50 protein-coding genes, 1 tRNA gene and 1 pseudogene (1 of these 52 running past the window's edge) are annotated in these 57,671 nt (G+C 38.9%); 34 read left to right on the top strand and 18 right to left on the bottom strand.

The window, feature by feature from the left end:
• On the top strand, positions 1-4 hold the final stretch of the coding sequence (locus tag DK865_RS12595; RefSeq protein WP_023583151.1) for a sodium-dependent transporter. The gene continues 1,313 nt to the left of window position 1, outside the view; the window shows 4 of its 1,317 coding nt (coding positions 1,314-1,317); its start codon lies off the left edge, out of view; its stop codon occupies positions 2-4.
• A 71-nt stretch (positions 5-75) separates the two neighbouring features.
• Here DK865_RS12595 and DK865_RS12590 read toward each other — a convergent pair whose 3' ends face one another.
• From DK865_RS12590 to DK865_RS12575, 4 genes are all read right to left on the bottom strand, one after another.
• Entirely contained in the window at positions 76-1,446 is a 1,371-nt protein-coding gene (locus DK865_RS12590; RefSeq protein WP_109392069.1) for a class-II fumarase/aspartase family protein, read from the bottom strand.
• Positions 1,447-1,457: 11 nt separating this feature from the next.
• Positions 1,458-3,014 carry a PTS transporter subunit EIIC gene (locus DK865_RS12585; protein WP_023583149.1) on the bottom strand — a complete coding sequence of 519 codons (1,557 nt, stop codon included), beginning with the start codon at positions 3,012-3,014 and terminating at the stop codon, positions 1,458-1,460.
• Positions 3,015-3,349: 335 nt separating this feature from the next.
• Positions 3,350-4,090, bottom strand: coding sequence for a MurR/RpiR family transcriptional regulator (locus DK865_RS12580; RefSeq protein ID WP_109392068.1), 741 nt, complete (start codon positions 4,088-4,090; stop codon positions 3,350-3,352).
• A 197-nt stretch (positions 4,091-4,287) separates the two neighbouring features.
• Complete coding sequence (locus tag DK865_RS12575; RefSeq protein ID WP_036914285.1) at positions 4,288-4,533, bottom strand: DUF2543 family protein; 246 nt, start codon at positions 4,531-4,533, stop codon at positions 4,288-4,290.
• Positions 4,534-4,657: 124 nt separating this feature from the next.
• Here DK865_RS12575 and DK865_RS12570 point away from each other — a divergent pair, with 124 nt between their 5' ends.
• A complete protein-coding gene (locus DK865_RS12570; RefSeq protein ID WP_109392067.1) occupies positions 4,658-5,374 on the top strand; it encodes an RluA family pseudouridine synthase in 717 nt (238 codons plus the stop codon).
• Between the two features lie 10 nt (positions 5,375-5,384).
• Here the strand turns inward: DK865_RS12570 and DK865_RS12565 are convergent, their stop codons facing one another.
• Positions 5,385-5,867 (bottom strand): cold-shock protein, encoded by a 483-nt coding sequence (locus DK865_RS12565; RefSeq protein ID WP_023583146.1) that lies wholly within the window; start codon positions 5,865-5,867, stop codon positions 5,385-5,387.
• A 101-nt stretch (positions 5,868-5,968) separates the two neighbouring features.
• Positions 5,969-6,502, bottom strand: a complete 534-nt coding sequence (locus tag DK865_RS12560) for a DUF2058 domain-containing protein (protein ID WP_023583145.1) — start codon at positions 6,500-6,502, stop codon at positions 5,969-5,971.
• 185 nt (positions 6,503-6,687) lie between these two features.
• Between DK865_RS12560 and yajD the strand changes: the two genes are divergently transcribed.
• The 11 genes from yajD to DK865_RS12500 all read left to right on the top strand — a co-directional run bounded on the left by yajD (position 6,688) and on the right by DK865_RS12500 (position 18,765).
• The gene (yajD, locus tag DK865_RS12555; RefSeq protein ID WP_006534437.1) at positions 6,688-7,035 is read left to right on the top strand and encodes an HNH nuclease YajD; all 348 of its coding nucleotides are present in this window, start codon (positions 6,688-6,690) and stop codon (positions 7,033-7,035) included.
• A gap of 931 nt (positions 7,036-7,966) precedes the next feature.
• A complete protein-coding gene (locus tag DK865_RS12550; protein WP_228407779.1) occupies positions 7,967-12,919 on the top strand; it encodes a hemagglutinin repeat-containing protein in 4,953 nt (1,650 codons plus the stop codon).
• Positions 12,920-12,924: 5 nt separating this feature from the next.
• Positions 12,925-13,263, top strand: coding sequence for a DUF3969 family protein (locus DK865_RS12545; RefSeq protein WP_023583140.1), 339 nt, complete (start codon positions 12,925-12,927; stop codon positions 13,261-13,263).
• Between the two features lie 367 nt (positions 13,264-13,630).
• Complete coding sequence (locus DK865_RS18890) at positions 13,631-14,389, top strand: hypothetical protein (protein ID WP_228407788.1); 759 nt, start codon at positions 13,631-13,633, stop codon at positions 14,387-14,389.
• A gap of 4 nt (positions 14,390-14,393) precedes the next feature.
• Entirely contained in the window at positions 14,394-14,642 is a 249-nt protein-coding gene (locus DK865_RS12535) for a hypothetical protein (protein ID WP_036914421.1), read from the top strand.
• A 192-nt stretch (positions 14,643-14,834) separates the two neighbouring features.
• A complete protein-coding gene (locus DK865_RS12530) occupies positions 14,835-15,176 on the top strand; it encodes a hypothetical protein (protein WP_162556631.1) in 342 nt (113 codons plus the stop codon).
• Positions 15,177-15,398: 222 nt separating this feature from the next.
• Entirely contained in the window at positions 15,399-16,061 is a 663-nt protein-coding gene (locus tag DK865_RS12525) for a VENN motif pre-toxin domain-containing protein (RefSeq protein ID WP_109392064.1), read from the top strand.
• A gap of 380 nt (positions 16,062-16,441) precedes the next feature.
• Positions 16,442-16,690 carry a hypothetical protein gene (locus DK865_RS18885; RefSeq protein WP_109392063.1) on the top strand — a complete coding sequence of 83 codons (249 nt, stop codon included), beginning with the start codon at positions 16,442-16,444 and terminating at the stop codon, positions 16,688-16,690.
• A gap of 41 nt (positions 16,691-16,731) precedes the next feature.
• Positions 16,732-17,541, top strand: coding sequence for an EndoU domain-containing protein (locus DK865_RS19015; protein WP_323368369.1), 810 nt, complete (start codon positions 16,732-16,734; stop codon positions 17,539-17,541).
• Between the two features lie 12 nt (positions 17,542-17,553).
• Complete coding sequence (locus DK865_RS12505) at positions 17,554-17,820, top strand: MafI family immunity protein (protein WP_109392062.1); 267 nt, start codon at positions 17,554-17,556, stop codon at positions 17,818-17,820.
• 582 nt (positions 17,821-18,402) lie between these two features.
• On the top strand, positions 18,403-18,765 hold the full coding sequence (locus tag DK865_RS12500; protein WP_162556630.1) for a YibL family ribosome-associated protein: 363 nt from the start codon (positions 18,403-18,405) through the stop codon (positions 18,763-18,765).
• A gap of 194 nt (positions 18,766-18,959) precedes the next feature.
• On the opposite strand, the pseudogene DK865_RS12495 reads toward DK865_RS12500, so the two are convergent.
• Both DK865_RS12495 and DK865_RS12490 read right to left on the bottom strand, forming a co-directional pair.
• Positions 18,960-19,850: pseudogene (locus tag DK865_RS12495) on the bottom strand (virulence RhuM family protein); the annotation flags it as partial.
• Between the two features lie 180 nt (positions 19,851-20,030).
• Positions 20,031-20,125: transfer RNA gene (locus DK865_RS12490), tRNA-Sec, on the bottom strand.
• 240 nt (positions 20,126-20,365) lie between these two features.
• Here DK865_RS12490 and prlC point away from each other — a divergent pair.
• Both prlC and rsmJ read left to right on the top strand, forming a co-directional pair.
• Entirely contained in the window at positions 20,366-22,408 is a 2,043-nt protein-coding gene (gene prlC / locus DK865_RS12485) for an oligopeptidase A (protein ID WP_109392060.1), read from the top strand.
• 3 nt (positions 22,409-22,411) lie between these two features.
• Positions 22,412-23,158, top strand: a complete 747-nt coding sequence (gene rsmJ / locus DK865_RS12480; protein WP_036914276.1) for a 16S rRNA (guanine(1516)-N(2))-methyltransferase RsmJ — start codon at positions 22,412-22,414, stop codon at positions 23,156-23,158.
• 75 nt (positions 23,159-23,233) lie between these two features.
• Here the strand turns inward: rsmJ and gdhA are convergent, their stop codons facing one another.
• Both gdhA and uspA read right to left on the bottom strand, forming a co-directional pair.
• Positions 23,234-24,574: an NADP-specific glutamate dehydrogenase gene (gdhA, locus tag DK865_RS12475; RefSeq protein ID WP_023583132.1), complete on the bottom strand. Its 1,341-nt coding sequence runs from the start codon at positions 24,572-24,574 to the stop codon at positions 23,234-23,236.
• Between the two features lie 367 nt (positions 24,575-24,941).
• Entirely contained in the window at positions 24,942-25,373 is a 432-nt protein-coding gene (gene uspA, locus DK865_RS12470; protein ID WP_023583131.1) for a universal stress protein UspA, read from the bottom strand.
• A gap of 405 nt (positions 25,374-25,778) precedes the next feature.
• Here uspA and uspB point away from each other — a divergent pair, with 405 nt between their 5' ends.
• The gene (gene uspB, locus DK865_RS12465) at positions 25,779-26,111 is read left to right on the top strand and encodes a universal stress protein UspB (protein WP_036914271.1); all 333 of its coding nucleotides are present in this window, start codon (positions 25,779-25,781) and stop codon (positions 26,109-26,111) included.
• 67 nt (positions 26,112-26,178) lie between these two features.
• Here the strand turns inward: uspB and pitA are convergent, their stop codons facing one another.
• Entirely contained in the window at positions 26,179-27,678 is a 1,500-nt protein-coding gene (gene pitA / locus DK865_RS12460) for an inorganic phosphate transporter PitA (RefSeq protein ID WP_023583129.1), read from the bottom strand.
• Positions 27,679-27,987: 309 nt separating this feature from the next.
• Here pitA and DK865_RS12455 point away from each other — a divergent pair, with 309 nt between their 5' ends.
• Positions 27,988-29,202: a BaiN/RdsA family NAD(P)/FAD-dependent oxidoreductase gene (locus tag DK865_RS12455; protein WP_036914265.1), complete on the top strand. Its 1,215-nt coding sequence runs from the start codon at positions 27,988-27,990 to the stop codon at positions 29,200-29,202.
• Positions 29,203-29,804: 602 nt separating this feature from the next.
• Positions 29,805-30,506, top strand: coding sequence for a pirin family protein (locus DK865_RS12445; protein WP_099076118.1), 702 nt, complete (start codon positions 29,805-29,807; stop codon positions 30,504-30,506).
• A gap of 170 nt (positions 30,507-30,676) precedes the next feature.
• Here the strand turns inward: DK865_RS12445 and pckA are convergent, their stop codons facing one another.
• From pckA to umoB, 4 genes are all read right to left on the bottom strand, one after another.
• Positions 30,677-32,296 carry a phosphoenolpyruvate carboxykinase (ATP) gene (gene pckA, locus DK865_RS12440; protein ID WP_023583127.1) on the bottom strand — a complete coding sequence of 540 codons (1,620 nt, stop codon included), beginning with the start codon at positions 32,294-32,296 and terminating at the stop codon, positions 30,677-30,679.
• Positions 32,297-32,500: 204 nt separating this feature from the next.
• On the bottom strand, positions 32,501-33,385 hold the full coding sequence (gene hslO / locus DK865_RS12435; RefSeq protein WP_109392059.1) for an Hsp33 family molecular chaperone HslO: 885 nt from the start codon (positions 33,383-33,385) through the stop codon (positions 32,501-32,503).
• Positions 33,386-33,411: 26 nt separating this feature from the next.
• On the bottom strand, positions 33,412-33,825 hold the full coding sequence (gene hslR / locus DK865_RS12430; RefSeq protein WP_109392058.1) for a ribosome-associated heat shock protein Hsp15: 414 nt from the start codon (positions 33,823-33,825) through the stop codon (positions 33,412-33,414).
• A 71-nt stretch (positions 33,826-33,896) separates the two neighbouring features.
• Positions 33,897-36,005 (bottom strand): flagellar biogenesis regulator UmoB, encoded by a 2,109-nt coding sequence (gene umoB, locus DK865_RS12425; RefSeq protein ID WP_036914258.1) that lies wholly within the window; start codon positions 36,003-36,005, stop codon positions 33,897-33,899.
• Between the two features lie 353 nt (positions 36,006-36,358).
• Here umoB and nudE point away from each other — a divergent pair, with 353 nt between their 5' ends.
• Positions 36,359-36,910: an ADP compounds hydrolase NudE gene (gene nudE / locus DK865_RS12420; protein ID WP_023583124.1), complete on the top strand. Its 552-nt coding sequence runs from the start codon at positions 36,359-36,361 to the stop codon at positions 36,908-36,910.
• Positions 36,911-36,956: 46 nt separating this feature from the next.
• On the opposite strand, the gene mrcA is transcribed toward nudE, so the two are convergent.
• Entirely contained in the window at positions 36,957-39,491 is a 2,535-nt protein-coding gene (mrcA, locus tag DK865_RS12415) for a peptidoglycan glycosyltransferase/peptidoglycan DD-transpeptidase MrcA (protein ID WP_109392057.1), read from the bottom strand.
• A 115-nt stretch (positions 39,492-39,606) separates the two neighbouring features.
• On the opposite strand from mrcA, the gene DK865_RS12410 reads away from it, so the two are divergent.
• The 11 genes from DK865_RS12410 (at position 39,607) to trpS (ending at position 49,322) form a co-directional block, all read left to right on the top strand.
• Positions 39,607-40,431, top strand: coding sequence for a hypothetical protein (locus tag DK865_RS12410; RefSeq protein WP_109392056.1), 825 nt, complete (start codon positions 39,607-39,609; stop codon positions 40,429-40,431).
• Entirely contained in the window at positions 40,419-40,985 is a 567-nt protein-coding gene (locus tag DK865_RS12405; RefSeq protein WP_109392055.1) for a fimbrial assembly protein, read from the top strand. The genes DK865_RS12410 and DK865_RS12405 overlap by 13 nt, the downstream gene beginning before the upstream one ends.
• Positions 40,982-41,512, top strand: coding sequence for a hypothetical protein (locus DK865_RS12400; RefSeq protein WP_109392054.1), 531 nt, complete (start codon positions 40,982-40,984; stop codon positions 41,510-41,512). The genes DK865_RS12405 and DK865_RS12400 overlap by 4 nt, the downstream gene beginning before the upstream one ends.
• Complete coding sequence (gene pilQ / locus DK865_RS12395; protein ID WP_109392053.1) at positions 41,509-42,609, top strand: type IV pilus secretin PilQ; 1,101 nt, start codon at positions 41,509-41,511, stop codon at positions 42,607-42,609. Before DK865_RS12400 ends, pilQ begins: the two co-directional genes overlap by 4 nt.
• Positions 42,610-43,188: 579 nt before the next feature.
• Positions 43,189-43,710 (top strand): shikimate kinase AroK, encoded by a 522-nt coding sequence (gene aroK, locus DK865_RS12390; protein ID WP_036914409.1) that lies wholly within the window; start codon positions 43,189-43,191, stop codon positions 43,708-43,710.
• A gap of 54 nt (positions 43,711-43,764) precedes the next feature.
• Positions 43,765-44,859, top strand: a complete 1,095-nt coding sequence (gene aroB, locus DK865_RS12385; protein ID WP_109392052.1) for a 3-dehydroquinate synthase — start codon at positions 43,765-43,767, stop codon at positions 44,857-44,859.
• 170 nt (positions 44,860-45,029) lie between these two features.
• Positions 45,030-45,968 carry an SPOR domain-containing protein gene (locus tag DK865_RS12380; RefSeq protein WP_023583117.1) on the top strand — a complete coding sequence of 313 codons (939 nt, stop codon included), beginning with the start codon at positions 45,030-45,032 and terminating at the stop codon, positions 45,966-45,968.
• 82 nt (positions 45,969-46,050) lie between these two features.
• On the top strand, positions 46,051-46,866 hold the full coding sequence (gene dam / locus DK865_RS12375; protein ID WP_023583116.1) for an adenine-specific DNA-methyltransferase: 816 nt from the start codon (positions 46,051-46,053) through the stop codon (positions 46,864-46,866).
• A 44-nt stretch (positions 46,867-46,910) separates the two neighbouring features.
• Entirely contained in the window at positions 46,911-47,582 is a 672-nt protein-coding gene (rpe, locus tag DK865_RS12370) for a ribulose-phosphate 3-epimerase (RefSeq protein ID WP_023583115.1), read from the top strand.
• Positions 47,582-48,292 carry a phosphoglycolate phosphatase gene (locus tag DK865_RS12365; protein WP_023583114.1) on the top strand — a complete coding sequence of 237 codons (711 nt, stop codon included), beginning with the start codon at positions 47,582-47,584 and terminating at the stop codon, positions 48,290-48,292. Before rpe ends, DK865_RS12365 begins: the two co-directional genes overlap by 1 nt.
• Position 48,293: 1 nt before the next feature.
• Positions 48,294-49,322, top strand: coding sequence for a tryptophan--tRNA ligase (trpS, locus tag DK865_RS12360; protein WP_023583113.1), 1,029 nt, complete (start codon positions 48,294-48,296; stop codon positions 49,320-49,322).
• 77 nt (positions 49,323-49,399) lie between these two features.
• Here trpS and yiiM read toward each other — a convergent pair whose 3' ends face one another.
• Positions 49,400-50,074, bottom strand: coding sequence for a 6-hydroxyaminopurine reductase (yiiM, locus tag DK865_RS12355; protein ID WP_109392051.1), 675 nt, complete (start codon positions 50,072-50,074; stop codon positions 49,400-49,402).
• 115 nt (positions 50,075-50,189) lie between these two features.
• The gene (gene sodA, locus DK865_RS12350; RefSeq protein WP_036914251.1) at positions 50,190-50,813 is read right to left on the bottom strand and encodes a superoxide dismutase [Mn]; all 624 of its coding nucleotides are present in this window, start codon (positions 50,811-50,813) and stop codon (positions 50,190-50,192) included.
• 372 nt (positions 50,814-51,185) lie between these two features.
• Between sodA and acs the strand changes: the two genes are divergently transcribed.
• The 4 genes from acs (at position 51,186) to DK865_RS12330 (ending at position 57,275) form a co-directional block, all read left to right on the top strand.
• A complete protein-coding gene (acs, locus tag DK865_RS12345) occupies positions 51,186-53,144 on the top strand; it encodes an acetate--CoA ligase (protein WP_023583111.1) in 1,959 nt (652 codons plus the stop codon).
• 159 nt (positions 53,145-53,303) lie between these two features.
• Positions 53,304-53,615: a DUF485 domain-containing protein gene (locus DK865_RS12340; RefSeq protein ID WP_006534371.1), complete on the top strand. Its 312-nt coding sequence runs from the start codon at positions 53,304-53,306 to the stop codon at positions 53,613-53,615.
• Positions 53,612-55,267, top strand: a complete 1,656-nt coding sequence (locus tag DK865_RS12335) for a cation acetate symporter (RefSeq protein ID WP_109392050.1) — start codon at positions 53,612-53,614, stop codon at positions 55,265-55,267. Before DK865_RS12340 ends, DK865_RS12335 begins: the two co-directional genes overlap by 4 nt.
• A 424-nt stretch (positions 55,268-55,691) precedes the next feature.
• Complete coding sequence (locus tag DK865_RS12330; RefSeq protein WP_109392049.1) at positions 55,692-57,275, top strand: phosphoethanolamine transferase; 1,584 nt, start codon at positions 55,692-55,694, stop codon at positions 57,273-57,275.
• The last annotated feature ends 396 nt before the right edge of the window (positions 57,276-57,671 follow it).

The following is a 57,671-nucleotide window of genomic DNA, read 5'->3' as shown; positions in this document are numbered from 1 at the left end:
TTAATTATCCACAAAAAAGAGTCACTCATTTGAGTGACTCTTTTATTAACGGATACTTATAGAAACTTGATGACTTTATTTATAGCTCTGTTTAATTTCTTGAGAAATCACTAACCCACGTTTTGCTTCTTTTTCAGCAAGTTCAACGGATAAACCGATATAAGAACGAGGATCAAGCATTGCCTTAATTTCATCTGCATTAAAGGCCGCAGTAATGGTTTTATTCTTCATCAGGTTAGTGTAAAAATCTTCACCGTCTGCCGCCGTTTTAATGGCTTCTTCATATAACAGTGAATGCGCTTTATCTTTCCCTAATTTTTCTGCCATTTTCATCATAACGTATTCGGTATTATCTAACCCCTTATTTCTCATCACGTTATGTAGCATTCTCTCTTCATGAGGAACGAGGGTTCTTGAAAGCTCTTCCGTTCTTAATAGAATTTCTGTGGTTAATTCTAATGCTTCTTCAATTAAGCCATCGAATAGCATATAAGAACTGCTGTCACCTTCATAAGGTCTTACCGCAGAGTACATCCCCACATTAGGTAATGAGTACAGTTTCTGTGAATTAGCGATAATTCCTTTCGCTAATTTTGGATTAATTTTATGAGGCATCGTGCTACTACCCACCGTGCCTTTGGTAAATCCTTCAGAAACCTCAGCAATTTCTTCTAACGTGGTACTATAAACTTCTTCACCAATTTTATGGCAGATATTAGCCATCAGTGCCAAGTTCATCATATACTCTAATTTATGCGTACTTAGGTTACGTGATGGCACTTCCATCGCTTGCATACCCACTAATTCAGCAACGCGTTTTTGTACTTTCATCCCCACTTCAGGCATTGAGTTAAAAGCACCTACTGCACCGCCCATCATGATAGTGAATACGCGCTTTTCACACTCTTTCATTCGTTGGTAGCAATCAATAAAATCACTGATCCAAACCGACACTTTATAGCCGTAAGTAATCGGAATAGCATGACGACCATGTGTTCTGCCAGCCATGACCATATGTTTGGTTCTTTCAGCGAGATTTGATAAGTTTTCGATGATCTCACTTAACAACAACATAAATTTGTTATGTACGGTTTTCATCATATACAGCTGTGAACTTTGCTGTATATTTTGCGTGGTAATGCCGTAGTGCACATATTTACCACTCTCTTCAGAGCATGCATTCACCAATACTTTTAAGAAAGGCACAAAGCCATGACCGATTTTTTGATAAATACGGTTCATCTCTTCGAAATCGATATTCTCAATAATCGCCTTTTCTTTAATTTCATCTGCGGCAGACTGTGGAATAAAACCGTATTCAGCTTGTGCTTGCGCTAACATGGCTTCAAACATCAACCAAGTTGAATATTTCGCTTCATTGGACAGCAGATTTTTTATACCGCGATCGTCGATTGTTTTACTTTTAGAATCGTATAACGCTCTCATCATGTATCCTTTTATTTCTTCATTGCTTCATCAACAGCATTGCGAACAAATTCGACTTTAGGGCCATAAACGACATGGACATGGTTCGCTGCCGGAAAGAAGAATGCTGTACATCCAGACTCCAACATTAATTCTTTGTCTATTTGATTAACTTCATTAATATCAATACGTAATCGTGTAATACAGTTATCAACATTACGAATATTTTGTTTGCCACCTAACGCTTGGATTAAAATTTCTGCAATTTCGCCATAACGTTTTTCTTTGATTAGCGTATTTTTCATATTGCTGGATTCTTCTCTACCTGGTGTTTTGATATCAAATTTGACGATAGCCCAGTAGAAAATGAAGTAGGTCACAACAGCCAGTCCACTACCAATCAGCACTAAGAAGATCCAGTTAGTGTGTTCGTACAGTAAACCAAAGATCGTGAAGTCAAAGACGGTGCCTCGGATATAACCGATCGCAACACCCGCAAAAGAGAGCAGAACGGCACCAATCCCGACGATAATCGCGTAAATTAAATAAAGTAACGGTGCGATAAAGACGAAGGTAAATTCAAGAGGTTCTGTGACGTTACCTAACATCGCGGTTAAGACCATCGTCACCAGCATCGATTTAACTTCAGCACGGTTCTCTTTTTTCGACGTTCTATAAATCGCTAATGCAATCGCAGGGAACAGGAACAGTGTAACCAGCATCTGCTGCTGAGCCATAAAACGTGTCAGGCTTGGCATCATTGCCCAATATTCACTGCTTGGTCCTTGGTTAAATAACACTTCTGTCATTGCTGGAACAACGCCCACATAGGTTTGTCCATCAATCACATAAGAACCTCCTGCTTCGGTAAATCTAAACAGTACGTTCCAGACGTGGTGTAAACCAAATGGGATAAATAGACGCTCACCACCTGCGGTAAAGAACGGTCCCACAGGACTTAAGAAGACAGCCGAGAGCTTAGTTAAGCCCATCACTAAGACTTCCCAAATAAATGGCAATAATGCACCTACGCCAATCATCAATCCGACCATAATAATGGCGACAGATTTTTTTCCTGAGAAGAAGGCAAATGCTGTTGGTAATTCAAGGTTATAGAATTTATCCGTTGCCCATGCGGCAATTAATCCTGTAATAATCCCCCCCGCGGCACTGATATTCATGGTTTGTATACCAAGTACCTTGATTTGCCCCACCTGTGTCATAATCGCAGGATCAGCAAGTTTTCCTGTCAATACCAGCCAGATATTGATAGTGCTTATCAAGGTTAAATAGCCGACAACAGAGGCAAAGACCGCTATCCCTTTATCTTTATGGCTCATACCATACGCCACACCCATTGCAAATAAGAGTGGAATATTGTCAAACACAACGCCAGCAATAGAACGGATACTCACTAATAAAGCATTGACTGTTTCATTCCCTAAAAAAGGAAAGCGTGCAATCATATAAGACTGAACTAAAGCACCACTGATCCCTAAGATCATACCAATAGGTGCCAATACGCCGATAGGTAGAAGTAGGGTTCTACCAAAGCGCTGAATAGATTCGCTGAACTTTTTCCTGGCCATATTTTTTTCCTTATGACTTCTCGAATATAAAAGAATTACCGAGGTACTCTATCTTAGGGATTATAGGAAATGAATGACGCGCTGGTTTTAAATATTATCTCAGGTCACAATTTATGACTTAAGTCTTTTTATTAATTATCGAATTAATCAATAACAATGAATAAATGATTTATTCTATTAAATAATATTTATTTTAGAACGTGGAAGTAAGATTGAAAAGAAAGGCTATTTTAGAATAAATGATGATTAATCTAACGGGATATATTAATACTATTCACGATTTAATAATTAAAAAAAGAGTATTTAATAAATCATATAGGCTCTGTTATCTCTTTTTAAAGTAGATTCTCTAGCTCATTAATCAGTAAATCCACCAGCATAAAAAAGCCAATACGGGATTTGGTATCATCTTTTTTTGTGTCATGATTATCAGCAAAACAAAATAGAGCATGAGTTGCATAACTGGTTAATTCATTGGTATTAAATGCTGTCATGCTAATGATATTGGCATCTTTTAACTGCACAATTTTTGCTGTTTCAATGATTTTCTTGGTCCCCCCAGAAAGGGAGATAAAGATCACCGTGTCGTCTTCATTAACAAGACGCGTAAACGAATCAGATAAGTTGTAATCATTAATAAAAAAGCAATGTAGACCTAATGCAAACAATAGGTGTTCAAGATAATACCCTACGGCTTTGCTTGTGCCTCTTGCAACAATAAAAATATTCCTAGAATGGCGTAAGGTTTTTGCACACTCCTGAATTTGTTCTTCATTAATTAAGGTAAATGTTTTATGAATATTTTTTTCTAACTGTTTTTTATAAGACGCAGCATTCGTCTTTTCGACTTTATTTCTCGTCAAAAGATAATTATTAATTTGGAATTTAAGCTCTTTAAATCCACTAAACCCTAATTTTTGCGATAAATTAATGATAACCGTTTTTGATACAAAGGTTTTAGCAACTAAATCATTAATATTTAAATACGGAATATCCGCAATATTATCGGTGAGATATTTTAATACTTTCTTTTCGCTGATCGTTAAATTGTCATAATTCTTTAAAAAATCCAGCATATCTCACCCAATAAATTAATCTAAAACATCTTATGAAAACAGCAAACATCAAAAAAGCAGTTCTGTTCTTTCTGCGAGTTTATGTGAAATAAAGTACATAACGAGTATACGTTAAATCATACAGTTATGTAGGATCAGAGTGACATTTTGTGAATTAGGATAATATTGAGCCCACTTTTTAATGAGCTCAATACATGTTATTCGTTACCCCAGCGATTAAGAAACATAGCGATATCATCAATACGTTTTTTATCAATACCGGCTTCTTTTGCCATCTCCTGCTGTGCGTTTTCGCTAATTTCTTCGTTATTCATTAATCGTGTAAGTAATAACTGAAAGTAGAGAGCAAGCGCATCTTCTTCTGCCTCAGCAACAGGCTCTATCGATTCCATCGCATACTCTTCGACCATGTCATAATATTTAAAATGAATGTCATTGTTCATAAGTTGTCCCCAAGGATTAACGTTTATACTCGTCACTTTCAAATGAGTAAGAGTATATCTCTACATTCGCCTGTTAGCCTAAAATTCGCTATCATCCACTTCCTTCTTTTTTGCGGATAAGCTGATGTCTACGATTATCGATACTTTTATTGCCCCTCCTTGCCATGATGAAATCGAGATCCTTTATCAAGACGAGCACTTAGTACTTATCAATAAGCCGGCAGGACTATTGAGCTTATCAGGAAAAAATCCACAAAATATCGACTCAGTACATTATCGATTAGTGAAGCAATTTCCAGGATGCACTCTTGTTCATCGCCTTGATTTTGGCACATCTGGATTGATGGTTGTGGCACGCAATAAAGCCATCAATGCTCTTTTGTGTCAGCAATTTAGCCAACGCACTGTCACCAAAATATACAACGCACTACTGTGTGGACATGTAGATGAGAATGAAGGAATAATCGATGCGCCAATAGCAAAAAATCCGGCTCTGTTTCCGCGCATGTCGATTTGTCCTATTAATGGCAAACCTGCGCGCTCTCGTTATCACGTTATTGAGCGTTTTTACCATACATTAGAAGATGGAACATTATTGCCTTTAACACGCGTACAATTTACGCCTGAAACAGGGAGAACTCATCAACTTCGCATTCACAGCCAGTTTATCGGGCATCCTATTTTAGGTTGTGATTTATATGGTGGATGCGACGGCGGTTTAATTAAAGAAAGGGAAAGAACTGAACGGGCTTCGCGACTGATGCTTCATGCAAGTGAACTTCATTTTGTTCATCCCATTAGCCAAGCGCCAATAAAAGCGCACTGCGAGAGCCCGTTTTAAATATCGATATTTACAATTTAAGTGCTTGTACTGTTTCGTCGATATCAAGCTCATCTTCAGTAAAAACGATTTCTGTTCCGTGCATTGTTGTGATCGCAAGCTTTCTCAACGTACGCATATTATTGGTGTTATCCGCTGATTTAGGTCTGATACTATTCATTAAAGTACCGACAGAAAGTACGGTGTTTTCTTTATTGATATGCGTATCTGCGGACACCTCTTCACTATAAATTCGAAATGATTTAATGGATGCCAGTTTAACTCGCTCACCGGCAATATAAACATATTTACTATCTGGGATCACCTTCACCGCGTAAGCAGATAGGCCTTTGGTATTTGAGGTGGGTTCAAACGTGACATTTGCATCTGTCTTTATCAAAGCAGGGTTGGCAACTTTAATCACATGAAAATAACGGTTATCACCGTTTTCATCTTTAATAAATCCAAAACCTTTATCTTCAAACCACTTTGTGATTATTCCGTTCATTGCCATTATCGCCTACTTAATCGTTTATCTACAAAAATTTCCAGATGCAGTATAAAGCACAATGCTTATACAGACTATGCCTTTGAGCGAATAAGCTACGTTGCTAATTACCACATCAAATCATCTGGGATTTTAAAATCAGCATAAGGATCGTCTTCATCTTGTTCTGTTTCGCTAAGTGCATTATTTAACAAGATACAGTCCACATCTCTTTGTGTAATTTTATCCGCAACACTGGCAGGAATAATCGCGTATTCCGTTTTACCGACACTATCTAGTCGCGCAATAGCGAGACGTCCGCTAATTAATTGCGATTGCGTCAGTTTATCCACCACGATATTTTTAATCACATTATTGTCAGTGAAGTTAAAATCAATATCGCCTTTTACTGGTGTAATTCTATTCATCTCAATCAGTTGCTTAACTTGCGCTTTATATTCTTTAGATAAAGTGGCTTGTTTTTGTTGCTCACTAAGCAGTTTATCGCGCTCAAGTTGGGCTTTTTTATTTTCTTCTACGGCTTCTCTGGCTTCTCGCGCTTGAACACGTGATTTTTTTGCCGTTCTTTGGACTTTTGCCATTTTTTTACTGGTCACAAGCCCTGCTTTTAACATTTGCTCTTGTAAGGTAAGTTTTGCCATTTTTATGCCTAAATTTGCTCAATCATTTTTGAAATTATACCTGTAATTTCCAAGAGTGCATCAGATTGTAAGATTGGTCGTTTATTAGAAAAAATAGGCATTGTGAGATTTGAACCTATCCGTGTATTTAGAGTATATTGGAAAAACTATCGCCAAATCTTCTTTTATAACAGGTAAGACTAACAATGGCTCTGATCCCAAAAAACTATGCACGTTTAGAAAGTGGTTACCGTGAAAAAGCACTGAAAATCTACCCATGGGTATGTGGACGTTGTGCGCGCGAGTTTGTCTACTCGAACTTACGTGAACTAACCGTTCATCATATTGATCACGACCATACCAATAATCCAGAAGACGGCAGTAACTGGGAGTTATTGTGTCTATTTTGCCATGATCATGAACACTCTAAATACACCGAAGCAGACCAATACGGCACAACCGTTGTCGCCGGCGAAGATGCACAAGATGATGTCGGTGCAGCCACTTATAATCCTTTTGCTGATTTAAAATCGATGCTAAATAAGAAAAAATAGTATTAGTAACATCTGCAAAGAATATAAAAACAACACTGTGATTTAGTGAATATAATAAAAATAGTAAGGCTCCTCTTTTTACTGATTTATTTCAGTAAGCCTTTCTATACTCTATCTCTCAACTTTTTATTCATATTTAAATTATCATAATAAAGTTTTTAATGTTCTTTTAATTACAAAAAATAATTAGCAAATTAAACTCATTTAAATAACCAGATAACCAATACTATTAAAGAGTTTTTTCATTAGAAAAAACAATCAATTTATTAAATAAAAAACCAATCACCCTACATCAAAAAGACCTTTATTTTCTTTATATTAATTGAAACACATCTCAATATTTCTATATAACTTCTTAAATAAATTAATAATAAATAATAAGTGCAATTAATTATGAACACCATAAAAGAAAACTATTTAAATAATTTATTAACTTATAAAAAAAACAATGAGATAAATTTAAACTCATTAGCAATATAATTAATCTCAAAATTTTAAATCAATACAAAATTACCTTGATTTCTTCATACTCACTTAGCTAAATTAAAACCAAGGCAAATCTCATTAAGTTATTATTTTAAATATTTATGACATTACTTCTTATATAGATTAGCGATAAATAACATCACCATTTCATTACTGCTTGATATATAAAACCATTGGCTAACAATTAGCATTATTAGGAAGTTATTCAAACAATGAATAAACAACGTTATTTAAAATTGGGACTGTTCTTTTTTTATTTTTTATCTATTCCGTTAATGAACATCGCCAAGAAAAAATTGTTGATCATTATGATATTAGTGGAAATCATTGGTACCCTTCATTTGATCATGATGAAACCACCGCATTAACCCCCATTGATAGCGTTATTTCAGGCAATGGTAATGTCACCATCAAAGGCACTTCCATTACCAACACCACGGTTAATGTGGCACAAATTAATGACATTGAAGCCGCATTAAAAGCAGTAGATGCGCAACGTGCTGAATTTGCACGTAATCCCCTCGCCTTTCAGATCGAGGGGGCACATAAACAGGAAGTGAATACTGATTTTATTGTCAGCGATAAAACAACGTTAACTCATTCTGATGCAACCTCACTACTCGAACGCCCTCTTTTACCTGCTGAAATTGCACTGACTGAAAAACAACATTTAGGCAATATCGCCACCGAGATCCCCAATAACGGACTCTTTCGACAACATTTATCGCCAGATAGCCCATTCTTAATTGTTACTGATGAGCGTTTTACTCGCCGCAGTAAATTTATTAGTAGTGATTATCTGCTCTCTCGTGTGGATTATTCACCTTCTCAAGTGCATAAACGATTAGGTGATGGAGCCTACGAACAACGCCTTGTTCGTGAACAGGTTTTAAAATTAACTGGGCGCCCTTCTCTTTATGAAGGGGATGCGATGACGCAGTATCAATTCTTAATGAACAATGGTGCTAACGTCGCCAGTGATTTTAATTTACGCCCCGGAGTGTCATTAACGCCTGAACAAATTGCGGCATTACAACAAGATATCGTTTGGTTAGTCAGTGAAACGGTGGATACCGCACAAGGCTCACAAACGGTGTTAGTGCCAAAAGTATACTTAGCAAATAAAACCTTAAACTTACTCAGCAGTGGTGCCATTGTCAGTGGTAATAATTTACATCTTTCTACCAATAGCGTGAATAATGCTGGGCAACTACTGGCAAATAAAGGCATCGACATTGATGCCAAACAATTTGCACATCAAGGTGGCGATATTCATGCAGAAAACATTAATATTCAATCTGATAGCATTACACTGAGTACCCATTTACAAGACGCCTTACGCCAAGCGTCATTAAGTGGCAGCAATATTTCGTTAAAAGGCAATGATATTCAGCTACAAGGCGCAAAACTGGATGCATTAAACGATATCAATCTCAATGCCCGTGATAATTTAGCCATCACCACCGCAAGAAGTACGCATTCAGGGGAAATCAGTGTGATTTCCGGCGCAATGGGTAATCGCACCAGTGACGGAATAGAACCAGCAGGAGAACACCGTCTCGCCCAAATAAGTGGTGAATGGCAACGCGCTCAAGGCAGCGAACTTAATGCTGGTGGTGATCTCAATTTAACCGCAGGAAAAGATATCACCTTGCAAGGTAGCCAAGCCAAAGCAAGTGAACAACTTACCGTCAATGCTGGCGATAGTCTCAATATTATTGCCGATAGCACCATCACCAAAACGCATCTTGACGCCAATAGTAGTACCTCTTCTGTTAGCAATACTCGCGAAGAAGAACGTCTGCTATTAAGCACCTTAAGTGGCGATAAGGGGGTGATACTAAATGCAGGTAATACACTCTCAGCACAAGGTGCTCAAGTTGATAGTCAAGAGGGCAAAATCAGTATTAACTCGCAGAATATTGATATTCATGCAGCAAATCAGCATCTTAAAGATCAAGATAACGAGCAAGTTAACAGTGGCAGTAAACGTAGTGACCGTGTGGTTGAAACCTCGCAAAATAGTGTTACTGGTAGCACGTTTAGTGGGCAACAAGGTGTCGATATTGTCGCACATAAGCATGATATCAATGTTACAGGCAGTACACTGCACAGTGAAAAGGGGGCAATTGATTTAACAGCTAAACAAAATATCACCCTTAATAGCGCAACAGAGACACAGAGTGAGTTTCTAGAACAACATTCAAATAGCAAAGGCTTTTTAAGCTCAAGCAGTACCCACATTGTCCAACATAACCACGTTACACGCGAACAAGGTAGCGTTATCAGTGGTGAACAAGTCAATATCAATGCAGGTAAGGATATTCAAGTTAGCGGCTCTTCCGTTGTGGCAGAAAATGATGTCACGCTAAAAGCGGGCAATAATGTGGATATTGTTGCAGCAACAGAAACGGATTCGCATTACTTACTGGAAGAGAAAAAGCGCAGGGGTGTCTTTAGCAATGGCGGTATTGGTTTCACCATCGGTCAGCAATCTTCTCGTCATCAAGTCGATGAACAAGGTACCACACAAAGCCAAAGCGCCAGCGCCATTGGCAGTACCCAAGGCAGTGTCAATATTACCGCCAATGATAAATTACATATTGGTGGTGCTGATATTGTCGCCAATAAAGAGATCAATTTGACGGGTGATAGCGTTCAAATCGACCCCGGTTTTGATAAACGTACCCGTGAAGAGACCTTTGAGTCGAAACAAAGTGGCTTAAGTGTAGCGTTATCAGGCACCGTAGGCAGTGCACTCAATACGGCGGTGAGTACCGCACAACAAGCGAGAAAAGAGAGCGATGGTCGCTTAAGTGCACTACAAGGGACTAAAGCCGCACTCTCTGGTGTGCAAGCAGGACTTGCTTATCAACAAGACAGCTTAACTTCACAAGCCGCCGCCGCGAAAAATGCAGAAACAGGTGTGAAAGCCGGTGATGACGGTGCTGAAAAAGGCGCGACAAATACCATTGGTGTGAACGTCTCTTATGGTAGCCAATCTTCAAAAAGCGAGACACACACTGAAAGTGTCGTTTCTCAAGGCAGTACACTCAATGCAGGGCAAAACCTCTCGATTACCGCCACAGGTAAAAATAAAGAGAAAACCAGCGGTGATATTGCCATTGAAGGAAGCCAACTTAAAGCAGGTAACGAAATCACCTTAAATGCGGCACAAGATATCCATCTCTCATCAGCGCAAAATAGTGAAAGCACTCAAAGCAGAAATAGCAGCAAAGGCGGCAGTGTAGGGGTTGGCTTAGGTGTAGGTGAAGGCGGTGCTGGTGTTAATCTTTCAGCTAGCGTAAATGCTGGTAAAGGTCGCGAGAATAGCAATGGCGTCACTCACACAGAAACCACCTTAAATGCCGGTAAGCAAGTGAATCTTACCAGCGAGCGCGATACAACGCTTAAAGGGGCACAAGTCAGCGGTGAACAGATCACGGCTAATGTGGGGCGTAATCTCACCCTAGAAAGTCAGCAAGATCGCGACCGTTATGATGCCAAGCAGCAAAATATTAGCCTTGGCGGCGGTTATACTCTCGGCTCTGGTAATCCAACCCTTAATTTTAGTGCGAGTAAAGACAAGCTACACAGCAATTACGACAGCGTTAAAGAGCAAACTGGGCTGTTTGCTGGCAAAGAGGGCTTTGATGTTAAGGTAAAAGAGCATACTCAGCTTGATGGCGCAGTGATTGCATCAACTGCCGATAAAGACAAAAACAGCCTTGAAACGGGCACGTTAGGCTGGAACGATATCCACAATAAAGCCGAGTTTGAAGCCTCACACAGTGGTGTCTCAATGAGTACCGGTGAACCTGTAGGTAAAGATCTGCTGAATAACATGGTCGGGGGATTACTATCGAACGCGAATAACCAAGATAATGCGCAAGGCACAACCAAAACCGCGGTTTCTGAAGGTAAATGGCTTATTCGTGATACCGACAATCAAACCCAAGATATCACCCAATTAAGCCGCGATACTGAACATGCCAATGACGGCAGTATCAACCCGATCTTTGATAAAGAGAAAGAGCAAAATCGCTTAAAACAAGCCCAGCTAATTGGCGAAATCGGCAATCAGGCGATGGATATTATTCGCACCCAAGGGGATATCGTGGGCTTAAAACAAGCACAAGCGAAACATCCAAACTTGAGTGTGAATGAGCTGCGTGAAACCAAAGAGTACAACCACGCGATGGAACGCTTTGGTACAGGCAGTGATTTACAAAAAGCTGCCCAAGCGGTGACGGGGGCATTAACCGCATTATCTGGCAATAATCTTGCTGGTGCATTAGCCAGTGGGGCATCACCTTATCTCGCCACTGAAATCAAGGAACGGACTACAGTCGATGGTGAAGTCAATATCGCCGCGAATGCATTAGCGCATACGATTTTAGGCGCAGTGACCGCCGAGCTCAATAATCAATCTGCGGTTGCCGGCGGATTAGGCGCTGGCGGCGGTGAATTAGCCGCTAGAGTTATCGCCTCAAACCTCTACCCTAATAAAGCAATCAGCGAACTCACTGAAAACGAAAAACAGCAAGTCAGCGCATTAAGCCAACTCGCCGCCGGGCTTGCCGGAGGAATATCAACCGGTAATATAGAAGGTGCTGTTACCGCCGCACAGACAGGAAAAAATGCGGTTGAGAATAACTCACTGAGCGGTACGATAGCGAAAGAATCAGGGAAAAACGCAATAAAACTTTGTGCTCAAAACCCAGGCTGTCGCAATGCCGTGACTGGCACTTTAGGATTATCAACCGCATTTGTTTTGACCAAAGAACAAATTGAGGAAGCGACTAATGCCGGGATCAGCCGAGACCCATCGAAAATCGCTAATTTATCGGTAGATCAAATACTGTGGTTAGATAGCCAAATTCTTACCAGTGGTGGTCTGGGTGATCTGATGTTTGGTACCCAAACATGGGGTGATAAAGTTATATTATCTGAAAACAATACATCAGGTAACAAAAATACATCCAATCCGAATAAAGGGAAAGAGCTTACTAAAGAAGAAAAAGAAGCGCTTGGTATGTCTAGCGGTGGTAGTACTACTGGTACTCCGAATGGTTTTGAACCAGATAATGAGAATAAACCTAATTCATCCCAAAACACCAATCAAAATAATAATTCAGGTCAGCTAAATCAAACATACACCTCTATTAAGGATGCCCCTCAGTACCCACAAGGTTTCAGGGCGACTCAAAACGGGACAACAAAACATACAATAAACAATCGAGAGCTGCTGAATGAACTTAGAAAAGTAGAATCGGGAAAATGGCAGAAAGTATATAAAAATGGATTCGATGCGTCTGGAAATAGAGTATCAGTTCATTACTTTCAAAGTCAAAGTGGTAGAGTTTTCAATGTGAAAGTTAAACCAAATTGGAGTTAATAGTGATGAAATTTTGTTATAACATTGATGAGAAATACGCAAATAAATTTATAAGTTTTTTGGCGCTAGGTGTCTTAACAGCATTAGAAAAAAAACTAATTTCGGTCGATGAGGCAGAAGGTTACATTTTTAAACCATCTTTAGTTAATTTATTAAAAGAGATAAATGCAACAGATGAACTTATAAATATAATCAATTTAGGTTGTGAACTTGAAGATATAGAAAGTTTAATACCAGAAAAGCTTCCGTCTAATATTCAAGACTTACTAAATAAGACACTATCAGTAATTAAACAAACTGATGATTTTGGGCGATTAGTTGATAAAGAAATTAAAGTGTTATAGGTATGGTTTAAAGCCCTCAAGTGGGGGCTTCTTCATTAAAAATATTATTCACTCTTCAGCCAACCGGATAATCAACTGTCCGGCTTGGCGAGTGAGGGTGTAGTGAGTTCCTACCTCAAATCCCAACTCGTTTGACCACTTCTTCTTTAGCTGTCAGTGTTTTTACATCAACGCCATTTAACTAAAAATCACACTGTATCTGTAGCAAACAGATAGCGCCTATATCAAACAAAGACAACTTTTAAACAGACACCTTTATATAGAAGGTGCCGTTACCTCCGCACAGACAGGGAAAAATGCGGTTGAGAATAATGCGATAGGTGCTAAGCCAATCATTAAAGGTTTAGAAAAGGGTTATGAGTCGTGTATGAAAAATGCGACTTGTAGAAATAGTCTTATGCAATTAGGGGTAAATTTTGGTTTAACATCAGCGCAAATTCAAGAAGCCATGGATGCTGGAGCTGCCGCCAGAAATGGTGATATAGAAGCCATGAGGAACCTTATACCGGAACAGATTGCTTATATTGATGAACAAATAATCCATAACAAAGGGCTCGCAAGGTTAATATTTGGATCTGAACCTCGGGGTGACAGGCTTGGTATACCATCACATACTGGTGGCAACCAAATGCCAGATCAAGATAGGATTGATACTGGTGGCAATCAGATACCAGACCAAGAGCAGAATAATACGGGTGGTAACCAAATACCGGACCAGCTTTGGACGGATACTGGTGGTGACCAGATACCTAAACCGATAGGTAATCTGGCAGGAATACCTATACCAGAAGCACCTAATTTAGATGATTTAGCATACTTAGACAAAATTACTCAAGGTGAACATGCAGGGATCAGAAATAAAGAGGGCCGTCCAGTAGGCTCAGTCATTAATGATGTTCAAAAATCTAGGCCTTCAGATATTGTAGTTCAAGAAGATGGTCGTTGGATTGTTAAAGGCTCAGGAGGAAAAGTTCATATAATTGAGCCAGATGGAGAAGTTGTTACTTCTTTTTATAATCCGAAAGCGAATACAGATAACAGAGTCAAAAAAGGTGAGTGGCAGCGACCTTCTAATGAGCAACTAGATGACTTTAAAGAAAAATTCTCTGATTATATCAAATGGTGATGGTATGGATTTATTACAGAAAGAGTGTATTGCAAGTGTAACTCTATATGATGTGAGAGCTTCAGAGGGGGAGTTAATGGTTTACGAAGGATGCATTGATTATGTATTAGCCAATTGCTCTGATGCAGAAATACTCAAAATCACAGGTTGTGAAAATGGAGAAGAATTATCATTTTACCAAGAAGAACTTATTAGATTAATCAAAATGGTCGGAAATCCAGAATATCTTCCTGATAGATATAAAGATCTATAAAGCTTTAATAGTGTATTAGTGGGTGCTTAAGCACCTACTGTATTGATTTATTTAACCCTTTTTTATCTTAGTTCCCATCAGTCATTTGCCGCTTAACTTCAGGTGCTGGGTTTATTTCTGTTCGGCAAACCACTCCACTGAATATATTCTGATTTTACTATCTCTTCGCCTATCCGTCATAGCAAATAGTCATTGGCATCACAAGGCACATGGACAGTGCGTGATAGCGATAATCAGCAGCAAGATATCGCGCAATTAAGCCAAGATGCTGATAACGCCCACAGCACGTTAAATAAAATCTTCGATAAAGAGAAAGAGCAAAACCGCCAACAGAAACAGCAGTTAGTGGGTGAAATTGGCGCACAGATTATCGATTTGGCAACCACGGTTGATACCATTCGTGGCACCAATATTGCCAAAGACGAGTCAACACTAAATCGCCTTTCAGACACTGCTTATGATGATATCTACCAAGCCCTTTCAGAAACTAAAGATAACGTTACTGAGCGTGATGTTCAAAATTACCTCTTCTAACAACGTTTACAGGATTATACCAACCAGTCCGATTTTGGCACGGGCGGTAAATATACCCGAGCTATTCAAGCAGTCACGGCATTTACGCAAGGCATTATGGGTGGCAATATTGTTACCGCGATTGCCAATGGTTCAGCGCCCTATCTTGCCAATGAAGTGAAAAATCAAATTTAAGGCAATAGCATTGAAAGTGATATTCAGCGCACCTTTGCCCACGGTTTGGTGAATGCGGGTCTTGCACTGGCAAAAGGTGAAAATGCGGCAGCACAAGCCGCTGGCGCGATGACCGGCGAAACCATGAGTATTTTATCGCACTCACTTTATAGCAAAACCCCAGAAGAACTGACTGAAACTGAAAAACAAAAAGTCAGCGCATTAAGCCAACTCGCCGCAGGACTTGCAGGGGGCATTATAGAAGGTGCTGTTACCGCCGCACAAACAGGGAAAAATGCGGTTGAGAATAACTTCTTGACTAAAGTCGCCTTAGAAGGTTGTGCTCTTACTGCACCGTGCCGAGGGTTCGTTGCTAAGAAAGTGTTAGAGTACGGTGTAAAAGCAGGAATTACGGCTATTGTTGCAAAAGAAATAGCGAATAATATCTCATCGGATGATTTAGACCACCTCATTACATTAAATATGATGGGAAATGATGAGATCACAAATCGTTATTTAGATTATTTATCTGGTAAATATGCGACAAGTGTTCAATCTCCAGATATCTCATCACAGTTACCAGGTTATCCCATCCCAACACCGCTACCGCCTTTACCAGGAACCCCAATTCCTGAGCAGGATAAAGATGATGGTAAACTAATTACGCCAATTATCGAGCCGACCGATCAGCGACCAAACCACCAGGTCATGATGATGGGATCAGTGATATAGACATAAAAAATGATACGGGTGGTAATCAGATCCTTGATAAGGATTGGCGGGATTATATTTTAACGGCTGATAATAAGATCACCCGAAGCGATCAAGCTGAGATTAGAAACAGTGAAGGAAGGCCAGTCGGACAGGTTGTTAATGATATAGAGAACTCAAGGCCATCTGATATCCTTGTTCAAGATGATAGCCGCTGGGTTATTTTAGGGTCAAAAGGACGGGTTCATATCCTTGAACCAAATGGAGAAGTTGTTACTTCTATGGAAAATGATAGAAAAAATACCCTAAATCGCATTAAGGATGGTCGCTTGGAGCGCCCAAATAACGATAAACTTTAAGAATTTCAAGATAAATTCTCTAACTATATAAAGAGATAGTTTATGGACTTATTAAAACAAGAGTATGTCGCTAATGCAGTAACGTTATTTGATCTCCGACTTTCGGAGAGTGAAATAACCATTTATCTAGATTGTATAAATTTCATGCTGGAAAACTGTACTGATGAGCAAATAAATCAGAATACAATATGTATGGATAAAGAAGAATTATCATGGAAAAGGGATTCTCTATTAGTCCTTTTAAAAGGCATGGAGCATAAAGAGTACCTACCAGATAGGTATAAGGACTAGTTGAGAATAACTTTTTCAAACCTCAAGATCTGCCAACGGGAATGGCAAGTTACGGGCAATCCGTATCATCATTAGCGATTTCAATGGCACAAAATGATAACAGTATAGATGAAATCAATGCAGCCTTAACGAAAGCAGTAAAAGGAACACACCCAGAGGGGCAAGATCCAGCACTTGGCATTTTAATCGCGTGGGGTAATTTGACAGGTATTCCGCTTGATGTATTTTTAACACAGCAGGAAATGACACCTGAAAAAGCTGCTGAAATATTAAGCAACACACCAACAACAACAGAAGCGAAAACACTTCAATTTGTGGCAGCGAAAGTTTATTTAGCATTTGCAAAAAGCGGTAAGGAAATTCCAAGTTGGGATGCAGGAATAGGTCAATATCGCTTTAAAAATACGGGCAAAGTGATAGATGTTGAGCATCCTAATGGTAAGTTTAATGGGAACTCATTGCCTTATAAAAACACAGTTGGCAAAATTGAACCTAAAAATTATGTAGATATACTTTCTCCTGAAGCGAAGCAGCACATATTATATGGTGATAACCTTAAAAGTGGTGGACATATATTCCCTGGCAACCCAGGAAAGGCAACGTTTCCATCTAATTGGCCATCAGAAAAAATAATACATGAATTTGGTGATATAACCACATCACCAACAACTCAATGGTACGCGCAAACTGGAGGAACCTTTACTAGTAAGGGTAAACCAGCTAGATGGGTTGCTTACGAAGAACGAGATGGAGTTAGGATCAGGGTTGTTTACTTACCTTCAACAGGTAAAGTAGTAACTGCGTTTCCTGATCCAAATCCAGTACCTAAAGCATATAAACCAATTAAGTGAGAATGATACATCATGACTAAATTAGATATCCAAATTAAAAACTTTGGAACACTCTTTTTTGATCGCTTAGATACTGAGTTATTACAAGATGCAATTAATTACATAGAATATGATGAAAGAGGCCTAGCATTTGAAACTATTTGTGACCATATCAGTGAATATGACATCCCCATAACATCGGAGGAGTATCATATAGCAATTAATATTGCTAATGAGCTAAAAATGAATAGTAATGATATCAGTTTACAACATATGAAAGAGTTAATAGTAAAAAAATAATAAATTATAGGGATCTCTGTAGTGACACTGATAACATAACAATCGTATTTAGCCATAGGACTACCTCCTTCCTAAAATTAATGGAATTGAATGGTGTTATGTAAAGCATAGCTCAGGAAGCCTTTCAAAGTTTTCAAGGAAAAAGGAGAGTTAAAAAAGAAGCACATAATTTTTTACGAAAATCAATGCATAAAGAAGTATATCGAATGAATATTGATGAGTGATATACAATTGATTATAAAGAGTAATATATCAGTAAAAAATGCGTTAAAAGGTGTACCACAATTAAATATTTATTTGAACATTATCAAATATGGGCTCGCAATGTTATTGGAAGCGTACTTTTAAATTCTTACATAAGACTCTCTTTGTTGGCTCAACTCCGACTCACTTAACCAGATAAAGTGAGTGAATACGTAATGTTCTACATGCAATACATCATAACTAGAGGCATAAAACCTTTCTCGATACCATAAGATCATCAATAAATAGTAAATAGCGACCAACTAATACCCCCTTTTCACTCTCTTACACAGAATGGTGTATACTTGCCGGCAAGAAATTTATTCACGGTTATTAATAATGAAAGAAATCGAAAAAACACAAATTAAACTTCTTAGCGACCGTTTAGACCTTATTCGTCACAAGATGGCAAATATCTCGCTGACAGAAGAAGCAGAAAAATACGCAGAGTTTGAGAAAGAAAAAGCGGCACTGGAAACTGAAATCGTTCATCTGAAAGAAGTGCGTAACAAAAAACTAAGCAAAGAAGCGCAGAAGTTGGTGGATATGCCATTCAAACGCATCATCACTAAGAAAGAACAAGCTGATATTGGCAAACTGAAGAAAGCAGTGCGAGGACTGATCATTGTCCATCCAATGACGGCATTAGGTCGTGAAATGGGGCTGGATGGTATGACCGGTTTTTCTAAGACTGATTTTTAGTTAGAAAATTAATCCACCTAAAACCTATAATGACCCACTAATACTGGCTGGTTCTTAATATACTTTTCATTGTTATGAACCATCAGTAAATAATTAGCCTTCAATATTTACTATCTCCACTTCTGGCACAGAGCTGATCCTGACAATTGGAGTTAATATAAAAAAGAATAGAATAACTCCTTTTTTACCTACCTCTTTTCAGCAAATCTTTCAGCGCCTTGTAATACTTCACGGTCGTTGAAACTTAAAAACTGATCCAGCTTAGTATCCCAATCCTGTAAAAATACTTGCTTGTGGCGCAGCGCTTGGTCTTCGGCAAAGTCCAGCCACATATTGACGATACGGTTTAATTCTTTGAGCTCATTTTCATGTAGATAATTCTTCGCGATTGTTACATCGGTTTTACGCACTTCGCCGAATTTATAGCTGGTTAAACCCATATCTGGCTGGCTACCACTAGCTATAAGCTCAGCGGCAGTCATACCGGTACAAGCAAAATGCAATTTATTTTAGATGGTTTGGAAGAAACGATTGGTTTCTTTATTGGAAGGCTCGTAATCCGCTGCCATAGTGAAAATCTCTTTCACTCGTAAATACACCCGCCGCTCACTGGCGCGAATATCACGGATGCGTTCGAGCATCTCATCAAAGTAATCCGGCACGACTGACTGACCGATAGGCGGACTCTTCAGCCGCTCATCGTCCATCACAAACCCTTTGATCAGATATTGCTCTAAAGTTTGCGTTGCCCACTGGCGGAATTGAGTACCACGAACAGAGCGGACGCGATAGCCAATGGCTAGGATCATAGAGAGATTGAAGTATTTCACATTGTACTGTTTACCATCATTCGCAGTTGTTCGGTAAAACCGAACAACTGAATCTTCGACTAACTCGCTTTCAGTAAAAATATTGCTGATATGCTCACTAATCGTGGCTTTAGCTTTACCATAAAGTTCACAAATCGAGGATTGAGATAACCATAGCGTATCCGACTCAAAACGGCATTCGGCGCGAGTCTGTCCATCTTCACTGTGGAACAAAACAAATTCGCCCTGTGGTGCTTCAGGAAGATTATCACTCATCAAATTACCTCCGCTCTGTGCGCTATGAATAAACAATGAATAAACAATGAATAACAATCTATCATGTTTAATAAAAAGATAAGGACATCTGTAAATAGATAACAAGCATACTATTTTTCTAAAAAACAATATGATAAAGGCGTAAAAAGCGGTTTTATGAGAAAGTTAATTGAACTTGAGTGGCGGAAGATCACAGGAGTCGAACCTGCCAAGGACCGCTGGCGGCCCCATCTGGATTTGAAGTCCAGCCGCCCCACCGGGGACGATGATCTTCCATTTTTAAATGGGTCAAAAGAAAATAACGGAGTGAGTATACGCTGAATTATTTTTAATCCCAAGTGCATCAAATCAATAAAAGCTCTTTCAAAGAAAATAATCCCGTTTTTGAGTAAAACTTCAGATAATGACCGCGATACTATTGAACTTATACCGTTTCATCCTCATCTTACTATCTATAACGAATAAACTCAGTGGTGTGTTTCACGTCACTGCAAACCCAAATACAGGATGTTTTTATGTCAAATCCATTACTTAACACAACGGAATTGCCTGCATTTTCCTTTATCAAACCAGAACATGTAGTACCGGCACTGAAAGAAGTTTTAACCACATATCGCCAAACCGTCGAAAAATTACTGGCTGATAATGCTCAGTTTAACTGGGATAATCTCTACCAACCATTAGCAGAAGCAGGCAATAAACTTTCTCGAGTTTGGTCCCCCGTTAGCCATTTAAATTCTGTCAAAAACAGCGCTGAACTACGTGAAGCGTATGAGCAGAGTTTACCCTTGCTGTCTGAATTCAGCACATGGATGGGACAACACGAAGGCTTATATCAGGCTTATAAATCAATTAAAGAAAGTGCTGATTTTAATGCGCTAACTCAACCACAGAAAAAAGCGATTGAAAACGCATTACGTGACTTTGAATTATCAGGTATTGGTTTACCTAAAGAGAAACAACAGCGTTTTGGTGAAATTAGCGCACGTATGTCTGAGTTAAGCGCTAAATATGGAAATAACGTATTAGATGCCACAATGGGCTGGTCTAAATTAATTACTGATGTAGACGATCTATCTGGTATGCCACAAAGTGCGATTGATGCTGCAAAAGCTATCGCGCAAGCCAAAGGGCAAGACGGCTATCTGTTAACACTTGATATGCCAAGCTATCTTCCTGTTATGACCTATGCAGACAATCGCGAACTTAGAAAAGAGATGAGCATCGCTTATAGCACGCGTGCATCAGATCAAGGTCCAAATGCAGGTCAGTGGGATAACAGTGAAATAATGGCGGAGATCCTCGCATTACGTCACGAACTCGCCCAACTGCTTGGTTTTAAAAATTACGCTGAAAAATCACTTGCCACTAAAATGGCGGAGTCTCCAGAGCAAGTCCTGGGCTTTTTAACTGACTTAGCACAACGCGCTCACCCACAAGGTAAAGAAGAGTTGATGGAGTTAACTCAATTTGCAAAAGAGCACTATGGTGTTGATAAATTAGAGTCTTGGGATCTGGCTTACTACAGCGAAAAACAGAAACAACATCTGTTCTCAATCGATGATGAGCAATTACGTCCTTACTTTCCTGAACAACGTGCTTTAAGTGGTTTATTTGAAGTTGTTCATCGTATCTATGGTCTAAAAGCCAAAGAACGTAACGACATCGACACTTGGCATGATGATGTCCGTTTCTTTGAGCTTTATGATGAAAATGACACTTTACGTGGTAGTTTCTATCTCGATTTATATGCTCGCGAACACAAACGTGGTGGCGCTTGGATGGATGATTGCATAGGAAGAATGCGTCATGCTGATGGCAAGCTACAAAACCCCGTTGCTTATCTCACCTGTAACTTCAATAAGCCGGTAGGCGATAAACCAGCACTCTTTACTCATAATGAGGTCACCACACTGTTCCATGAGTTTGGTCATGGCTTACATCACATGTTAACGCAAATCGATACTGCTGATGTTGCTGGCATTAATGGTGTGCCTTGGGATGCGGTTGAATTACCAAGCCAATTTATGGAAAACTGGTGTTGGGAGCCAGAAGCATTAGCCTTTATTTCTGGTCATTACGAAACTGGCGAACCATTACCACAGGCAATGCTTGATAATATGCTTAAAGCAAAAAATTATCAGTCAGCGATGTTTGTGTTACGTCAACTGGAATTTGGTCTGTTCGATTTCCGTTTACACGCTGAATATGATCCATCTAAAGGCGCACGTATTATGGATATCTTAAACAGTGTAAAAGAGAAAGTTTCCGTGGTTCCTTCTACACCGTGGGCGCGTTTCCCTCATGCCTTTAGCCATATCTTCGCAGGTGGATATGCAGCCGGCTATTACAGCTATTTATGGGCTGATGTACTGGCAGCTGATGCCTTCTCTCGCTTCTCTAAAGAAGGCATTTTTAACCGCGAAACGGGTCAATCATTCCTTGATAATATTTTAACTCGGGGTGGTTCAGAAGAACCAATGGAGCTATTCAAGCGCTTCCGTGGTCGTGAACCGAAACTTGATGCTATGCTCAAAGGCTACGGCATTAAAGGATGATATGTGAATATCTGTTTACTTTGTGAAGAAGGCGCTGATAACAGCGCCTTATCTGATTTAGCACAACGTTGGGGATTAATTCACGACGAAACGCAAATCATGGCTTTAGTATTAACGCCAACCCACCTTGAATTACGCAAACAAGATGAACCTAAATTAGGTGGCATCTATGTGGATTTCGTAGAAGGCACAATGGCACATCGTCGCAAATTTGGCGGAGGTCGAGGTGAGGCGGTAGCAAAAGCTGTCGGGATCAAAAAAGACTATCTGCCGGATGTTGTTGATGCGACAGCAGGACTAGGTCGAGATGCCTTTGTATTAGCATCTATTGGGTGCAAAGTCAGAATGGTAGAGCGCCACCCTGTTGTTGCTGCATTACTTGAAGATGGCCTAAAACGTGCTTATCTTGATGCAGATATTGGTGAATGGATGCAAGAGAGAATGACGTTAATTCATGCCTCTTCGGTTCAAGCACTTACTGAGATCACACCTCCTCCTGATGTTGTCTATCTTGATCCGATGTATCCACATAAGGCAAAAAGTGCATTAGTGAAAAAAGAGATGCGAGTATTTCAGTCTTTAGTGGGTGCTGATGAAGATGCAGATGCGCTATTAGAACCCGCCATGACTTTGGCGAAAAAACGTGTCGTTGTAAAAAGACCCGATTATGCGGAGCCATTAAATAATCAGACTGCACATGCCAATGTAACAACTAAAAATCACCGCTTTGATATTTATCCTTGTGTGTAACCACTTACACATTAGGAAAAAATAAATAAAGTTGAAATCTGACGGGTGTTCAACACCCGTTCAGAATAGATAAAATTACAGTACGCCTTGTGCCAGCATTGCATCAGCCACTTTAACAAAGCCAGCAATGTTCGCGCCTTGAATATAATTAGTCTGCTTACCTTCACCACCGTAATTCACACAAGCATGGTGAATATCTAACATGATGTGATGTAAGCGAGCATCCACTTTCTCTGCTTTCCAGCTTAAACGTGCCGCATTCTGTGCCATCTCTAAACCCGAGGTTGCAACCCCACCCGCATTAGCGGCTTTACCTGGTGCAAAAAGGACACCGGCTTCGATAAAGGCATCTGTTGCTGCAATCGTTGTTGGCATATTTGCACCTTCAGCAACGGCTTTCACACCATTTTTGATAAGTACTTTAGCTGCATCTAAATCTAATTCATTTTGTGTTGCACAAGGCAAGGCAATATCAACAGAAACAGCCCAAGGTTGTTGCCCTTCAAGATACGTTAAACCAAACTCTTTTGCGTACTCTTCAACACGGCCGTAATTATTTTTAATTTCAGTAAGTCGAGCGAGTTTTTCAGTCGTAAATCCCGCTTCATCAACCACCGTGCCACCTGAATCTGATGCAGTGATTACCTTAGCACCTAACTCTAAACATTTTTCGATAGTGAACTGTGCAACGTTACCTGCGCCAGAAACCGCCACACGCATCCCCTCAAGAGACATACCATGACGTTTAAGCATCGCATTAGTAAAGTAGACTAAACCGTACCCTGTGGCTTCTGGGCGGATTAAACTACCACCGAATGAAAGACCTTTACCTGTAAATACACATTCATTGCTATTAGACAGCTTTTTCATCATACCCGCCATAAAGCCAACTTCTCGCGCACCCACACCAATGTCACCCGCAGGAACATCGGTATTGGCGCCTAAATGGCGATAAAGTTCAGTCATTAGAGCCTGACAAAAACGCATCACTTCACCATGACTTTTGCCTTTAGGATTAAAATCAGAACCGCCTTTGGCTCCTCCCATCGGCAATGTGGTTAATGCATTTTTAAATGTTTGCTCAAAACCTAAGAATTTTAGGATGGAAAGATTGACTGATGGATGAAAACGCATACCACCTTTGTAAGGCCCAATGGCGGAGTTAAATTGAATACGCCATGCACGGTTAACTTGCACTTGCCCCTTATCATCTAACCAACAGACGCGAAACTGAATAATACGTTCAGGCTCAACTAAGCGCTCAAGTAATGATTGTTCACGATATTGTGGATTTTTCTCTAAAAAAGGCCACAAAGTGGTAAAAACTTCACGAACCGCCTGATGATACTCAGGCTGATGAGCGTTATATTTTTCTACCCCTTCTAAAAACGAAGATAATGAGCCAGATATATTCATTCAGCTATTCCTTTTTTGTGTAATGTGATGTTGGCATAACCTCATTTATTCGGAATATTTTTGGGTTTTGTGAGGTCNCTTCTAAAAACGAAGATAATGAGCCAGATATATTCATTCAGCTATTCCTTTTTTGTGTAATGTGATGTTGGCATAACCTCATTTATTCGGAATATTTTTGGGTTTTGTGAGGTCGATATTGTTTTGCTTCTTGAATATATCATTAAAATACATTCACATTTCAAGACATTTTTTTCACAATTAGACAAAAAAAAAAGGTTGACTCAGTTTAACAGCAGGAAAAATAGGAATTTTAGGCAAAAAAATACCTGCATAAGCAGGCATTTTTTTTGCTTAAACAAGCAGGTAATTATTCATCATCTTTCAGAGGAACAATCAGCATATCAACATGCACTGTATTAATGAGTTGGCGTGCTGATGACATCAATTTGCTCCAGAAGTCTTGGTGATGACCACAAACGACTAAATCCATATCGTATTTCTTAATCGCATCAACCAGAACTTGACCTAAATCACCACTACCACTCAGGGTTTCCTGAATTTCATAACCTGATTTATCAGAAAGGTCTTTTAACGCGTTACGGGTTTCATCGGTAATACGTTGTTGCATATCACCGAGGTTGACATCAATTAGACCGGTATAAAGATCAGAGTAGTTAACATCAACGTGAATTAAGGAAACTTTGGCATTATAGGGTTTTGCCATAGATACAGCTTTCTGTACTAAGACGTTACTCTCAGGGGATAAATCAACTGCCACTAGAATATGCTTATAAGCCATCGTGAACTCCTTCCATAAGCTGATTAATCGGTTGGAAAGGCGGTTAAGCCTAAATCCTATGTATTAAATATAACGTTTTAAGATGAAAGTTAGATGTTGTCTTGATCACAACTTATGTCAAATTCCTCAAGAAAGCATCTATCGATAAATAACAATATACACCATTTTAGATTAGCACGATGTCATTCACCGACAATATCATCATAATAATGAGAATTGAGTATAAAAAACAACAAAAACACCCTTTTAGAGTTATTTTTTATCTTTTTTTTGGAAAAAAGAAACAACTTGAAAAGTCACTTTTGTTTATTGCTTAATTTCACCTAAACTTAAATTAGAGAAAAAAGTAACCTTTACTCGTAAAGGTTTTCTCATCTCAGAATCTACTATTCTAGGGAGGGGATTATGTTTAATGTCATTGTTGTCTTTTGGGCGCTATGTATTCTTTGCCTGATTAATATGATGCGTTATTTTTCATCTATTCGGGTATTACTCACAATACTGCGCCAATCTGATCCTTTGCTCTACCAATCGGTGGATGGCAATGGGTTTTTTACTATGCACGGGCAATTCTCAAAACAGTTACGACTTATCCGCTATATCAACCAACGCCAATACCTCAGTCATCATAATCCTGAGGTTATTATGCGTTGCGAGCGAATTTATCGGCAATTTTATCTTGTTAGCCGTTTTTGTATTTTGGCTGTCGCAAGTTTAATTGCTATGCTTTTCTGGTAGCGACAAAAACAAAAAAACGGTGACTAAAAGTCACCGTTTATAAACAAACTTAGGTAATTGACTATTATCAGCTATTCACAATAAAAGTAAGTGATATCCAATAAAGTAAACCAGATAAACCTATGCTAACGGGTAATGTTAAGATCCAAGCCAGTGCAATGTTTTTCACTGTCTTCGTTTGAACACCACCACCATCAACAATCATCGTACCTGCAACTGCAGATGACAAAACTTGTGTTGTTGATACAGGCATACCCGTATAACTTGCGACACCGATGGACACTGCTGCGGTTACCTGAGCAGAAACCCCTTGAGCGTAAGTCATACCTTTTTTACCAATTTTCTCACCAATGGTTACTGCAACGCGTTTCCAACCTACCATTGTCCCGATAGAGAGCGCTAATGCCACTGCGATAATGATCCAAATCGGAGCATATTCCACTGTGTTTAGCAGGTCACGACTCAATGTTTTTAAGAACCGTGCATCTTGGGCGCTAGTTTCTGGTAATTTAGCCACTTCTGTTGCGGTATCAGCGATACACATAAGTAATCGACGCATTTGAGCACGCTGGTCTGCTGTTAGCTCATCATACGAGCTAATATTTGCAAGCATCTGTTCTGTTTGGTTCAGAACAATTGGCGTTCTTGCGCTATTACAATGGAAATCGGTATCGCTAGCATCAGCTTGTGCTGGTACTACTGGTGTATTATCAATAGCATGCTGTAGCGCTGGCTGATGTTTCTCATAATATTGTTGTAAGTGTACAACGGCATCATGAGTTTTGGTGATATCGTATCCGCTCGCACTCATATTGACGACAAAGCCCGCAGGCGCCACGCCAATTAAGACTAACATGATAAGACCGATACCTTTCTGCCCATCATTTGCACCATGAGAGAAACTCACCCCAACTGCGGATAAAATCAATGCAGTACGGGTCCAAAATGGCGGCTTACGCTTACCATCTTGCTTCTCACGTTCAGCCGGTGTCAGGTGAATACGACGACGTTTTTTCGTACCACTCCAGTAACGGCGCAGTAAGAAAATCATCGCGCCTGCAATAACCAAGCCGATAATTGGTGAAAGAATAAGTGATAGGAAGATACTGATCATTTTTGGTATGTTTAATGCGTCAACGATAGACGAATCTGTCACGATAGCATTTGTTAAACCAATACCAATGATAGCCCCTATCAGCGTATGTGAACTTGATGCTGGAATACCGAAATACCATGTACCTAAGTTCCAGATAATGGCGGCTAACAGCAACGAGAAAACCATGGCAAGGCCATGAGCTGAGCTCACATTCAGCAGAAGATCTGTCGGTAACAAGTGAACAATAGCATAAGCTACGCTCAATCCACCGAGCAAAACTCCAAGGAAGTTAAATACACCCGCCATCACGACCGCAAATTGCGCACGCATAGCACGAGTATAGATAACAGTTGCTACCGCATTTGCGGTATCATGGAAGCCGTTAATAGCTTCATAAAATAGCACAAATAGCAGTGCTAAAACCAACATTAAACCTGTATGAAATTCTAGGTCAGTAAACAAATGTAGCATAGACGTTAAGCCAGTTAGTTGGACATGAACGCGGCGCATTATCAGCGACAAATGCGAACGGTGGAAGCGAAATTTAACCTTTTTTTGATTTGATAACCAAGAAAATCAGAGCCTTTTTAAGATAATTCCTTATATATCATTTAATTAATAAAAATAAAAAAAAAGTAAATTTCTGACAATTTTTTTCCTTGCTAATAAGAATTTAGGTGAAAAATGCAGATTTCTCCATATAATTTTACAAAAACACTCTGATCTTACGCGAAAATCATTGATTAAGTAGTCAGAGAAAACCAAGAACGAGACATCATTGTGGGATCATACGATACAGTAATTATAGGTGCAGGTGCCGCGGGGCTTTTTTGTGCGTCTTTAGCAGGACAAGCAGGATTATCTGTTTTAGTCCTCGATAATGGCAAAAAAGCAGGCCGTAAAATTCTCATGTCAGGGGGGGGACGTTGTAATTTCACTAATATGTATATCGAACCTTCAGCGTATTTATCAGAGAACCCTCATTTCTGTAAGTCAGCACTTGCTCGCTATACACAATGGGATTTTATTGAATTAGTGCAAAAACATAACATCGCCTACCATGAAAAAACATTAGGTCAGCTATTTTGTGATGATTCAGCACAGCAAATTGTTGATTTATTACTCACTGAGTGTCAAAAAGGGAAAGTAAGTGTTCGCTTACGTAGTGAAGTCACGCAAATCGAGAAAACTGATGCGGGTTTTACTATTTTTGTTGATGGAAAAACTATCACAACACCTTCGGTGGTCATTGCCAGTGGCGGGCTTTCTATGCCCGGCTTAGGCGCTACTCCTTTTGGCTATAAAGTTGCAGAACAATTTGGGCTTTCTGTTTTACCCACTCGCGCAGGTTTAGTACCTTTTACTCTGCATAAACCCCAACTTGAGCAATTAAGCCAACTCTCCGGCGTAGCGGTACCTGCTATTGTGACGGCAAAAAATGGAACAAGCTTTAAAGAAAATATTCTGTTTACACACCGTGGTCTTTCCGGTCCCGCAATTTTACAAATTTCAAGTTATTGGCAAGCTGGAGAGTATGTAAGTATTAACTTACTTCCAAATATTGATCTTGAAAGTCTTCTACAAGAAAAACGTCAAGAGCATCCGAATCAATTATTAAAAAATACGCTTTCTCGTTTATTACCAAAGCGTTTTATTGAAATAATGATAGAAAATAAACAGTTGCCTGATGTTTCTCTGGCTCAACTGAGTAATGAACGTATTACGCAAATTGCAACGTTACTACAAGAATGGCAAGTTCAGCCCAATGGTACTGAGGGATATCGTACTGCAGAAGTCACACTGGGCGGCGTAGATACTCGTGCCCTTTCCTCTAAAACAATGGAAGCCACAAAAGTCAAAGGACTCTATTTTATTGGAGAAGTGGTTGATGTGACGGGTTGGTTAGGTGGATATAATTTCCAGTGGGCATGGAGCTCAGCTTATGCCTGTGCACAGAGTCTTATTTCAACACCAAAATCGACTTTTGTTGAGTAATAATAAATAAATGTGTAAATATTAAAGTTATAAATATCAGTTTTATAATTCTATAAACTTATAAGTTATACATAATAAAAACCAGCCATCATCAATCCGTGATGGCTTTTTCTTCTGGTATTTCTCGGTAGCGACTCAAAATGCCTTATACCCCTTACTTTTCTCTGGTTTTATGCCACATTTTCTCTTCTTTCTCCTATAAATGACCCCATAAAGAATATTGTTAACTATTTGGTTATATTACTGTTTTAAAAAATATTTAAAATAAAATAACTCGTTTATCAGTAAGTTAAAATTTTTTTGGCTCTTTTTTCTAATTTGTTTAAAAAAAAGACTTTACAAATGATACTGAGAACTATTATCATTAATACACTTTCAGATGCACCACCTTCAGGGTCATATGAAAGAACGACATTGCTCACATTGCTTCCAGTGTTTTACTTTAGCCAGCCGGGTGCTGGCTTTTTCTTTTCTAGAATTTATTCGATATTTTTGTTTTCTCTTATTCAAATTATTTGAATTCTCAAGTTAAATTCCTCCGCTTTTTTACTTTGCGCTATTGAGTAAACTGTGTTCAACAACTTCAGAGAAGGAAACACATTATGATTTATCTACGCAAAGCAAATGAAAGAGGACACGCTAATCATGGTTGGCTAGATAGCTGGCATACCTTCTCTTTCGCAAATTATTACGATCGTGATTTTATGGGATTTTCTGCACTACGTGTTATTAATGAAGATCGCGTAATACCCGGTGAAGGTTTTGGAACGCACCCACATAAAGACATGGAAATTTTAACCTATGTACTTGAAGGTAATATCGAGCATAAAGACAGCATGGGTAATAAAGAGAATGTGCCGGCAGGTGAGTTTCAAATAATGAGTGCTGGTACAGGTATTACTCACTCAGAATATAATCCAAATAGTGATAAAGGACTGCATTTTTACCAAATTTGGATAATGCCAAACACCGTTGGTATCACACCACGTTACGATCAACGTCGTTTTGATACAACAGTAAGCAAACAGCTTATTTTATCGCCAGATGCCCGTGATGGCTCTTTAAAAGTCTTCCAAGATATGACGTTATGGCGCTGGAACCTTAAAAAAGGTGAAGAAGCACAATATCAAGCCGAAACAGGTCGTCATGTTTGGCTACAAGTTGTGAAAGGTAAAATAACGATTAATGACATTATTGCGACCACCAGTGATGGTGTGGCAATTGCTAATGAAGATATGATCCGTTTCGTTGGTGATGAAGATAGTGAAATTTTACTGTTTGATTTACCTCCTGTAACAGCATAGTTGGGTTACCACCCTAAAGTCACTTTTTCTCTAATAAACAATTTCACTTTATTTTCTATTCCCTGAAATCTTCTCGCATTTCAGGGATTTTTTTATCTCAACGTTCTCAAATAAAAAAACACCAAAATCATATCCTATGAGTTTGGTGTTTTTATTCATGCTAATAAAAATTAACGTTTTGGACCAACTTTAGTCAATGCTTGACCTGCCGGGGTATCTGTATATTTATCAAAGTTTTTCACAAATCGATCGGCAAGATCGTCTGCTTTGGTATCCCATTGCGTTTTATCAGCATAAGTATCACGAGGATCTAAGATTTCGCTGTTAACGCCAGGTAGTGCGGTTGGGATCTCTAAATCAAACACCGGTAATGTTTTCGTTGGTGCTTTATCAATATCACCATTTAAGATGGCATCAATAATAGCGCGTGTATCTTTAATCGAAATACGCTTACCTGTACCATTCCAACCGGTATTGACTAGATAGGCCTTTGCACCTGACGCTTGCATACGTTTGACTAAAACTTCAGCGTATTGTGTCGGGTGTAGTGATAAAAATGCCGCCCCAAAACAGGCTGAGAATGTTGGCGTTGGCTCGGTCACACCACGTTCAGTTCCCGCTAATTTAGCGGTAAAACCTGATAAAAAGTGATATTGCGTCTGTTCTGGTGTTAAACGTGAAACAGGAGGTAACACGCCAAAAGCATCCGCAGTTAAGAAAATAACTTTCTTAGCGTGACCTGCTTTGGACACTGGTTTAACGATATTATCGATATGATAAATAGGGTAAGAAACGCGGGTATTTTCTGTTTTCGAACCATCGTCAAAATCAACAGAACCATCCGCTAAAACAACCACATTCTCTAATAGTGCATCACGTTTAATTGCACCATAGATATCGGGCTCAGCTTCTTTTGATAAGTGGATGGTTTTCGCATAACAGCCACCTTCAAAGTTAAACACACCGTCATCATCCCAACCATGTTCATCATCACCAATTAGCTTACGCTTAGGATCGGTTGATAGGGTTGTTTTACCCGTGCCTGATAGACCAAAGAAAATAGCAACATCACCACTTTCGCCAACGTTTGCGGAACAGTGCATAGAAGCGATACCTTTAAGAGGAAGGAAGTAGTTCATCATAGAGAACATACCTTTCTTCATCTCGCCACCGTACCAAGTACCACCAATTAACTGAATGCGTTCAGTTAAATTGAAAGCGACGAAGTTTTCTGAATTCAGACCTTGCGCCTTCCAATTTGGATTTGTACATTTCGCTCCGTTCATCACAATGAAGTCTGGTGTAAAATTCTCCAGCTCTTCTTGTTCAGGACGAATAAACATATTTTTAACAAAATGCGCTTGCCAAGCAACTTCTGTGATAAAACGCACTTTTAAACGAGTATCCGCATTCGCACCACAAAAGGCATCGACAACAAACAAACGTTTGCCTGATAACTGATTGGTTACTAATGATTTTAAGTCATTCCACACGTCTTGTGAAAGAGGCTTATTATCATTCTTACCTTTCCCCTGATCAGCCCACCATACGGTGTCACGAGTGACATCATCACGAACAATGTATTTATCTTTCGGAGAACGTCCAGTAAATATACCTGTATCAACGGCAATAGCGCCTAACGAGGTTTGTGTACCTCGCTCGTAACCTGTTAATCCTGGCTTGGTTTCTTCATTAAATAACAGCTCATAGCTTGGGTTATAAATGATTTCACTCGTGTCCTTAATACCGTACTGCTGGAGATCCTTAGGGGTAAGACCTTTAACGCTCATAGTTTCGCTCCTGATAAATAGACCTTTCTACGAATAATATTAAGGTGTTACGAGTAATTAACAGCGATTGTTATCAATATTTTGAAAATTTATAATTTTTTTATGTTAAGAACGAGAGCTAATGCACAAAACTAAAGAAAAATTGTTGAATAAAAAAGGACGCAAAATAGCGTCCTCTTGATAAAACCCTCTTGCTAAATCGAATCAGTGCAATTCAGAGCTATCTAACTTATTGATATTATTAATATCACTCTCTGTGAAGATGTAATGTGTTCCACAATACTCGCATTCCATATCAATATTTCCCTGTTCTTGCAACAGGTGGTTCACATCTTCTTCAGACAATGTTACTAATGTATTTTCACAACGTTCACGTGAACAAGTGCAATGGAATTCAACAACTTGAGGATCATAAAGCGTAACATCTTCTTCATGATATAAGCGATGTAAGATCTCTTTAGTATCGAGCGTAAATAGCTCTTCTGCTTTGATTGTGTGTGTTAACTGTGTGAGCAATTCAAAATGTTCAGCAGTATGTTCTGCTGTGAACGCTTCTGATGCAGGCAATACTTGTAATAACATACCCGCGGCAGCTGGCTTGCCTGCTTGCATACCACTACGAATAAATACGCGTGTAGGTAGCTGTTCTGATTGCTTAAAGTAATTATCAATACAAGCTTCAATAGTTTCACCATCAAGAGCAACAATACCTTGATAACGTTCACCTTTTTCAGGTGTTACCGTGATGACCATAAAACCATTCCCGATCATCTCTTTTAAGGTACTACCTGCTTTAACATCATCTCCAATACGTGCAACACCACGCATTTGTTGATTGTTATTTCCATTGATCACTGCCAATCGTACAGGACCATCACCTTGTATTTGAACCGTAATATCACCTTCAAATTTGAGCGTAGCTGTTAACAAACTCGTTGCCACCAGTAAATCACCCAGAAGGTGTTGAACTGGCTCAGGATAATGGTGATTTTCGAGCATTGATTGATAGGTTTCAGTCACATTGACCAATTCGCCACGTACCGCGTTTTTTTCGAATAAAAAACGTGATAAAGAGTCTTTTTTAGACATGATTTTCTCTCATTTCAGGGAATCGGTTAATCCGATTCTTGTAAATTTGTCTGTTTGAAGCGAAGTAAGGTACGTCTTTCCTTTTTATCGGGACGACGTTCAGGATGAGGCATTGTTAACGCATTCATTTTTCTTGCTAGAGCAATTTTTTCTCTTTTAGCAAGACTCTCTGGTGTTTCACAATACATCGCTTGGGCTTGGGTAGCACCTTGTCGCTGTGAACTCACCACCAGAAGGGTTACCGTCCGTTCATCATTACCTTGTCGTAGGCGTATTTCAGCGCCCACTTCAACGATTTTACTCGGCTTACCTCTCACACCATTGTAATGAACTTTGCCACCTTCAATCATTGTGCGAGCGATAGCACGCGTTTTATAGAAACGTGCCGCCCAAAGCCATTTATCTAAACGGACGCCACTTTCTTGCGATGGTTGACTCATCCCTTTCTCCTTAACTTCAACTTCTTTATGAAGGCGATAGTGTAAACACATAGCCTTCCACAACAAGGGACTTACTGAGGAGGGCGATAAAAACAGTGCTCATAGTAGAGACTGATTTTATTCATGCGTTGGTTGTTTTGTCGCCGACGCCGGATGATAAGAAATAGATTCAATATTAAGAACCCAATAGCGATAAACAATAATAACGTATTCCCGATGTAATATAACATTGTCATCGAATCTGGCAGGCTATGTAAAAATATCTGTAACGTACCATTCGCATCAACAATCATGCCCGTTATTACACCACCTGTATCAAACGGTGTATGCAATAAAATATCGGATAAACGTTGTAGTTCTCGCCACTGTTCTAACGGAGTGGGTTCAAACACTGAATTTGAACTTGAAGCGTAATCAACAAGCTGTTTTCTTTCATCACTGATTAACAGCACACCACCCGGTGGAGGGCTGTTTAACAGTATTGCGGCTTTATCTATTTCTCGGTAGATAAAAGAAGATGTGGTGGTGTCGATAAGCTTTTCCAAGGCCTCAGCACTCACTGCACGCAATAAAACATTCGTTCCGGTTAATTTACCACTTTCAGCGCGTTGAACTAATGCAGTCCAATCATTGACGTTACTTAAGTTAACTAGCGCCATTTTAAGGCGAATACATTCATTTTCTCGTGGACATAAATCCTGTGTTTTCAACACAATGCCATCAAAATTATCTAACAAATTCATCCCAGATTTAGTAATCGCTTGACCTAAACTTGGGTTAACTCGGTTATTAGAAACAGGGTGTAATTGCTCTTCAACCATATGCAATAAAGCTGCAGCTTTTTCTATCGTACTAGATTCAGGCATTGGCATTGGATTACTGTTATTCCAGTAAATTCCCGAGCAATCAAACGGGGCAAAAATCGTTTTATTATTCTTACTTGATAAATTAGGTGGCATGTAGCACATCCCAACCCCTTTCGCTTGAATAATATCCCCGACATGCAAATCGGTTGTTTCCAACTCAGTAAAATTGGTAACTAAATGCGGTTCTGTATCTTTAAACCATGAAAAACTCAGTTTCATTGAAAGAGAAAGAGGTTGATAAAGATACAACATGCCGATAATAAATAGGCTCCAGAAAACGAAAATAATGTTTTTAATATAGCGTTTATAGGGATAGTTTTTTTCTTCATCATGTAATGAAAGGTAGTTTCCCTGCTTTACAACATGATGACTTGGATACATTTCTAAATAAGTCACCTTATCAATATCGCTTTGAATATAAGGCTCCCAATGAGGTGGGTAAACAAGATCAATGCCCCCTAAAGAAACATTTTTCACCTGCCCATGATCAAAGTTACCAAAAAGTCCCCAGCGCTTTAAACGCCCCTTAAAACAGTGAATTTCTTGTTTACGAGGTTTAATTAATGGGTTGTGGATCAGAAAAACACCAACAGCAAGAAAAACACCACCGGTCGCGAGGATCCAAGGAAGAAAAACTTGAGGCATCATTAAGGCTGTTAGGCACAACGTAAGCCCTATACAAATAAAAGAGCCATCCCAAAAACCAGAGGAATTATGTAATCGATATTCTTCGTTTGTTTCTTCTCGGATTTGTAATAAGTGAGCCGCATCACCCTCATTCTTTTGAATTGTTGATGAACCATTTGCCAATATAGGCTCAGAAAGCTGCTTTAAACTTAAAGCAGAAAAATGAATTTTTTCATCTTTTAAGAAATGGCCATTCACACCCACAACGATGGGGATCGAAGGGGTACACACAACATCGAGAACGTTTTCTTGCTGAAGGTAAGGGACAAGTAGCGGGGGGATATGAATTTCTACAGCATCAATATAGTAACGCCAATGATTTAATCCTTCACTAGAACCTGCAAAGCGATTAACGATATTTCTTAGTGTAGTAACAACTTCACCTTTAATTGGCATATCGGGAACGTTTTGTAATGAATAGCCAGAAGAAAAATCAGAGGTACCAAAATAAGATAAATAATCACTAATAAGCCCATAGTCATCAGAAGTGAGCTTGCGGTAAGTAGGTTTAGCGAGAGATGGGAGATGATGTGAGCCATCAAGCCGCCTTCTTTTAAAGAATAGAAAGGCGGCCATTATAAATAGGCTTATCATTAAGATAGCCAATATAATGACTGATAATCTCATTTTTTCCCCATGCCTATACTGATGCTGCGTAGTAACAATAACAAATTTAAAACCCTGCCTAACATAAGGCAATTCCTATTCTTTTGTTCTATTTTTTATTTAAATACAATAGATTATATTTTTATAGTCGCGTTATAATTTATATCTATTTTCAAGTTTATATCCGCTAACAATGCTATCTTCAGGTAAAATAGCGAATCAATAAATAATAATATTCTCAAAAAATCAATAAATAACTAGGTTTGATAGCGGAGTGTACTCAATTTTCCTTTAAAAGCTAAATCTAATTGTTAGATTTATTTTGTCATTAATGTGTTAAATTCAGGTTAATCTCTATTCTGCCAGGGGCTGTTATGAAAGCACTAAAAAAACCCAATATATTAAACATTGATAACATAGCCCGTTCTCAATTATTTCAGATCCAATCCGTTAATCTGGAGTTTAGTAACGGAGAAAAGCGCACTTATGAGCGAATGAAACCCGCTAATCGTGAAGCCGTTATGATTGTGCCTATTATTGATGACAATCTTATTCTTATTCGTGAATACGCTGTAGGTATCGAAAATTACGATTTTGGTTTTCCCAAAGGCGCAATTGATCCTGGTGAAAATGCCCTACAAGCCGCAAACCGTGAACTAAAAGAAGAAATTGGCTATGGTGCCCACTCATTAATAGAACTCGCCAAGCTTTCTATGGCGCCATCTTACTTTTCTAGCAAAATGAACATAGTCATTGCGCATGATCTTTATCCAGAACAACTCGAGGGTGATGAACCGGAACCACTGATCCAAATACGCTGGCCTATCGCAAAAATGATGGACTTACTCGATCATCCTGATTTTACAGAAGCTCGTAGTGTCAGTGCTCTCTTCTTAGCCCACCGCTATCTATTACAAAATAAATAGATAATAAAAAACCGGACTTCAACATCCGGTTTTTATTTTCGATTAATTAGAATAACTCGTTAGATTCGCCATTATCCTCAAAAATCTGTGTTCCTACTTCATTTTTTGCTCTTTCTGTCGGTTCAGTTCCTTCAATAAAATATTCTTTCATTGAAGGACCATCACCCGCCAATTTTCCTGTTCTTCTATCAATTTGAACAGCGACAACACCTTGTGGTACAGGCATCATATTAACAGGTACACCATCTAGAGCCACTTTCATAAAGTCGTTCCAAATAGGTTGTGCTGTTTTCGCCCCCGCTTCACCACCACTCGCAGCCGTTCGACCTAAATTGCGACTACTGTCATCAAAGCCAATCCAAGCTGTGGCAACAATGTTGGCACCATATCCAGAGAACCACGCATCTTTAGAACTGTTAGTTGTTCCTGTCTTACCACCAATATCTTGGCGTTTAAGATCACGAACAGCACGCCAACCTGTACCAGACCATCCCGGTTCACCAACAAGGTTTGTTCTTAATGCATCATGCATTAAGAAAGCCAGTGGTGTGCTGATAACATGTGGCGCATAAGGGCTTTCTTTTACAGTTTCAGCTAATGGTGCTTGTTCTAATTCAATTTCAGGCGTAGCGGCTACTGGCTGAGATTTATTAGATTGAGCAACGTTTTCCATATAATCATCAGATAATGCAATAGAACGCATGGTATCGCCATAAATAACCGGGATATCAGTACAATCTGGGCAAGCTACTTTGGGGTTGGCAGTAAACAGCTCTTCGCCATCCGCATTTTCAATACGTTGGATATAGTAAGGCTCGATGAGATATCCGCCGTTTGCCATAACAGCAAACCCTCGTACCATTTGCATTGGTGTAAATGATGGTGATCCTAATGCTAAAGATTCTGTTCTATCGATATTTTGATTAGGGAAACCAAAACGTAATAGATAATCAGCAGCATAATCCACCCCCATTGCGCGCATTGCACGCACCATCACCACGTTTTTAGACTGCCCTAAACCTTGACGTAAACGAATAGGACCTGCATAAGTTGGCGGTGAGTTTTTAGGGCGCCAATCTGTGCCTGCACCAGCATCCCAACGGCTAATAGGTAAATCATTAAGCAATGTTGACAACGTCAATCCTTTATCTAATGCAGCCGCATATAAGAAAGGTTTAATGTTTGAACCAACTTGGCGTAAAGATTGAGAAACTCGGTTAAATTTACTGATCTCAAAATCAAAACCACCAACAAGCGCAATAATCCCTCCGTTGATCGGATCTAATGCAACAAATGCCGCATTAACACCCGGAAGTTGCGCGAGCACCCAACTGTTTTCGTTATTTTGACGTACCCAAATTTGCTCACCAACATGCACAACAGCATCAACTTTTGTTGGTGTAGCACCTTGAGAGGTGTCAGAAATAAATTTACGAGCCCAACGCACCGCTTTTAAATCTAGGGTAATGTTGTCGCCTGTTTTTAAGATAACTTTGGCTTCTTTCGCATCAGCAGATAACACAACAGCCGGAATTAAGGGACCATACGTTTGGATCTCTTTTAATTTCTTATTGATAGCTTCGTTATCCCATGGTGTTTCCCCTTCACGCCACAGAACTTCTTGAGCACCTCGGTAACCATGACGCATGTCGTAGTCGATAACATTATCACGCAAGGCTTTTTCTGCTGCTAATTGATCTTTACGAACAATCGTAGTGTAAATCTTATAACCATCGGTATAAGCATTTTCTCCATAGCGCTCATACATTTCCATTCTCACCATCTCGGTAAGATAAGGTGCAGAGAAATCAATTTGCGGAGCATGGTATTTAGCCACAATAGGCTCGGCTCTTGCACTTTCATATTGTGCACGAGTGATATAGTTCTCTTCATACATACGCTGTAAAACGACATTACGACGTTTTAAGGCACGATCATAAGAATAGAGTGGGTTAAGTGTAGATGGCGCTTTCGGTAAACCAGCAATGACAGCCATTTCATTTAAGCTAAGCTCATGAACACTTTTACCAAAGTAAACATAAGCAGCAGCACCCACACCATAAGCACGGTTACCGAGATAAATTTTATTTAGATACAGCGCTAAAATTTCATCTTTAGTGAGCTCTTTTTCAATGCGGATCGCCAAAAAGGCTTCTTTTATTTTTCGCATTAATTTCTTTTCTGGTGTTAAAAAGAAATTTCGAGCTAATTGTTGCGTAATGGTACTAGCGCCTTGAGAAGCTTGTCCTGATGTTAATGCTACGACAACAGCACGCGAGATCCCAATAGGGTCAATACCGTGGTGTTCACGAAAACGCGTATCTTCTGTTGCGATAAAGGCATTAATAAGTTGAGGAGGCATCTCCTCCAATGTTAGCGGTAAACGACGTTTTTCGCCGTATTGCGCGATCAATTCTCCGTCGGCACTAAATACCTGCATAGGGGTTTGTAAACGAACATCTTTTAATGTCGCGACATCGGGTAACTGAGGCTCAACATACTTGTACATACCATATATCGAGGCTGCTCCCAAAATTATGCAAGCAAAAACGAAGATGAAAAAATATTTTAAGAACTTCACCTTAAATTTCCCATGTAGTGTGAATTGGGCGGTTTATAAACAAACAGTGCGTAGTATAAAGGTAACGCCTCTTTGAAAATAGGCAATTACTCATCAATAGATATGGATATCACTTATGGAAACACACAATTACCAGATTGGTATTGAAATTAACACTCGTCATATCAATGCAGTTTTGGTATTTCAGCAGAATAAACAATGGAAGATCAGTGCATTTTGGCAATTCCCTTTACCTCTTAATGATGATTTAAATGACACATATTTAAGAAAAATCCTAATAGATTGGCGTAAAAAATTACCCTCTATTAATAATGTTACGCTTTCTCTACCAGATATTTATGAAAGCTATCAAACTATTCCACTGCCTCATGCAGTTTCCCTTACATCAGCAGCATGTTATCGATTAGCGCAACTACGAGCCACATCTTACACACAAAATACCAAAATCCCTGTTAATTTTGACTATCGGCAAAATAAGGGGAAACTCGCTATTCATCTGTGTCATAAAACGATTTTAGAAAAGTATATTGACTTATTTTCTCGAATAAACTTAACAATAACTGCGATTGATATCCCTGCATGTGCATTACGCTACTTAGCCACTTACCTTGACATTTCACCTCAGGCTCCGCTTTTGTACTGTAAAAATAAAACGCTATTTTGGGTATCATCTGATGACAATATGCCCCATTACGGCACGCTCCTCTATGAAAACCAACAAGAGCAACAAGCTTGTATTTACCAGTTAATCGAAAAATATCATTGGTCATTAAAACAGTGCTACTTAACGGGGGATAATGAAGAATATTTTCGTCAGTTGATGCCTATTTTTCCCAATTTTTCTCACGACTTATTTAAAACAATATCAGATAAAGCTCTCATTCCACTTGTTGCATTGGGTTTGGCATTACGCCCTGAAGAGGTGTTATGTATCAAGTAAACTACCTACCTTGGCGCCACAAGTTATTTAGACAAAAAGCATTGTTATGGCTTTCTCAAACGTTATCATTGGTCACGATTATTTTCGTTATTTGTAGCTATTACACCTACCATTTGGCACAAAAACGATCTCTCATAACAGACCAACAACGTCACACTCAACAACAAGAAGATTTATTACTAAAACAGCTCGATATATATCAAAAACAGAAAAAACAGACACTTTTACGTTATCAACACTATTCACTCTATTATCAAAACTGGCTACGCTATTTACATTACATTCGCTTCTTTCGAACCATCGAAACGCATCTTCCCTCAACAGGTTGGATTAGCCATTATGATGAAGCAGGTAATCAACGCTCACTGCATCTCACTCTCCCCAATACGCAATCACTTTCTTTTATTACCAACCTTAAAAGTCATCCTGTTTTAGCCTCTTTAACGTTGAGTTATTTAGAACAAAGCAAAACTGATCCGTCTTACACAGAAGTACATTTAAATGGAAAATCAGAAGAACAAGCACGATGGAACGAAGAAGAGGAAAACCAATGAAAATAAATACACAATGGTTGTTACTTATTGCGTTTCTACCGAAGTGGAAACTAACTTTACTAAGCTTAATTATACCTTTTATTACCTTTCTATTTTATTACCTATTTATCTACACAGGCTATCAGCAAGAGATAGCCCAACAACACGTAGAAATAACACAAAGACTAAAACGTATTAATCATCTTCAAAGTACATTAAGCACAATGCCATCGATGAATTCACTAATCACACAACAAATAGATTATGACATCCCATTCGATAACTCACAGGTTAGTGAGCAATTACAACGCTTACTGATGACTTACCATTTTATACCTGAAGTTTGGGAGAACGCGCCTAACTCTTTATATAAACTCACTTTTCATTTGTCTTATCCACAGTTTTTAACACTCTTGGAATGCCTTAATCAAACAAGTTTAGCGCTTATTTCGCTAAATGTTGTTCCAATAGAAAGGCATCTAATTTCAGTACAAATGAGCCTTACAGCGCTAAGTTATCCTAGTGCAATACCGGGTGATATATCATGAAGATAGGAATGTTAATTGCCATATTCTGTATGACAACCGTCATTTGGGCTCACACTCGAGATCCTTTCTTTCCTGAAAATAGGGATGATGAAAAGATATCATCGACCTTTATTGAAGCGCAAACACCCACTACGGAGCAATCTGAAGAATTACATCACCAGCTTTATCCTTTAAATTATGCTGATGCTGAGAGACTAGGTGAACAACTCAGTAATCATACTATTCCATTATTGAGTCAGCAGGGGCGCGTTATTATTGATCGAGAAGCAAACAGTCTTTCGATCGTTGATAATAGTAAAACACTGTCTGAAATTGGAGATTGGCTAAAATTACGGGATACCCCACAACAACAAGTTCATATCACAGCACATATTGTGAGTAGCAGTCAGGATGCTTTAAATGAATTAGGCACTCAATGGGGATTACAAGCATTAAAAACACAAACCGAAGCAGTATCTACAATACCTAATGTGACTTCAACAACTCCCTCGCTTAATTCGGCGTTATCATCCCCTTCACTTTCTGCATTATCACTCCATCAAAATACCAAAAATCCTCTTCACTATATTGCATTTAATATTGCCAGGATTAATGGGCGCCTATTAGAGCTTGAATTAAGCGCACTAGAGCAAGAGAAACAGTTATCTATTATTGCAAGTCCACGACTAACAACCGTTCATGAAAAAACAGCATCCATCAAACAAGGAACGGAGATCCCCTATGTCAGTCGAGATAATGAAATTACACGAGTTCAATTTAAAGAGGCCGTCTTGGGTATGGAAGTCACCCCCATAATCCAAAGAGATAAAAAGATAAGGTTAATACTTAAAATTAGTCAAAACACGCCAGGCATTGCACTTGTTCAAGGCGGGAGTGAACATCTGTCTATTGATAAACAAGAGATCAGCACAGAAGTGACTATTCGAGATGGAGAAACCATTATGTTAGGAGGTATATTTCAGCAAAAACAGCAAGAACACACGGCAAAGATCCCTTTCTTATCCTCTATTCCATTATTAGGCGTACTTTTTAGTCATAAAAGAGATCAACACAGTCGCCATGAATTGGTTATTTTTATTACACCCAAATTAATCTAATTTTTTATGTGATAAATACTTTTGTTATAAAATACAAAGCGCTATATGTTTTTTACTAGGATTAAACTGAGAGTTATTCATTGTTTTTTCTTATAATCTGTATTTATAGATTTGACGATGAGGACGATTTAGCTTACAAGGGTTAGCTAATTTGAGTGAGCCTGAAACATCACAATAAAAATACGGATACATTTTATGCACTTCCTCTACTCTTGGAGGTAGGGCTTTTTATATGTAATATTGATCGATTGATGACGAAAAAGACAATATTATCAGATGCGGTTTTCCGACTAAATTGTGTTAGAATCTCCGCGTTGCCAACAAAGATAATTACTTTTTTAGTAGTTTTTGTTATGTACTGTGGGCAAAGGGATTTTTATCCTATGTTGTCGCTTATGACAGCATGTGGTTATTTTATAGCGATCTACTGAAAGAACTCAGTCTTATTATGAGAGTAGATAACAAATGTTATCAGGTGTGAATTAGATAAACACTCATAAATTTCAGTTTAGGTCCCGTCGCTGAATGAATTTGGCGGGGCGGGTTATCATTAACGAATATCTTAGTAATACCAAAAACATGGCAGAGAAACGTAATATCTTTCTGGTTGGGCCTATGGGTGCCGGCAAAAGCACTATTGGTCGTCAGTTAGCTCAACAACTTAGTATGGAGTTTTATGATTCCGATCAGGAAATTGAGCGGCGTACAGGTGCGGATGTAGGTTGGGTATTTGATGTTGAAGGCGAAGAAGGCTTCCGTCAACGAGAAGAGAAAATAATCAACGAACTTACTGAAAAACAAGGCATTGTACTTGCAACAGGTGGTGGTTCGGTGAAATCGCGAGAAACCCGTAACAGACTATCTGCACGAGGTGTGGTTGTTTATTTAGAAACCAACATTGAAAAACAACTCGCGCGTACCCAACGTGATAAAAAACGTCCTTTATTGCAAGGTGTTGAACCTGTGCGCGATGTCTTAGAGACATTAGCTGAAGAACGTAACCCTCTTTATGAAGAGATTGCTGACATCACTATTCATACTGATGATCAGAGTGCAAAAATTGTAGCCAATCAAATAATTGAATTATTAGAACAAAACTAATAAATTCAGCTATTTATAAGGTTAAGTAAAGACAATAAGAAGAAGGCCACTGTTATGGAAAAAATCACTGTCACATTAGGTGAAAGAAGCTATCCCATTACCATTGCTTCTGGCCTTTTTCATCAAGAAGATACCTTTTCACCTTTAAAAGCAGGGCAGCAAGTTATGATAGTCACAAACGTGACACTTGCTCCACTCTATTTAGAAAAGGTAACGAACACCTTAAAAAAACAGGGTGTTTTGGTTGATAGCGTAATTTTGCCTGATGGCGAACAATATAAATCGCTTGAAATCATGAATGATGTCTTTACTGCATTATTAGAAAAAAACCACAATCGAGATACCACACTGATTGCATTAGGCGGCGGTGTTATTGGTGATTTAACTGGTTTCGCCGCAGCAAGCTATCAACGTGGCGTTCGCTTTATCCAAGTACCTACCACATTATTGTCACAAGTCGATTCTTCTGTGGGTGGAAAAACCGCGGTTAATCATCCTCTCGGCAAAAATATGATTGGTGCGTTTTATCAACCCGCTTCTGTTGTTATCGATCTCGATTGTCTTGCCACATTACCATCTCGTGAACTTTCATCAGGTTTAGCTGAAGTTATTAAATATGGCATCATTTTAGATAAAGACTTTTTTATCTGGCTTGAAAATAATATTGATAAACTCTTGGCTCTTGATCCTAAAGCCATGGCATTTTGTATCCGCCGTTGCTGTGAATTAAAAGCTGACGTCGTTGCCGCTGATGAAAAAGAAACACGTGGTTTACGCGCGCTACTCAACCTTGGTCATACCTATGGACACGCGATTGAAGCTCATATGGGGTATGGTGTTTGGTTACATGGTGAAGCCGTTGCCGCAGGTATGGTAATGGCGGCAAGAACATCTCAAGCGCTTGGTCAATTCACTGAAGAAGAGACTCAACGTGTTATTCAATTGCTTAAGAAAGCCAATCTTCCTGTCAATGGTCCTATTGAAATGATACCAGATGACTATTTACCTCATATGATGAGAGATAAAAAAGTATCTGGTGGCAAATTACACCTTGTTTTACCAAAAGGTATCGGTCAATCCGAATTGCGTGCCGATATTACTCGCGAACAAGTCCGCAAAGCGATAACATCTTGCATTAATGCAAATTAAGCTCCCCATTACCTGACAATAAACAAACCAGAATATTCATTTAAGGAAAATTCTGGTTAATATTGTCAAATGCAACGTTTCAGAAAAAGCGTTTCATCCTTATACTATGAGGTAATGGCTAAGGCTGAATAGAATATTTTACGCTTTTTGACGCTCTGACGGAGGGCATAATGGACGAGTTCAAACCTGATAATGAAACCAAGGGTAATAATTCACTCAAACCAGATACATCGGATAGACCAGAACGTCGAGTCAACCGACCTCGTAGCAATCCATTAAAAAACGCACGATTCTCTGTATCCCGTCAACAGATGATGATTGGTGTCGGTGTTTTAGTCCTTATTCTGCTCATTATTGCAATAAGTTCAGCATTAAAATCACCAGAAACCACTGAACCTACGCCTGCCACCAATACAGAAAGAAATATCGACCTATCTCAGCAATCATCATCCGTTACGCCTTCAGACAATGGTCAGTCATCGACACCTCAATCTATTTCTGGGCAAGATATACAACCCGTGACACCACCTTCACAAAATTTACCTCCAATGATTGATTCTCAAGGTCAACGTGTTGAGATCCCTGGAGATATCGTTGATTCTTTAAATCAACAACAAGCAGGCATTAATCAAGCGACTAATCAGCAATTAAATGCACAACAACCAAATCCTGCGCAGCCTGTTACACAGCCACCGGTCACCAAACCTGTACAACCCGTACAAAAACCGGCAGAAGTAAAAACACCGCCGACAAAACCAGTAACACCACCAGCAACAACGCAACCAAAACCTGCAACGACTAAACCTGTTGTTTCAGGCTCATTATCAGCGGGTAACTTAAGCACTATCCCTGCTACTAACTATACGTTGCAATTAAGTGGTGCAAGTCGCCAAGATACCTTAGAGGCTTTCGCTAAAAAGAACCTCAATGGAAACTACGCTATTTACAAAACACAGCGTAATGGTAATCCATGGTATGTACTCATCTATGGAAATTATCGTAATATAAGCGAAGCCAAACAGGCCGTTTCTTCTTTACCAGCGCCAGTACAAGCAAAACAACCTTGGGTTAGACCGATGAAACATGTTCATCAGGATCTAAAAAAATAATTAAGACGAAGTTCACCGCTGATATGCTGTCTGAAACAGAGTACAATCGGCGACTCTGAAACGATTGAGAAATTTGGACGGCATGAAAAAAAAACGCGCATTCCTAAAATGGGCTGGTGGTAAATATCCTTTGGTAGATGACATTAAACGTCATCTGCCTGAGGGTAATTGTTTAATTGAACCTTTTATGGGTGCCGGTTCTGTTTTTTTAAATACAGAATACGATTCATATATTCTTGCCGATATAAATAGTGATCTAATTCATCTCTATAATACGGTAAAGCAGCATCCTGAAAAATTTATGAAGGATGCCCGCTTATTATTTACCCCTCAAATGAATATCGCAGAAGAGTTTTATCAACTACGACAAGAATTTAATCGTTCAACGGACGCTTATCAGCGTAGTGTGTTATTTCTCTATCTTAACCGTCATTGTTACAATGGGTTGTGTCGTTATAATTCAAAAGGAGAGTACAATGTCCCTTTTGGTCGTTATAAAAAACCCTATTTTCCTGAAGCTGAGCTAGTTTGGTTTTCTGAAAAAGCACAAAAAGCCGAATTTGTTTGCCAAAGTTACTCATCAACTATGACCAATGCAGAAAAAGGCGCTGTTGTTTATTGCGATCCTCCTTATGCACCATTATCACCGACTGCAAATTTCACGTCATACCATACAAATAGCTTTAGTTTTCAAGAGCAGGAACATCTGGCTCAACTTGCCTCAATGCTGGCTTACGAGAGACAGATACCCGTGTTAATATCAAATCATGAGACTGCGTTAACAAAAGAGTGGTATGTAAACGCAAAAGAGCTACACAGTGTGAAAGTCAGAAGAACAATCAGTAGCAACACGCTGGGTCGTAGCAAAGTGAACGAATTACTTGCCTTATATAAATAATCGTTAACACCTCCCGACAATGGGAGTGTTGTCAGGAGAATGCGATGAAAGACTTTCTGATTGCCCCTTCTATTTTATCCGCTGATTTTGCTCGCCTTGGTGAAGATACTGAAAAAGTACTCGCTGCTGGCGCAGATGTTGTCCACTTTGATGTTATGGATAACCACTATGTCCCTAATCTGACATTTGGTGCACCAATTTGTAAGGCTCTCCGCAACTACGGTATTACAGCCCCTATTGATGTTCATCTAATGGTAAAACCCGTTGATCGTATCATTCCTGATTTTGCCAATGCGGGCGCAACATATATCTCATTTCACGCTGAAGCCAGTGACCACGTCGATCGCACTATTCAATTAATTAAAGATTGTGGTTGCAAAGCAGGCTTGGTGCTTAATCCAGCAACCCCATTAAACTATCTCGACTATGTTATGGATAAATTAGATCTTATCCTGCTGATGTCTGTTAACCCAGGCTTTGGTGGTCAATCATTTATTCCTAATACGCTCGATAAATTACGCCAAGTTCGTAAGATGATTGATGATGGTGGTTATGACATTCGTTTAGAAATTGATGGTGGTGTTAAAGTCGATAATATTGCAGAAATTGCGCAAGCTGGCGCTGATATGTTTGTTGCGGGCTCCGCTATTTTCAATCAGCCAGACTATAAGCATGTTATCGACAATATGCGCCATGAATTAGAAAAGGTATCGTAATGACAGATAAAAAACTCAAAGGTATCCGTGCTATCGCCTTTGATCTTGATGGCACCCTCACCGACAGCGCTGTTGGTCTTACAGAAGCAACAGACTACGCATTAAAAGCAAAAGGTTTCCCTCCTGCTGGCAAACATAATGTCACTATTTGGGTTGGGAACGGTGTGGATATGCTACTGACACGCGCTTTGCACAATGCTGGCGTCGAGGATGTGACTGATACCTTATTAAAAGAGATGCGTGATCTTTTTGATGAACATTATGCAACCTCAGTCAAAACAGGCAGTGATTTATTCCCTCACGTCAAAGAAACCCTTGAAGCATTAGCTTCACACAATATTCCTCTGGGTATCGTTACCAACAAACCAACACCATTTATTGCACCATTACTACAACAACTGGAAATTGAAAAATACTTTTCCTTAGTGTTAGGTGGCGATGATGTGAAAGAAAAAAAACCACATCCGGCACCATTATATTTAACAATGGGCACATTTGGTGTTAAAAAGGAAGAACTCCTTTTTGTTGGGGATTCTCGCAACGATATTATTGCAGCACAAGTGGCTGAGTGCCCTTGCGTAGGTTTAACCTACGGCTATAACTACGGCGTATCTATTGCAGACAGCAAACCTGATTTTACTCTCGATAATTTTGCTGATTTGCTCTCTATCCTCGATATCACGCCAATGACAACTGTGGAACAGAATTAAAATGACGACTTCAGTAGAAAAAACGGCACAAAAGCCAATTGTATTCAGTGGTGCACAACCTTCTGGTGAATTAACTATCGGAAACTATATGGGTGCACTGCGTCAATGGGTACAAATGCAAGATGATTATGATTGCATTTACTGTATCGTTGACCAACACGCCATTACAGTACGTCAAGATCCAAAAGAACTTAGAAAAAGAACCTTAGATACGCTGGCTCTTTATCTTGCTTGCGGTATTGATCCCGAAAAAAGCACTATTTTTGTTCAGTCACATGTTCCACAACATGCACAATTAAGCTGGGCACTTAACTGCTATACCTATTTTGGTGAATTGAGTCGAATGACGCAATTTAAAGATAAATCAGCGCGTCACGCCGAAAATATCAATGCAGGGCTATTCGACTATCCTGTATTAATGGCGGCAGATATTCTTATCTATCAAACAAACCAAGTCCCTGTTGGCATCGACCAAAAACAACATCTTGAATTAAGTCGTGATATTGCTCAGCGCTTTAACGCTATTTATGGCGATATATTCACCGTGCCCGATCCTTTTATTCCCAAAGGCGGTGCTCGTGTGATGGCATTACAAGATCCGACTAAAAAAATGTCTAAATCTGATGATAACCGCAATAACGTTATCGCATTGCTTGAAGATCCAAAAGCGGCAGCGAAAAAGATCAAACGTGCAATGACAGACTCAGAAGAGCCACCTCGTGTTATTTACGATCTTGAAAATAAAGCCGGTGTCTCTAACTTACTGGATATTTTAGCGGGTGTAACAGGAAAAACTATTCCTGAATTAGAAGCTGAATTTGAAGGCAAAATGTACGGTCATCTAAAAGGTGCTGTCGCTGATGCGGTATCTGAAATGCTAACCAACATTCAAGAACGTTTTAACACATTCCGTAATGATGAAGCCTTACTTAATAAAATCATGAAAGAAGGTGCTGATAAAGCCAAAGCTCGCGCTCAAGCAACGTTAGACAAGGTTTATGACGCTATCGGATTTATTGCACATCCGTAATTTTTCGTTAATGCATAAAAAAACACCTCGCCTATTTTTAGGAAGGTGTTTTTTTTAATAAAGAGCAAATTAACTATTTATTCTTTAAATAACCGTCGATCAAAACTCTCAATGGTTTGATTTTTCAGTCTTAACTGCATGGTCTTACTCCAACTTGCTGATAATCCTGCGGCACTTAATAGACGATGATAAAGCTCTTCATCAAAAGGCATATGAAAAGCAATAGAAATCGCTTCTTTAATAGAGATATCACTGTTTCTTGAAACCAAAACAAGAGGATGATGACTACCGGTTTCTCCTGTGCTCACAACGCGATATAACCAACCACAATAACCACTATCTTGCATTATTTGCGAAAAATGACTGACTTCCGTCACTGTATTAAGTTTGTAGCAAGGTGAGCGAGGTTGAGTAACTTGAATTAATGCTGTTCCCCATTGGTAAATATCACCAATAAAAACATTTTCTTCTGTCATGCCTGTTGTTGAGATATTTTCACCAAATGCAGGGGCGTGAAAAAAATCAGCCAATTGAGGGAATTGCTCAGCCCAGTAAAGATAATGTTCTTTAGGGTAATGACAAAGTGCGCGATCAGGACCACCATGAAAATGCTTTTCTGCTTGCTCATCACCTTCTAATCCCAGTGATGTCAATTTGATATGACCATCCACCAGCCTTTTGGTGATCGCACTGGTAAATCCATTAGATGTTGTTGTGATATGACCGATAAAAACACTAGGAAAATAACGCATAGCTCACTACCTAAACAGAAAAGAATAACCCATAGTAAAGAGAGTGTTCAAAAGAAACAATGCCGACAAATGTCGGCATTGAAAATATAAAAAAGAAAGACAGTAATCTACTCAATCATGCTTTACTCTGAAAACGTTTTTGCGCTTCGTCCCAGTTAACCACCGACCAGAACGCTTTAATATAATCAGGACGGCGATTTTGATATTTCAAGTAGTAAGCATGTTCCCACACATCTAACCCTACAATTGGGTAACCAGATGCGCCAGCTAACTCTTCACCCATTAATGGGCTATCTTGATTTGCAGTAGAAACAACCGCAAGTTTGCCATCGTCTTTTAATACCAACCAAGCCCAACCTGAACCGAAACGGCTAGCAGCCGCTTTTTCAAATAGCTCTTTAAAGGCATCAACGCTACCAAAATCGCGCTCAATCGCATCTTTTAGTGAACCTTGTAATTGAGTACCTAACTTCAAGCCTTTCCAGAATAATGAGTGGTTAGAGTGACCACCCGCATTATTACGTAAAAAGGTACGTTGATCAGCAGGCACTTTATGAAGATTTTTAATTAACTCATCAATCTCTAAGCCCGCAAGCTCAGGTAATTTTTCCAATGCTGTATTGGTGTTATTCACATAAGTTTGATGATGCTTAGTATGGTGAATTTCCATTGTACGCTCATCAAAGTGAGGTTCTAATGCATCATAAGCATAAGGCAGTGCAGGTAATGTATAGCTCATATTAATCTCCAGTGCTGTTTTATCTTGGATCACACCATGTGATTTATCTTTTCATTTCATTATAGTGAAAAAAACGTTAATGAAAATCATTATCATATCCATATTGTTTTTGTGGTTTTTTTATCCAGCATGGTTAAATTAATTTTCACAGTATATTATTTTAATTTTAAAGCTTTCTATTAAATGATAATTCTATTAAATAAGAGAATAGTAGATTAATCATTCACCACTCGCTTTCGCACTATTTGAACATTCCATGAAAAGCATTTCCATTAATTCGTGATCTTCTGCGCAAAAAAGAAACAATCTTTATTTACCCTCTTTTGTTAACGACTTTTTGACATAGTATTAACAACAGTGAGGAGAACTATTATGACAAAAATAAACCAACATCATATTCCTGCAAGCGTTGCAGAACACGCCCTGATAAATAAAGAGCAATACCAAAAAGATTATGAATTATCCATCAAAAACCCTGAGGCCTTTTGGGCAGATAAAGGAAAAATTATTGACTGGATAAAACCATATACTGTGGTAAAGAATACTTCTTTTGACCCAGGCCATGTACGCATTCGCTGGTTTGAAGATGGTCAGCTAAATATCAGTCAAAACTGTCTTGATCGCCACCTTAAACAACGAGGTGATCAAGTCGCCATTATTTGGGAAGGCGACTCACCTAATGAGTCAAAAAAAATCACTTACCGACAACTCCACCAAGATGTTTGCCAATTCGCTAACGTATTAAAAAATTTGGGTATTAAAAAAGGCGATGTTGTGGCTATTTATATGCCGATGGTGCCAGAAGCAGCCGTCGCTATGCTCGCTTGTACTCGTATTGGTGCTATCCATTCTGTTATTTTTGGTGGTTTCTCTCCTGAAGCGGTTGCAGGCCGGATCATTGATTCAAAAGCTAAACTCGTCATTACAGCTGATGAAGGATTACGTGCGGGTCGCGCGATTCCTTTAAAGAAAAATGTTGATGATGCTTTAAATCACGCTGATATTCCTCCTATTAATCATGTAGTGGTATTTCGTCGAACAGGACATACTGAACAATGGATTGAAGGACGTGATGTTTGGTGGGATGAGATCATCCAAGGTGTTAGTACAGAATGTGATGTTGAAGTGATGGATGCAGAAGATCCTCTCTTTATTCTGTATACCTCAGGTTCAACAGGTAAACCCAAAGGTGTACTGCACACAACAGGGGGTTATCTCGTTTATGCTTCAATGACCTTTAAATACACCTTTGATTATCATGAAGGCGATATTTATTGGTGTACCGCTGACGTAGGTTGGGTAACAGGTCATAGCTACTTACTGTATGGTCCTCTTTCAAATGGTGCGACTACAGTTATGTTTGAAGGAGTCCCTAATTACCCATCTGTTAACCGTATGGCTCAAGTTGTTGATAAGCACCAAATCAATATTTTATATACAGCACCGACTGCAATCCGTGCATTAATGGCAGAAGGTGATAAAGCAATTGAAGGGACTCAACGTACCTCTCTGCGTATTCTAGGCTCCGTTGGTGAACCTATTAATCCAGAAGCCTGGGAATGGTTCTATCAGAAAATGGGACGTAGCCAATGTCCTATCGTTGATACATGGTGGCAAACAGAAACCGGTGGTTTCATGATAACCCCATTACCGGGTGCTATGGATCTAAAACCAGGCTCAGCAACACGCCCTTTCTTCGGCGTTCAACCTGCCATTGTCGATAATATGGGAGAAGTACAGCAAGGGGCTTGTGAAGGTAATTTAGTGATTACTGATTCTTGGCCAGGTCAAGCAAGAACACTTTTTGGCGATCACGATCGTTTTGAACAAACTTACTTCTCAACGTTTAAAGGGATGTATTTCTCTGGTGACGGAGCGCGTAGAGATGAAGATGGTGACTACTGGATAACAGGACGTGTTGATGATGTTTTGAATATTTCAGGTCACCGCTTAGGAACAGCAGAGATTGAGTCCGCTCTTGTTGCACACCCTAAGATTGCAGAAGCTGCAGTAGTTGGCATCCCTCACAATATTAAAGGACAAGCCATTTATGCTTATGTCACTTTAAATCACGGTGAAGAGCCAACACCTGAACTTTATACTGAAGTTCGCAACTGGGTACGTAAAGAAATAGGACCAATAGCCACACCCGATATCCTCCATTGGACAGATTCCTTACCCAAAACACGATCAGGGAAAATTATGCGCCGTATCTTGCGTAAAATTGCCTCTGGCGACACAACTAACCTCGGGGATACCTCAACACTCGCTGATCCGGGTGTTGTAGAGAAACTGTTAGAAGAAAAACAGTCTCTATCACTCACGGCTTAACTCACAACACAATAGCTGTCATTTAAAAAACGTAATACGGCAAAGCAAAGGCATAAAAATGCCTTTGCTAGGTGCCCTTACCTAAAAATCATGAAATGCGGGGGATTTAAACCTCTAAATCTAGTGATAAACCAAACAATTATATAGAGGAGAACTCTGATGAATGCCAATATTTATCAAGAGATAGAAAACAACCCTCGCTTTAAAGAACTGGTTAATAAACGTAGTCGTTTTTCATGGACACTTTCAATCATTACGCTCGTTATGTATGTCTCATTTATCTTACTTATTGCTTTCTATCCACAATGGTTAGGTACACCACTGTACGAAGGAAGCTACATTACACGAGGTATTCCTATTGGTATTGGCTTAATTATTGCCTCATTTCTATTAACAGGTATTTACGTAATCAAAGCGAATACTGAATTTGACAAACTTACCGCTGAAGTTATTGAAGAGGTAGAAAAATGAGAAAGTTACTCTATGCAATAAGCTTATTTTTTCTTTCTTCAACAGTGGCTTATGCTACTGCAATAACAGAAGGAGGTGAGAAACAACCTATGAATATTCAGGCCATCATCATGTTCCTAATATTTGTAGGGTTAACACTTTACATTACTTATTGGGCTTCTAAACGTACTCGCTCTCGTGCTGATTACTACACAGCCGGAGGAAAAATCACAGGCTTTCAAAACGGGATGGCAATCGCAGGTGACTTTATGTCTGCGGCATCATTTTTAGGGATCTCCGCGCTGGTTTATACCTCAGGTTATGATGGACTTATCTATTCAATTGGATTTCTAATTGGTTGGCCTATCATTCTTTTTATCATAGCTGAACGTTTACGTAATTTAGGGCGCTATACCTTTGCGGATGTTGTCTCCTATCGCTTAAGCCCTAAACCTGTGAGAACACTCTCCGCTATTGGATCACTGGTTGTGGTTGCTCTTTATCTGATTGCACAAATGGTCGGTGCCGGAAAATTAATCGAACTTCTTTTCGGCTTAAACTACCATATTGCTGTTGTACTCGTCGGTATTCTAATGGTGCTATATGTTTTATTTGGAGGCATGTTAGCTACCACTTGGGTTCAGATCATTAAAGCTATTTTGTTACTTGCAGGTGCAAGCTTTATGGCTGTTATGGTTATGAAAGCTGCCGATTTTAATTTCAATACCTTATTTAAAGAAGCTGTTAGTGTTCACTCAAAAGGGTTCTCTATCATGAGCCCTGGTGGGTTGGTTTCTGATCCTATATCTGCGCTCTCTTTAGGTCTTGCTTTAATGTTTGGTACGGCGGGACTTCCTCATATTATCATGCGCTTCTTTACTGTTAGCGATGCAAAAGAAGCCCGTAAGAGTGTTTTCTATGCAACAGGTTTTATCGGTTATTTCTATATTCTTACTTTTATCATTGGTTTCGGCGCTATCTTACTCGTTAGCCCTAATCCTATGTTCAAAGATGCCGCTGGCGCTTTAATTGGCGGAACCAATATGGCGGCGGTTCACTTAGCGGATGCCGTTGGCGGTAATTTCTTCTTAGGTTTCATTTCAGCTGTTGCCTTCGCCACTATTTTAGCCGTTGTTGCAGGACTAACTTTAGCAGGTGCATCTGCTGTATCGCATGATCTCTACGCCAATGTAATTAAAAATGGGCACGCCGATGAAAGACAAGAGCTAAAAGTATCCAAAATTACTGTCGTTATCTTGGGTATCGTCGCTATCGGTTTAGGTATTTTATTTGAAAAACAAAATATTGCCTTTATGGTCGGGCTAGCATTCTCAATTGCGGCAAGCTGTAATTTCCCAATCATATTGTTATCGATGTATTGGAAAGGACTTACAACACGAGGAGCCGTGGCGGGAGGATGGTCTGGCTTACTCGTTGCTGTCACGTTGATGATCTTAGGACCAACAATTTGGGTAAGCATTTTAGGTCATGAAAAACCAATCTACCCTTATGAATATCCGGCATTATTCTCAATAATCATTGCTTTTATTGTCTCATGGTTTTTCTCTATTACAGATAAATCATCTTTAGGTGAACAAGAAAAAGCAAAATTCCAAGCACAGTTTATTCGTTCTCAAATTGGCTTGGGTATTGAGCAAGGCAAACAACACTAACAGCCTGAAATAATGCTATCTTTCTAAATAAAAATAACCCCAAAGTGAATTCCAATTTTGGGGTTATTCATTTCCAATGATTTCTATTAATTATCATAAAAATCTTGATCCTATTTATATTGTTTACTTTTTTAGAATATTTTTAATCTTTAACGACATATCTATACGATTATTTAAATAACTTATTATTGGTTATTCTACTGTTATAAAAAGAAAAATAAATTAAATTAAAATCAATCAATTACAAATAGAATTTATTTGCTACATAGCTTATTAATAAAGCTAAAGTTCTAAAAATAATGAGAAAGAAACATGATAATATCAATTTCAGACACACTTCAGCCAAACAAGGCTTGTATTGTTAAAAGGTAAATGGTTAACTTTTTATTCTACATAAAAAGAGGTGGCAGTTTTTAAATAGATTATGTCTCGGTTAACTCATTACGCACTTTTATTTTTCTTATCGATGGCACCCGCTGTATTAGGTGGTTCAACGCTGCATATAGAACAAAAGATCTATATTGTTCTTATTGGTTGGCTACTTATGCTGATATGTAGTGGCATTTATCGTTCTGTCTTGGGAAAAATAATAACCTTTACGATTAGTGCGTTATGGTCTTTAAACCTTTCTATTTCTCTATTTTTCTATCGTGAACACGATATTGCTTTTTCATCATCCATTGCTGAAACTTTTATTAATACTAACGGCAGCGAAACTGTCGGTATGCTCTCTTATAATAAGTACTATGTCTTATTTTATATATGTGCTTTTGCCATTTACTCTTTTTCTATCCATAGAACAGCGAGAGTATCGGATCTAAAAACGACAAAATACAGTATGATGGCTTTTGTTATATTAATAGCCATCATTCCAATTTATAAAAATTTAGCATTAAGAAACGATAACAATGGTCAATTGCTTGCTGAATATACCCTTCTTAATACGCCTTTCTATAATGCAGCAGCACTTGTCCGAACTTTCCATGAAAATCGCAAAATAAGAAGAATTGCCACTCAAAAAGTTGAATTTAAATATAATAAAAATAGTGATAATACAGAAGTTTATATCCTTATCCTTGGAGAATCCGTTCGCAGAGATCATCTAGGTATTTATGGCTATCAGCACGATACAACACCTAATCTAATGAAAGAAAAGAGTAACCTTATCCTTTTCAATCAAGTGTATTCTCCAGCACCAGTAACTATTCTTTCTGTTCCGATTTCACTCTCAAATATAGGATTGGAACAGTTACAAGATAAAAATCATTACGCTGATAATATTGTTTCTCTCGCCAATCATGCCGGATTTAAAACATATTGGCTAAGTAACCAAGGTGAAGGCAATCAAAAAACAAGTGTTATTTCTGTCATTGCTAATATGGCTCAAAATAAAAAGTGGAATGATTTTATTGGTTATGATGAAGAATTACTTCCTTATTTAGATAAGGCTCTTAATGAACAATCTGCACAGAAAAAATTAATTATCCTACATACATATGGTAGCCATGAGCCGGCCTGTAATCGATTTCCAAGTCAGTATTTAAAAAAATTCACACAAGAAGATGATGATAACTGCTATGACAGCTCTATTGCTTATACAGATAAATTAATTAATGACATTATTGAGAGAGTCAAAGATAAACCAGCCTCTATTCTCTACTTTGCCGATCACGCTTTACAGCGTCTCGATAAAAATAGAGAGGTTCGTTATCATCATGGTGTAAATACACCACGAAAAGAAGCTTATGACATACCTTTGTTTATTTGGTATAGCCCATCGTCTATTAAACCTGTTATCGATAATGAAGTGTTGAATAAGCCTTATTCAACGGTAAATAACTATTGGCTACTAAGTAGTTGGCTTGGGATTGAGCACAATTCTCCCCAAAAATGTCACTCACCATTACATGAGTGCTATCAGCCTAAATCACCAATCACGGTTATTGATGGCAATAAAAATCTCTTAAACTATGATTTATTGCGTTCAGAAGAGCAAGAACCCCAATAAATAACATTCTCACTAAGTAAAAAAATAGACTCCGTAATAAAGAGTGTATTTTTATATTTGCACTATCTGCTTCTAATAATATCCATCAAAGATAACCAGAAAAAAGGGCAGGATAATCTTACTCTAGGTATTAAATTGAGTAGTGTTAGTGATAGATAGAAAATAAATAAAGCTGAAACTATTATTAATGAAGAGCCATAAAAATGTTTAACGGCATGAAGATTGGCTCTTTTATTGGGTAATATAATATCCCTATATCAAGAACATCTAATTAAGTTCAGTTAATTAACGATTAATATATAATCTATATAAAACCCCCAAACGCAAAAAAGCCAACCCATTGGGTTGGCTTTCTCGTCTTATTTAATGCCTGGCAGTTCCCTACTCTCACATGGG

Source organism: Proteus cibi (assembly GCF_003144405.1).
Taxonomy (GTDB): Bacteria; Pseudomonadota; Gammaproteobacteria; order Enterobacterales; family Enterobacteriaceae; genus Proteus; species Proteus cibi.
The sequence above is the reverse complement of the archived record's forward strand: the minus strand, read 5'-3'. Positions and strand labels throughout refer to the sequence as shown.

Excerpts from the sequence above, each read along its gene's own strand:
- DK865_RS12580 (WP_109392068.1), bottom strand. The coding sequence starts at position 4,090 with ATGCTGGATTTTTTAAAGAATTATGACAATTTAACGATCAGCGAAAAG.
- DK865_RS12410 (WP_109392056.1), top strand. The coding sequence starts at position 39,607 with ATGGAAACACACAATTACCAGATTGGTATTGAAATTAACACTCGTCAT.
- DK865_RS12545 (WP_023583140.1), top strand. The coding sequence starts at position 12,925 with ATGAAATTTTGTTATAACATTGATGAGAAATACGCAAATAAATTTATA.
- DK865_RS12565 (WP_023583146.1), bottom strand. The coding sequence starts at position 5,867 with ATGGCAATGAACGGAATAATCACAAAGTGGTTTGAAGATAAAGGTTTT.
- DK865_RS12585 (WP_023583149.1), bottom strand. The coding sequence starts at position 3,014 with ATGGCCAGGAAAAAGTTCAGCGAATCTATTCAGCGCTTTGGTAGAACC.
- DK865_RS12335 (WP_109392050.1), top strand. The coding sequence starts at position 53,612 with ATGAGAAAGTTACTCTATGCAATAAGCTTATTTTTTCTTTCTTCAACA.
- uspA (WP_023583131.1), bottom strand. The coding sequence starts at position 25,373 with ATGGCTTATAAGCATATTCTAGTGGCAGTTGATTTATCCCCTGAGAGT.
- DK865_RS12405 (WP_109392055.1), top strand. The coding sequence starts at position 40,419 with ATGTATCAAGTAAACTACCTACCTTGGCGCCACAAGTTATTTAGACAA.
- DK865_RS12505 (WP_109392062.1), top strand. The coding sequence starts at position 17,554 with ATGACTAAATTAGATATCCAAATTAAAAACTTTGGAACACTCTTTTTT.
- DK865_RS12365 (WP_023583114.1), top strand. The coding sequence starts at position 47,582 with ATGACAGATAAAAAACTCAAAGGTATCCGTGCTATCGCCTTTGATCTT.
- trpS (WP_023583113.1), top strand. The coding sequence starts at position 48,294 with ATGACGACTTCAGTAGAAAAAACGGCACAAAAGCCAATTGTATTCAGT.
- rpe (WP_023583115.1), top strand. The coding sequence starts at position 46,911 with ATGAAAGACTTTCTGATTGCCCCTTCTATTTTATCCGCTGATTTTGCT.
- DK865_RS19015 (WP_323368369.1), top strand. The coding sequence starts at position 16,732 with ATGGCAAGTTACGGGCAATCCGTATCATCATTAGCGATTTCAATGGCA.
- DK865_RS12570 (WP_109392067.1), top strand. The coding sequence starts at position 4,658 with ATGTCTACGATTATCGATACTTTTATTGCCCCTCCTTGCCATGATGAA.
- umoB (WP_036914258.1), bottom strand. The coding sequence starts at position 36,005 with ATGAGATTATCAGTCATTATATTGGCTATCTTAATGATAAGCCTATTT.
- DK865_RS12380 (WP_023583117.1), top strand. The coding sequence starts at position 45,030 with ATGGACGAGTTCAAACCTGATAATGAAACCAAGGGTAATAATTCACTC.
- DK865_RS12500 (WP_162556630.1), top strand. The coding sequence starts at position 18,403 with ATGAAAGAAATCGAAAAAACACAAATTAAACTTCTTAGCGACCGTTTA.
- uspB (WP_036914271.1), top strand. The coding sequence starts at position 25,779 with ATGTTTAATGTCATTGTTGTCTTTTGGGCGCTATGTATTCTTTGCCTG.
- DK865_RS12340 (WP_006534371.1), top strand. The coding sequence starts at position 53,304 with ATGAATGCCAATATTTATCAAGAGATAGAAAACAACCCTCGCTTTAAA.
- yiiM (WP_109392051.1), bottom strand. The coding sequence starts at position 50,074 with ATGCGTTATTTTCCTAGTGTTTTTATCGGTCATATCACAACAACATCT.
- pitA (WP_023583129.1), bottom strand. The coding sequence starts at position 27,678 with ATGCTACATTTGTTTACTGACCTAGAATTTCATACAGGTTTAATGTTG.
- DK865_RS12445 (WP_099076118.1), top strand. The coding sequence starts at position 29,805 with ATGATTTATCTACGCAAAGCAAATGAAAGAGGACACGCTAATCATGGT.
- DK865_RS12535 (WP_036914421.1), top strand. The coding sequence starts at position 14,394 with ATGGATTTATTACAGAAAGAGTGTATTGCAAGTGTAACTCTATATGAT.
- DK865_RS18885 (WP_109392063.1), top strand. The coding sequence starts at position 16,442 with ATGGACTTATTAAAACAAGAGTATGTCGCTAATGCAGTAACGTTATTT.
- hslO (WP_109392059.1), bottom strand. The coding sequence starts at position 33,385 with ATGTCTAAAAAAGACTCTTTATCACGTTTTTTATTCGAAAAAAACGCG.
- yajD (WP_006534437.1), top strand. The coding sequence starts at position 6,688 with ATGGCTCTGATCCCAAAAAACTATGCACGTTTAGAAAGTGGTTACCGT.
- gdhA (WP_023583132.1), bottom strand. The coding sequence starts at position 24,574 with ATGAATATATCTGGCTCATTATCTTCGTTTTTAGAAGGGGTAGAAAAA.
- DK865_RS18890 (WP_228407788.1), top strand. The coding sequence starts at position 13,631 with ATGAAAAATGCGACTTGTAGAAATAGTCTTATGCAATTAGGGGTAAAT.
- pilQ (WP_109392053.1), top strand. The coding sequence starts at position 41,509 with ATGAAGATAGGAATGTTAATTGCCATATTCTGTATGACAACCGTCATT.
- aroB (WP_109392052.1), top strand. The coding sequence starts at position 43,765 with ATGGAAAAAATCACTGTCACATTAGGTGAAAGAAGCTATCCCATTACC.
- DK865_RS12590 (WP_109392069.1), bottom strand. The coding sequence starts at position 1,446 with ATGAGAGCGTTATACGATTCTAAAAGTAAAACAATCGACGATCGCGGT.
- DK865_RS12560 (WP_023583145.1), bottom strand. The coding sequence starts at position 6,502 with ATGGCAAAACTTACCTTACAAGAGCAAATGTTAAAAGCAGGGCTTGTG.
- prlC (WP_109392060.1), top strand. The coding sequence starts at position 20,366 with ATGTCAAATCCATTACTTAACACAACGGAATTGCCTGCATTTTCCTTT.
- DK865_RS12330 (WP_109392049.1), top strand. The coding sequence starts at position 55,692 with ATGTCTCGGTTAACTCATTACGCACTTTTATTTTTCTTATCGATGGCA.
- aroK (WP_036914409.1), top strand. The coding sequence starts at position 43,189 with ATGGCAGAGAAACGTAATATCTTTCTGGTTGGGCCTATGGGTGCCGGC.
- dam (WP_023583116.1), top strand. The coding sequence starts at position 46,051 with ATGAAAAAAAAACGCGCATTCCTAAAATGGGCTGGTGGTAAATATCCT.
- acs (WP_023583111.1), top strand. The coding sequence starts at position 51,186 with ATGACAAAAATAAACCAACATCATATTCCTGCAAGCGTTGCAGAACAC.
- DK865_RS12575 (WP_036914285.1), bottom strand. The coding sequence starts at position 4,533 with ATGAACAATGACATTCATTTTAAATATTATGACATGGTCGAAGAGTAT.
- sodA (WP_036914251.1), bottom strand. The coding sequence starts at position 50,813 with ATGAGCTATACATTACCTGCACTGCCTTATGCTTATGATGCATTAGAA.
- pckA (WP_023583127.1), bottom strand. The coding sequence starts at position 32,296 with ATGAGCGTTAAAGGTCTTACCCCTAAGGATCTCCAGCAGTACGGTATT.
- DK865_RS12400 (WP_109392054.1), top strand. The coding sequence starts at position 40,982 with ATGAAAATAAATACACAATGGTTGTTACTTATTGCGTTTCTACCGAAG.
- hslR (WP_109392058.1), bottom strand. The coding sequence starts at position 33,825 with ATGAGTCAACCATCGCAAGAAAGTGGCGTCCGTTTAGATAAATGGCTT.
- nudE (WP_023583124.1), top strand. The coding sequence starts at position 36,359 with ATGAAAGCACTAAAAAAACCCAATATATTAAACATTGATAACATAGCC.